This window comes from Pseudomonas fluorescens (assembly GCF_902497625.1).
Lineage (GTDB): Bacteria > Pseudomonadota > Gammaproteobacteria > Pseudomonadales > Pseudomonadaceae > Aquipseudomonas > Aquipseudomonas fluorescens_BQ.
This window is the reverse complement of sequence record NZ_CABVGX010000035.1, coordinates 1-57,554: the sequence shown is the minus strand read 5'-3', so window position 1 is coordinate 57,554 and position 57,554 is coordinate 1. Positions and strand designations below refer to the sequence as shown.

At 58.3% G+C, this 57,554-nt stretch carries 53 protein-coding genes and 2 pseudogenes (1 of these 55 running past the window's edge); 15 read left to right on the top strand and 40 right to left on the bottom strand.

The window, feature by feature from the left end:
- The 6 genes and pseudogenes from rimO to tsaA all read left to right on the top strand — a co-directional run.
- Positions 1-1,291 carry the 3' portion of a 30S ribosomal protein S12 methylthiotransferase RimO gene (gene rimO / locus F8N12_RS19970; protein WP_150580057.1) on the top strand. 47 nt of this gene lie to the left of the window's left edge, so 1,291 of the gene's 1,338 nt are visible here — the last part of the coding sequence; its start codon lies beyond the left edge, outside the window; its stop codon occupies positions 1,289-1,291.
- Positions 1,292-1,402: 111 nt separating this feature from the next.
- Positions 1,403-1,876 (top strand): GNAT family N-acetyltransferase, encoded by a 474-nt coding sequence (locus F8N12_RS19965; RefSeq protein ID WP_150580058.1) that lies wholly within the window; start codon positions 1,403-1,405, stop codon positions 1,874-1,876.
- A gap of 187 nt (positions 1,877-2,063) precedes the next feature.
- Complete coding sequence (locus F8N12_RS19960; RefSeq protein WP_150580059.1) at positions 2,064-2,774, top strand: rRNA pseudouridine synthase; 711 nt, start codon at positions 2,064-2,066, stop codon at positions 2,772-2,774.
- Between the two features lie 76 nt (positions 2,775-2,850).
- Complete coding sequence (locus F8N12_RS19955) at positions 2,851-3,318, top strand: DUF1456 family protein (protein ID WP_150580060.1); 468 nt, start codon at positions 2,851-2,853, stop codon at positions 3,316-3,318.
- A gap of 172 nt (positions 3,319-3,490) precedes the next feature.
- Positions 3,491-4,262 (top strand): annotated as a pseudogene (locus F8N12_RS19950) (SDR family oxidoreductase).
- 168 nt (positions 4,263-4,430) lie between these two features.
- Positions 4,431-5,129 (top strand): tRNA (N6-threonylcarbamoyladenosine(37)-N6)-methyltransferase TrmO, encoded by a 699-nt coding sequence (tsaA, locus tag F8N12_RS19945; RefSeq protein ID WP_150580061.1) that lies wholly within the window; start codon positions 4,431-4,433, stop codon positions 5,127-5,129.
- 184 nt (positions 5,130-5,313) lie between these two features.
- On the opposite strand, the gene fpr is transcribed toward tsaA, so the two are convergent.
- A complete protein-coding gene (fpr, locus tag F8N12_RS19940) occupies positions 5,314-6,093 on the bottom strand; it encodes a ferredoxin-NADP reductase (RefSeq protein ID WP_007947184.1) in 780 nt (259 codons plus the stop codon).
- 148 nt (positions 6,094-6,241) lie between these two features.
- On the opposite strand from fpr, the gene F8N12_RS19935 reads away from it, so the two are divergent.
- Positions 6,242-7,168, top strand: coding sequence for a LysR family transcriptional regulator (locus tag F8N12_RS19935; RefSeq protein ID WP_150580062.1), 927 nt, complete (start codon positions 6,242-6,244; stop codon positions 7,166-7,168).
- Here F8N12_RS19935 and F8N12_RS19930 read toward each other — a convergent pair.
- The 3 genes from F8N12_RS19930 to F8N12_RS19920 form a co-directional block, all read right to left on the bottom strand.
- Complete coding sequence (locus tag F8N12_RS19930; protein WP_150580063.1) at positions 7,165-7,527, bottom strand: diacylglycerol kinase; 363 nt, start codon at positions 7,525-7,527, stop codon at positions 7,165-7,167. The genes F8N12_RS19935 and F8N12_RS19930 overlap by 4 nt on opposite strands.
- A 75-nt stretch (positions 7,528-7,602) precedes the next feature.
- Positions 7,603-8,253 (bottom strand): response regulator transcription factor ErdR, encoded by a 651-nt coding sequence (gene erdR, locus F8N12_RS19925; protein ID WP_150580064.1) that lies wholly within the window; start codon positions 8,251-8,253, stop codon positions 7,603-7,605.
- Between the two features lie 197 nt (positions 8,254-8,450).
- The gene (locus tag F8N12_RS19920; RefSeq protein ID WP_150580065.1) at positions 8,451-9,200 is read right to left on the bottom strand and encodes a tRNA-uridine aminocarboxypropyltransferase; all 750 of its coding nucleotides are present in this window, start codon (positions 9,198-9,200) and stop codon (positions 8,451-8,453) included.
- Between the two features lie 203 nt (positions 9,201-9,403).
- Here F8N12_RS19920 and F8N12_RS19915 point away from each other — a divergent pair, with 203 nt between their 5' ends.
- Entirely contained in the window at positions 9,404-9,829 is a 426-nt protein-coding gene (locus tag F8N12_RS19915) for a PA3611 family quorum-sensing-regulated virulence factor (protein ID WP_028622520.1), read from the top strand.
- On the opposite strand, the gene F8N12_RS19910 is transcribed toward F8N12_RS19915, so the two are convergent.
- Positions 9,830-10,030: a hypothetical protein gene (locus F8N12_RS19910; RefSeq protein WP_150580066.1), complete on the bottom strand. Its 201-nt coding sequence runs from the start codon at positions 10,028-10,030 to the stop codon at positions 9,830-9,832.
- 363 nt (positions 10,031-10,393) lie between these two features.
- Here F8N12_RS19910 and F8N12_RS19905 point away from each other — a divergent pair, with 363 nt between their 5' ends.
- A complete protein-coding gene (locus F8N12_RS19905) occupies positions 10,394-11,512 on the top strand; it encodes an LOG family protein (RefSeq protein WP_150580067.1) in 1,119 nt (372 codons plus the stop codon).
- A 45-nt stretch (positions 11,513-11,557) separates the two neighbouring features.
- Here F8N12_RS19905 and recX read toward each other — a convergent pair whose 3' ends face one another.
- The 3 genes from recX to F8N12_RS19890 all read right to left on the bottom strand — a co-directional run bounded on the left by recX (position 11,558) and on the right by F8N12_RS19890 (position 13,670).
- Positions 11,558-12,025 (bottom strand): recombination regulator RecX, encoded by a 468-nt coding sequence (recX, locus tag F8N12_RS19900; RefSeq protein ID WP_150580068.1) that lies wholly within the window; start codon positions 12,023-12,025, stop codon positions 11,558-11,560.
- An 8-nt stretch (positions 12,026-12,033) separates the two neighbouring features.
- Positions 12,034-13,086 (bottom strand): recombinase RecA, encoded by a 1,053-nt coding sequence (gene recA, locus F8N12_RS19895; RefSeq protein WP_150580069.1) that lies wholly within the window; start codon positions 13,084-13,086, stop codon positions 12,034-12,036.
- An 83-nt stretch (positions 13,087-13,169) separates the two neighbouring features.
- A complete protein-coding gene (locus F8N12_RS19890) occupies positions 13,170-13,670 on the bottom strand; it encodes a CinA family protein (protein WP_150580070.1) in 501 nt (166 codons plus the stop codon).
- Between the two features lie 296 nt (positions 13,671-13,966).
- On the opposite strand from F8N12_RS19890, the gene mutS reads away from it, so the two are divergent.
- Positions 13,967-16,549 (top strand): DNA mismatch repair protein MutS, encoded by a 2,583-nt coding sequence (gene mutS / locus F8N12_RS19885; protein WP_150580071.1) that lies wholly within the window; start codon positions 13,967-13,969, stop codon positions 16,547-16,549.
- A 141-nt stretch (positions 16,550-16,690) separates the two neighbouring features.
- Positions 16,691-17,014 (top strand): ferredoxin FdxA, encoded by a 324-nt coding sequence (gene fdxA, locus F8N12_RS19880; RefSeq protein ID WP_150580072.1) that lies wholly within the window; start codon positions 16,691-16,693, stop codon positions 17,012-17,014.
- A 469-nt stretch (positions 17,015-17,483) separates the two neighbouring features.
- Here fdxA and rpoS read toward each other — a convergent pair whose 3' ends face one another.
- The 8 genes from rpoS to F8N12_RS19840 form a co-directional block, all read right to left on the bottom strand.
- Positions 17,484-18,491, bottom strand: a complete 1,008-nt coding sequence (gene rpoS, locus F8N12_RS19875) for an RNA polymerase sigma factor RpoS (RefSeq protein WP_150580073.1) — start codon at positions 18,489-18,491, stop codon at positions 17,484-17,486.
- A 105-nt stretch (positions 18,492-18,596) separates the two neighbouring features.
- Positions 18,597-19,454: a peptidoglycan DD-metalloendopeptidase family protein gene (locus tag F8N12_RS19870; protein ID WP_150580074.1), complete on the bottom strand. Its 858-nt coding sequence runs from the start codon at positions 19,452-19,454 to the stop codon at positions 18,597-18,599.
- 197 nt (positions 19,455-19,651) lie between these two features.
- Positions 19,652-20,287 (bottom strand): protein-L-isoaspartate(D-aspartate) O-methyltransferase, encoded by a 636-nt coding sequence (locus F8N12_RS19865; protein WP_177326966.1) that lies wholly within the window; start codon positions 20,285-20,287, stop codon positions 19,652-19,654.
- Between the two features lie 41 nt (positions 20,288-20,328).
- Complete coding sequence (surE, locus tag F8N12_RS19860) at positions 20,329-21,078, bottom strand: 5'/3'-nucleotidase SurE (protein WP_150580075.1); 750 nt, start codon at positions 21,076-21,078, stop codon at positions 20,329-20,331.
- Complete coding sequence (gene truD / locus F8N12_RS19855) at positions 21,066-22,124, bottom strand: tRNA pseudouridine(13) synthase TruD (RefSeq protein ID WP_150580076.1); 1,059 nt, start codon at positions 22,122-22,124, stop codon at positions 21,066-21,068. Before truD ends, surE begins: the two co-directional genes overlap by 13 nt.
- A complete protein-coding gene (gene ispF, locus F8N12_RS19850) occupies positions 22,121-22,594 on the bottom strand; it encodes a 2-C-methyl-D-erythritol 2,4-cyclodiphosphate synthase (protein ID WP_150580077.1) in 474 nt (157 codons plus the stop codon). The genes truD and ispF overlap by 4 nt, the downstream gene beginning before the upstream one ends.
- A 43-nt stretch (positions 22,595-22,637) precedes the next feature.
- Positions 22,638-23,483 (bottom strand): S-formylglutathione hydrolase, encoded by an 846-nt coding sequence (gene fghA / locus F8N12_RS19845; RefSeq protein ID WP_150580078.1) that lies wholly within the window; start codon positions 23,481-23,483, stop codon positions 22,638-22,640.
- A gap of 90 nt (positions 23,484-23,573) precedes the next feature.
- Positions 23,574-24,686 (bottom strand): S-(hydroxymethyl)glutathione dehydrogenase/class III alcohol dehydrogenase, encoded by a 1,113-nt coding sequence (locus F8N12_RS19840; protein ID WP_150580079.1) that lies wholly within the window; start codon positions 24,684-24,686, stop codon positions 23,574-23,576.
- Between the two features lie 106 nt (positions 24,687-24,792).
- Here F8N12_RS19840 and F8N12_RS19835 point away from each other — a divergent pair, with 106 nt between their 5' ends.
- Positions 24,793-25,689 carry a LysR substrate-binding domain-containing protein gene (locus F8N12_RS19835; protein WP_150580080.1) on the top strand — a complete coding sequence of 299 codons (897 nt, stop codon included), beginning with the start codon at positions 24,793-24,795 and terminating at the stop codon, positions 25,687-25,689.
- Between the two features lie 110 nt (positions 25,690-25,799).
- Here F8N12_RS19835 and ispD read toward each other — a convergent pair whose 3' ends face one another.
- The 23 genes from ispD to rpsB all read right to left on the bottom strand — a co-directional run bounded on the left by ispD (position 25,800) and on the right by rpsB (position 51,901).
- Positions 25,800-26,507: a 2-C-methyl-D-erythritol 4-phosphate cytidylyltransferase gene (gene ispD, locus F8N12_RS19830; protein ID WP_150580081.1), complete on the bottom strand. Its 708-nt coding sequence runs from the start codon at positions 26,505-26,507 to the stop codon at positions 25,800-25,802.
- Complete coding sequence (gene ftsB / locus F8N12_RS19825) at positions 26,504-26,782, bottom strand: cell division protein FtsB (protein WP_150580082.1); 279 nt, start codon at positions 26,780-26,782, stop codon at positions 26,504-26,506. Before ftsB ends, ispD begins: the two co-directional genes overlap by 4 nt.
- Before the next feature lie 167 nt (positions 26,783-26,949).
- Positions 26,950-28,239 (bottom strand): phosphopyruvate hydratase, encoded by a 1,290-nt coding sequence (eno, locus tag F8N12_RS19820; protein WP_008072676.1) that lies wholly within the window; start codon positions 28,237-28,239, stop codon positions 26,950-26,952.
- A gap of 146 nt (positions 28,240-28,385) precedes the next feature.
- The gene (gene kdsA, locus F8N12_RS19815; RefSeq protein ID WP_150580083.1) at positions 28,386-29,231 is read right to left on the bottom strand and encodes a 3-deoxy-8-phosphooctulonate synthase; all 846 of its coding nucleotides are present in this window, start codon (positions 29,229-29,231) and stop codon (positions 28,386-28,388) included.
- Positions 29,232-29,236: 5 nt separating this feature from the next.
- Positions 29,237-30,868: a CTP synthase gene (locus F8N12_RS19810; RefSeq protein ID WP_150580084.1), complete on the bottom strand. Its 1,632-nt coding sequence runs from the start codon at positions 30,866-30,868 to the stop codon at positions 29,237-29,239.
- 274 nt (positions 30,869-31,142) lie between these two features.
- A complete protein-coding gene (tilS, locus tag F8N12_RS19805) occupies positions 31,143-32,471 on the bottom strand; it encodes a tRNA lysidine(34) synthetase TilS (RefSeq protein ID WP_150580085.1) in 1,329 nt (442 codons plus the stop codon).
- Positions 32,472-32,602: 131 nt separating this feature from the next.
- Positions 32,603-33,550, bottom strand: a complete 948-nt coding sequence (locus F8N12_RS19800) for an acetyl-CoA carboxylase carboxyltransferase subunit alpha (RefSeq protein ID WP_150580086.1) — start codon at positions 33,548-33,550, stop codon at positions 32,603-32,605.
- A gap of 153 nt (positions 33,551-33,703) precedes the next feature.
- Positions 33,704-37,225, bottom strand: a complete 3,522-nt coding sequence (gene dnaE / locus F8N12_RS19795; protein WP_150580087.1) for a DNA polymerase III subunit alpha — start codon at positions 37,223-37,225, stop codon at positions 33,704-33,706.
- 76 nt (positions 37,226-37,301) lie between these two features.
- On the bottom strand, positions 37,302-37,943 hold the full coding sequence (gene rnhB / locus F8N12_RS19790) for a ribonuclease HII (protein WP_150580088.1): 642 nt from the start codon (positions 37,941-37,943) through the stop codon (positions 37,302-37,304).
- Positions 37,940-39,070 (bottom strand): lipid-A-disaccharide synthase, encoded by a 1,131-nt coding sequence (gene lpxB, locus F8N12_RS19785; protein ID WP_150580089.1) that lies wholly within the window; start codon positions 39,068-39,070, stop codon positions 37,940-37,942. Before lpxB ends, rnhB begins: the two co-directional genes overlap by 4 nt.
- 2 nt (positions 39,071-39,072) lie before the next feature.
- Complete coding sequence (gene lpxA, locus F8N12_RS19780) at positions 39,073-39,849, bottom strand: acyl-ACP--UDP-N-acetylglucosamine O-acyltransferase (RefSeq protein WP_150580090.1); 777 nt, start codon at positions 39,847-39,849, stop codon at positions 39,073-39,075.
- Positions 39,846-40,286: a 3-hydroxyacyl-ACP dehydratase FabZ gene (fabZ, locus tag F8N12_RS19775; protein WP_007907157.1), complete on the bottom strand. Its 441-nt coding sequence runs from the start codon at positions 40,284-40,286 to the stop codon at positions 39,846-39,848. The genes lpxA and fabZ overlap by 4 nt, the downstream gene beginning before the upstream one ends.
- A gap of 108 nt (positions 40,287-40,394) precedes the next feature.
- Positions 40,395-41,450, bottom strand: coding sequence for a UDP-3-O-(3-hydroxymyristoyl)glucosamine N-acyltransferase (lpxD, locus tag F8N12_RS19770; RefSeq protein ID WP_150580091.1), 1,056 nt, complete (start codon positions 41,448-41,450; stop codon positions 40,395-40,397).
- A gap of 3 nt (positions 41,451-41,453) precedes the next feature.
- Positions 41,454-41,957 (bottom strand): OmpH family outer membrane protein, encoded by a 504-nt coding sequence (locus tag F8N12_RS19765; protein ID WP_010462812.1) that lies wholly within the window; start codon positions 41,955-41,957, stop codon positions 41,454-41,456.
- Between the two features lie 45 nt (positions 41,958-42,002).
- Positions 42,003-44,378 carry an outer membrane protein assembly factor BamA gene (gene bamA, locus F8N12_RS19760; RefSeq protein ID WP_150580092.1) on the bottom strand — a complete coding sequence of 792 codons (2,376 nt, stop codon included), beginning with the start codon at positions 44,376-44,378 and terminating at the stop codon, positions 42,003-42,005.
- 74 nt (positions 44,379-44,452) lie between these two features.
- A complete protein-coding gene (gene rseP, locus F8N12_RS19755) occupies positions 44,453-45,805 on the bottom strand; it encodes a sigma E protease regulator RseP (RefSeq protein WP_150580093.1) in 1,353 nt (450 codons plus the stop codon).
- A 34-nt stretch (positions 45,806-45,839) separates the two neighbouring features.
- Positions 45,840-47,030: a 1-deoxy-D-xylulose-5-phosphate reductoisomerase gene (ispC, locus tag F8N12_RS19750; RefSeq protein WP_150580094.1), complete on the bottom strand. Its 1,191-nt coding sequence runs from the start codon at positions 47,028-47,030 to the stop codon at positions 45,840-45,842.
- Entirely contained in the window at positions 47,027-47,833 is an 807-nt protein-coding gene (locus F8N12_RS19745) for a phosphatidate cytidylyltransferase (RefSeq protein WP_150580095.1), read from the bottom strand. Before F8N12_RS19745 ends, ispC begins: the two co-directional genes overlap by 4 nt.
- Positions 47,833-48,588, bottom strand: coding sequence for a polyprenyl diphosphate synthase (gene uppS, locus F8N12_RS19740; protein ID WP_150580096.1), 756 nt, complete (start codon positions 48,586-48,588; stop codon positions 47,833-47,835). Before uppS ends, F8N12_RS19745 begins: the two co-directional genes overlap by 1 nt.
- A 13-nt stretch (positions 48,589-48,601) precedes the next feature.
- Complete coding sequence (gene frr, locus F8N12_RS19735) at positions 48,602-49,159, bottom strand: ribosome recycling factor (RefSeq protein ID WP_150580097.1); 558 nt, start codon at positions 49,157-49,159, stop codon at positions 48,602-48,604.
- On the bottom strand, positions 49,156-49,899 hold the full coding sequence (gene pyrH, locus F8N12_RS19730) for a UMP kinase (protein ID WP_003172271.1): 744 nt from the start codon (positions 49,897-49,899) through the stop codon (positions 49,156-49,158). Before pyrH ends, frr begins: the two co-directional genes overlap by 4 nt.
- A 208-nt stretch (positions 49,900-50,107) precedes the next feature.
- Positions 50,108-50,971, bottom strand: a complete 864-nt coding sequence (gene tsf, locus F8N12_RS19725) for a translation elongation factor Ts (RefSeq protein ID WP_028622556.1) — start codon at positions 50,969-50,971, stop codon at positions 50,108-50,110.
- A 192-nt stretch (positions 50,972-51,163) separates the two neighbouring features.
- On the bottom strand, positions 51,164-51,901 hold the full coding sequence (gene rpsB / locus F8N12_RS19720) for a 30S ribosomal protein S2 (RefSeq protein ID WP_008028964.1): 738 nt from the start codon (positions 51,899-51,901) through the stop codon (positions 51,164-51,166).
- Positions 51,902-52,274: 373 nt separating this feature from the next.
- Here rpsB and map point away from each other — a divergent pair, with 373 nt between their 5' ends.
- The 3 genes from map to dapC all read left to right on the top strand — a co-directional run bounded on the left by map (position 52,275) and on the right by dapC (position 57,234).
- Entirely contained in the window at positions 52,275-53,057 is a 783-nt protein-coding gene (map, locus tag F8N12_RS19715) for a type I methionyl aminopeptidase (RefSeq protein WP_150580098.1), read from the top strand.
- Between the two features lie 44 nt (positions 53,058-53,101).
- Positions 53,102-55,804, top strand: coding sequence for a [protein-PII] uridylyltransferase (locus F8N12_RS19710; RefSeq protein WP_150580099.1), 2,703 nt, complete (start codon positions 53,102-53,104; stop codon positions 55,802-55,804).
- Positions 55,805-56,034: 230 nt separating this feature from the next.
- A complete protein-coding gene (dapC, locus tag F8N12_RS19705; RefSeq protein WP_150580100.1) occupies positions 56,035-57,234 on the top strand; it encodes a succinyldiaminopimelate transaminase in 1,200 nt (399 codons plus the stop codon).
- 21 nt (positions 57,235-57,255) lie between these two features.
- On the opposite strand, the pseudogene F8N12_RS19700 reads toward dapC, so the two are convergent.
- Positions 57,256-57,554 (bottom strand): annotated as a pseudogene (locus F8N12_RS19700) (Na+/H+ antiporter); the annotation flags it as partial.

Sequence of the window (57,554 nt, the reverse complement as noted above, 5' to 3'; positions counted from 1 at the left end):
CCTGGGTTGCCCCAAAGCACTGGTCGACTCCGAGCGCATCCTTACCCAGCTGCGCATGGAAGGCTATGACGTGGTGTCCACGTATCAGGACGCAGACGTCGTGGTGGTGAACACCTGCGGCTTCATCGATTCGGCCAAGGCTGAATCTTTGGAAGTGATCGGCGAAGCGATCAAGGAAAACGGCAAGGTCATCGTTACCGGCTGCATGGGCGTGGAAGAAGGCAACATTCGCAAGATTCACCCAAGCGTGCTGTCCGTGACCGGTCCGCAGCAGTACGAGCAAGTGGTCAATGCCGTGCATGACGCCGTGCCGCCGCGCCAGGATCACAACCCGCTGATCGATCTGGTGCCACCGCAAGGGATCAAGCTGACGCCGCGTCACTACGCGTACCTGAAGATTTCCGAAGGCTGCAACCACAGCTGCAGCTTCTGCATCATCCCCTCGATGCGCGGCAAACTGGTCAGCCGTCCGGTCGGCGACGTGCTCGACGAGGCCCAGCGCCTGGTCAAGGCCGGCGTCAAAGAGTTGCTGGTGATTTCGCAAGACACCAGCGCCTACGGCGTCGACGTGAAATACCGCACCGGTTTCTGGAACGGCGCGCCGGTGAAAACCCGCATGACCGAACTCTGCGAAGCCCTGAGCAGCCTCGGCGTATGGGTGCGCTTGCACTATGTTTACCCGTATCCGCACGTCGACGAGCTGATTCCGCTGATGGCTGCCGGGAAAATCCTGCCGTACCTGGACATCCCGTTCCAGCACGCCAGCCCGAAAGTCCTCAAGTCAATGAAACGCCCGGCGTTTGAAGACAAGACCCTGGCGCGCATCAAGAACTGGCGCGAGATCTGCCCGGACCTGATCATCCGGTCGACCTTCATCGTCGGCTTCCCTGGCGAGACCGAAGAAGACTTCCAGTATTTGCTTAACTGGCTGACCGAGGCCCAACTCGACCGCGTCGGCTGCTTCCAGTACTCGCCGGTTGAAGGCGCGCCGGCCAACCTGCTGGACCTGGAGATCGTGCCGGACGACGTCAAGCAGGATCGCTGGGACCGCTTCATGGCGCATCAGCAAGCGATCAGCTCGGCACGTCTGCAAATGCGCGTTGGCCGTGAAATCGAAGTGCTGGTCGATGAAGTCGACGAGCAAGGCGCGGTCGGCCGCTGCTTCTTCGATGCCCCGGAAATCGACGGCAACGTGTTCATCGACAACGGCAGCAACCTGAAACCGGGCGATAAAGTCTGGTGCAAAGTGACCGATGCCGACGAATACGACCTGTGGGCTGAACAGATCTAAAAGCAAAAAATACGAAAGCCCTGCTCTCCTGGCGAGATGCGGGGCTTTTTTAGGTCTATCGTTTGAGGGTGAAAAGGACGCATGACACCAACGACTCAAGGAGCCCCGGCCATGGGCCAACATTCGGTCATTCACACGCCGAGACAGCGCGACTACGTGGAACTCACGCGGGTATGGGAAGCCTCGGTGCGCGCCACCCATGATTTTCTGCCCGACAGCTACATTGAACTGCTGAAAAATCTGGTACTGACCCGCTACCTGGATGCGGTGATGCTGGTCTGCACCAAAGATTCGCGGCAACGCATCACCGGTTTTGCCGGGGTCGCGGTGGGCAAGATTGAAATGCTGTTCATCGATCCGGCCCATCGGGGTCAGGGTTTGGGCAAGCAGTTGCTGCGTTACGCCATGGAGCAGTTCAACGCCGATCAGCTGGACGTCAACGAGCAGAATACCCAGGCGCTGGCGTTTTACCTCAAGCAGGGTTTCGAGGTGGTCGGCCGCTCGGAGGTGGACGGGATGGATCAGCCTTATCCGTTGCTGCACATGCGGTTGCGCCAAAACCAGCAGCGTTCACAACATGCCTGACGCCATAGAACCCCTGTGGGAGCTGGCCTGCCAGCGATGCAGACGCTACGGTTTGTCAGATACACCGAGGTGATGCAATCGCTGGCAGGCCAGCTCCCACAGGAAATTCAGCCGTACTGAAATGGACCCGCGATTAACCGGCGCCAGGCAGGTACAATGCCTACCCCTTTTTTGTTACGGCCCTGTCATGACTGACCCGATTCGTCTCTCCAAACGCCTCATCGAACTCGTCGGCTGTTCCCGTCGGGAGGCTGAGCTGTTCATTGAGGGCGGCTGGGTCACCGTGGACGGTGAGGTCATCGACGAGCCGCAATTCAAGGTCGACACGCAGAAGGTCGAGCTCGATCCGCAAGCCCAGGCTACTGCGCCAGAGCCGGTGACTATTCTGTTCAACGTTCCTGCTGACATGGACGCGGAAACGGCCATGGCTACCATCAGCGCCGAAACCCTGAGCGAAGAACATCGCTTCAGCAAACGCCCGCTCAAGGGCCACTTCCTGCGCCTGACCGCCAGCACTGATCTGCAGGCCAACGCCAGCGGTCTGTTGGTGTTCACTCAGGACTGGAAGATCCTGCGCAAGCTGACCGCCGATGCCGCAAAAATCGAGCAGGAGTATGTGGTCGAGGTTGAAGGCGAGATGGTGGCTCACGGCCTCAACCGTCTGAATCACGGCCTGACGTACAAGGGCAAGGAACTGCCGGCGGTGAAAGCCAGCTGGCAGAACGAAAACCGTCTGCGCTTTGCGATGAAGAACCCGCAACCGGGGGTCATCGCCCTGTTCTGCCAGGCCGTAGGCCTCAAGGTCGTTGCGATTCGGCGCATCCGCATAGGCGGCGTGTCCATCGGCAAAGTACCGCTGGGCCAATGGCGCTACCTGTCCGGCAAAGAAAAGTTTTAAGACTTGTCACGCCGCCCCACTTTTTCGGCGTCGCTGTGTAAGCGGCGCCCACTGCTGAATATCAGGATTGCACACCATGATTCATAACGACGTACTGCGCAGCGTGCGCTACATGCTCGACATCAGCGACAAGAAAGTCATCGAGATCATCAAGCTCGGCGGCATGGACGTGAGCCTCGAGGATTTGCAGACGTACCTCGACAAGAAAGAGGAGGACGAAGAAGGCTTCGTACGTTGCCCGGACGAGGTCATGGCGCATTTCCTTGATGGCCTGGTGACCTTCAAACGCGGCAAGGACGAAAGCCGTCCGCCGCAGCCGATCGAAACGCCAGTGACCAACAACATCATCCTGAAGAAACTGCGTGTGGCCTTCGAACTGAAGGAAGACGACATGCACGCCATTCTCAAAGCTTCCGAGTTCCCGGTCTCCAAGCCGGAACTGAGCGCACTGTTCCGCAAGTTCGGCCACACCAACTATCGCCCGTGCGGCGACCAGTTGCTGCGCAACTTCCTCAAGGGGCTCACTCTGCGAGTGAGAGCGTAAAAAAGCTGCAAGCTGCAAGCTGCAAGCTTGAAGCGGAACCCGATCCTCTTGCAGCTTGCAGCTTGCAGCTTGTATCTGGGCCGAATGGCCCCCCATTCCTCGCAAAAATAGTGGCTCCGCTTCATGCGGCTGACGACTAGGGTGTAATCACCCTCAGCTCTCAGGATTTGCCATGCACCCATACTTTTCCCTGCAAGGCCGCACCGCTCTGGTGACCGGCGGCACCCGTGGTATTGGCAAAATGATTGCCAAGGCTTATGTCGAGGCCGGCGCCACCGTCTACGTCTGCTCCCGCGATGCCGAAGCCTGCCAGCAAACGGCTGACGAACTCAGTGCGCTTGGCCGATGCCACGGGGTCGCAGCAAACCTCGCCACTGAAGCGGGCGTACAGCAACTGGCGACGCGGTTGGGACAACAGATCACGCATCTGGACATCCTGGTCAACAACGCGGGCACCACATGGGGTGCCCCGCTGGAAAGCTATCCGGTGAAGGGCTGGGAAAAAGTCATGCAGCTCAACGTGACCTCAGTGTTCAACTGCATCCAGCAGTTTCTGCCCCTGCTGCGCAAAGCCGGCTCGGCCGCAAATCCGGCGCGCATCATCAACATCGGCTCAGTGGCGGGTATTTTCGTCCTTCGGCGAACAGGCTTACGCCTATGGGCCGAGCAAGGCAGCGCTGCATCAATTGTCGCGGATTCTGGCGCGAGAACTGGTGGGTCAGCACATCAACGTCAACGTGATTGCACCAGGACGGTTTCCGAGCAAGATGACCCAGCATATCGGGAACGATGAGCAGGCGCTGGCGGAGGATACGGCGTTGATTCCGATGAAACGTTGGGGGCGTGAGGAAGAAATGGCGGCGCTGGCGATCAGTCTGGCGAGTACGGCGGGAGCGTATATGACCGGGAATATTATTCCTCTGGATGGTGGGTTCAGTCTGTAATCCGCGTTGCGGCCATCGCGAGCAGGCTCGCTCCCACACTGGATCTCCTGTGCACCATAGATCACCTGTGGGAGCGAGCCTGCTCGCGAAGTGGCCGGCACAAGCACCCCTGAATTCAGTTTGATCGGGTTATCATGCCCGCCCAGATTCCCGCCTCGACCCCAGACCATGACCTACAGCGTTTCCCCGATCGGCTTCGTGCGCTCCTGCTTCAAGGAGAAGTTCGCCATCCCGCGCCAGCCACAACTGGCCCCGGCCGCTCGCGGTGTACTGGAACTGGTCGCACCCTTCAATCAGGGCGAAGCCGTGCAAGGTCTGGAGCAGGTCAGCCACGTCTGGCTACTGTTTCTGTTTCATCAGGCGCTGGAGGACAAGCCGCGCTTGAAAGTCCGCCCTCCTCGCCTGGGTGGCAACAAATCCATGGGCGTTTTTGCCACCCGAGCCACGCACCGGCCGAATGGCATCGGTCAATCCGTGGTCAAGCTGGATAAGGTGGAGGCCGATCGCCTGTGGATATCCGGCATTGATCTGCTGGATGGCACACCCATTCTCGACATCAAGCCCTACGTGCCGTACGCCGACATCATCGACTCGGCCTCCAACACCATCGCCAGCGCAGCGCCGCAGCTGATTGCTGTGCAGTGGACGGATACGGCGCTGATCCAGGCTCACGAGCATGCTCAGCGCCTTGACGAGCCCTTGGTTGCCCTGATTGAGCAATGTCTGGCGCAGGATCCGCGCCCGGCGTATCAAACCACGGTCCCGGAGCGTGAATACGGCGCGCAATTGTGGGATGTGGATGTGCGTTGGCATTACCCCGAGGTGGGTCTGATCCGGGTCCTGGAAGTTATTACCGTTAAGGGTTGAACGCCAAAAACGCAAAAGCCCGCGCTACCTCTGAAGGCAACGCGGGCTTTTCGATGGTCACCATCAAACCCATGTGGGAGCGAGTCTGCTCGCGATGGCGGCGTAACATTCAACGATGACGTTGACGGACAGTCCGCTATCGCGAGCAGGTTCGCTCCCACAAGTAGAGCAGTGCAGTGGTTTCTTACTTCTCGACAAATGCTCGCTCGATCAGGTAATCACCCGGCTCGCGCATACGCGGCGAAACCTTCAGGCCGAAGCTGTTCAAGACTTCGCTGGTTTCGTCGAGCATGCTCGGGCTACCGCACAGCATGGCGCGGTCGTCCTGCGGGTTGATCGGTGGCAGACCGATGTCGCTGAATAGCTTGCCGCTGCGCATCAGGTCGGTCAAACGGCCTTCGTTCTCGAACGGTTCGCGGGTCACGGTCGGGTAGTAGATCAACTTGTCACGCAGGGACTCGCCGAAAAATTCGTTCTGCGGCAGGTGCTCGGTGATGAACTCGCGGTAAGCGACTTCGTTGACGTAACGCACGCCGTGGCAAAGGATCACTTTCTCGAAACGCTCGTAGGTTTCCGGGTCCTGGATGACGCTCATGAACGGCGCCAGACCGGTACCTGTACTGAGCAGGTACAAATGTTTGCCAGGCTTCAAGTCATCCAGAACCAGCGTGCCGGTAGGCTTCTTGCTGATGATGATCTCGTCGCCTTCCTTCAGATGCTGCAACTGGGAAGTCAGCGGACCGTCAGGCACCTTGATGCTGAAAAACTCGAGATGCTCTTCCCAGTTCGGGCTGGCAATCGAGTAAGCCCGCATGAGCGGCCGGCCGTTGGGTTGTTGCAGGCCGATCATCACGAACTGACCGTTCTCGAAGCGCAGGCCCGGATCGCGGGTGCACTTGAAGCTGAACAGAGTGTCATTCCAGTGATGAACACTGAGGACACGCTCGTGGTTCATGTTGCTCATGTACGTGGGACTCCTGGGAATTTGGTCTGCGCGTGCTTGGCGCCTGCTGCTTGAAAAAAACAGTTGTGCGCAATTGCATCGCATTCTAATAGCAGTAACAATATCTGTTAAATGGATTATTAAGATAAGGGTTATCGGTTATATAGATATGCGATTTACTCTCCGTCAACTTCAAGTATTCGTCGCCGTCGCCCAGCAGGAAAGCGTATCCCGTGCCGCGCTGACGCTCAACCTCTCACAATCGGCGGCGAGCACCTCGATCACCGAACTCGAGCGCCAATCCAGCTGCCAGCTGTTTGATCGCGCCGGCAAACGGCTGAGCCTCAACGCCCTCGGTAAACAGTTACTGCCGCAAGCGGTGGCACTGCTCGATCAGGCCAAGGAGATCGAAGACTTGCTAAACGGCAAGTCAGGTTTCGGCTCGCTGGCGGTCGGCGCCACCTTGACCATCGGCAATTATCTGGCGACCTTGCTGATCGGCAGCTTCATGCAACGTCACCCGGAAAGCCAGGTGAAGCTGCACGTGCAAAATACCGCCAACATCGTGCAACAAGTCGCTCACTATGAAATTGATCTGGGTCTGATTGAAGGCGATTGCAGCCACCCGGACATCGAGGTGCAGAGCTGGGTGGAAGATGAGCTGGTAGTGTTCTGCGCACCGCAACATCCGCTGGCCAGCCGCGGTGCGGCAACGATGGACGAACTCAGTCAGGAAGCCTGGATCTTGCGTGAACAGGGCTCAGGTACTCGGCTGACCTTTGATCAGGCCATGCGTCATCATCGCAGCGGATTGAACATTCGTCTTGAGCTGGAGCACACCGAAGCGATCAAACGCGCGGTGGAATCAGGTTTGGGGATTGGCTGCATATCGCGCCTGGCGCTACGCGACGCGTTTCGCCGTGGCAGCCTGGTGCCGGTGGAAACACCGGACCTGGATCTCGCCCGGCAGTTCTACTTCATCTGGCACAAACAGAAATATCAGACCTCGGCGATGCGCGAATTCCTCGACCTGTGCCGCGCTTTTACCGCTGGGGTTCAGCGCAGCGACGAGATCGTATTGCCTAATATTGCTTAAAGCAGAATCACTGCCCACACCAGACCGATCATGGTCAGCGCCACAAACTGAGCAGCGCTGCCCATGTCCTTGGCGTTTTTCGACAGAGGGTGCAACTCGAGCGAGATACGGTCAATCGCCGCTTCGACCGCAGAGTTGAGCAACTCCACAATCAGCGCCAGAAGACACACGGCGATCAGCAGCGCCTGCTCGACGCGGCTGACATCCAGAAAAAACGACAGCGGAATCAAAACGACGTTGAGCAACACCAACTGCCGAAAAGCGGCTTCACCGGTGAAGGCGGCGCGCAGACCATCCAGCGAATAACCGGAGGCATTGAGGATGCGTTTCAGGCCGGTCTGGCCTTTGAAAGGAGACATAGAGTGGGCAACTGACCAAAAGAAAGTGGGAAAGCTAGATCAATCAAAGTCAAAAAAGCGTGAAGACGCCAAACCCTAGTGGCTGGAAATTGACTCAAGCTGTTGCAGCAGTAAAGCAGCCTGGGTACGGGTGCGCACATTCAGCTTGCGGAATATCGCCGTGACATGAGCTTTGATGGTCGCTTCGGAAACGCTCAGCTCGTATGCGATCTGCTTGTTCAGCAAGCCCTCACAGACCATGGTCAGTACTCGAAACTGTTGCGGCGTCAGGCTGGCAAGGCCTTCACTGGCGGCTTTCGCTTCGGCGGAAACAATGACGGCTTCGAACGCCTGAGGCGGCCAGAACACATCGCCATCGAGCACGGCCCGCACGGCTTTTTGAATGACAGTCAGGTCGCTCGACTTGGGAATGAATCCGCTGGCCCCGAACTCGCGGGACTTCACCATGATCGTCGCTTCTTCCTGAGCGGAAATCATCACCACCGGAATCTGCGGATACTGCCCGCGTAGCAGCACCAGCCCGGAAAAGCCGTAGGCGCCGGGCATGTTCAAATCGAGCAAGACCAGATCCCAGTCGGCCTTCTCATCCAGACGGGTCTCCAGCTCGGCAATGCTCGCCACTTCCACCAAACGAACGTCAGGGCCGAGGCCCAGGGTTAGCGCCTGATGCAAAGCGGAACGAAACAGCGGATGGTCATCGGCAATCAGGATTTCGTATGTGGCCATTGTTCTATTGATCCTGTTTTTCAAACAACTGGAGGTGCAGCCACGCAACTGCGCCAACAGAGCACGATCAACGCCAATCACGTCAAAAAACGGCGTTTCAAACTGCGGCCGCGCCCTAATCGGCGCCAAGCATGCCCAGCGAAGTCAGGGTGGTCAAGCGACGTGCTCGGTAGACACTTTTGCAGTATGGGCGACAATCAGCAGATGACGACAGCCGTGTTTTGCAGGAAAGGCTCAAGCTCGGCATGCGCCGCAGTGGACACGTTCATATCGAGCTGATGTTTGGCGTCCAGGTAGTGCTGGCTGAACACATCGAAATACGCGTCCAGTGCCGACGCCGCCGCGCTATCGCCGGCAAGATCGAGGCATAACGCGGCCACTTCTGCAGTGCACAGATGCTCGCTGCGGGTCGACCGGCGTAATCGATAGCGGGACAGTTTTTCCGGCAGCAGGCTGAGAATCGGCAATTTGTCCAGATAAGGACTCTTGCGAAAAATCTTGCGTGCCTCGGTCCAGGTGGCGTCCAGCAGGATAAACAGCGGCCGCTTGGTGCTGGCGGTGTCAACGCTGTGGGTTACACGCTCTGGCTCAACGTATTCGCCGGGAAATACCAGGTAAGGTTGCCACTGCGGGTCCGCGAGCAACGCCAACAGTTGCGGATCTGTTTCAGTGCGCGACCAGATGAACGCGTGATTATCGCGCACCACATCGGCAATCAACCAACCGGTGTTGCTGGGTTTGAACACTTCCTTGTTGGTCATGATCAGACACACGCCGGCGCGAGCCTCAACCTGTGGACGCCAGGCGCACAGGCAGTGGCTCTCGATCACACGACAAGCGCGGCATCGCGGTGCACGCCAGCCACGGGCCTGAATGGGCTTGATACCCTCTTCTTCGCGCTGATCGCGCAGGCGGGCGACGGCGTTCGATGCAAAGGACTGGCTCATCGCAGGCACATCCTGCGGGGAAGGAAAATCGACACGAACAACACTCGGTAGGGTAGAAAGTATCGGCAGTTTATCAGAGCAGCCGGCGCAAGCCTGTACCGTACAGGCCCCGTCCCCTATAATTTGCCGCCACTGAACGCACAGTCATGTGAGGGGTCGAACCACCTGTCACTGAGCACCCGTCACTGAATCAGGAGAGTTTCATGCTGCGCCTTATCGTTCCCACCGCGGCCATTTTGCTCGCATCGTCTTTCAGCGCTCAGGCTGCTTCCTTGAGTGAGCAGAATCTGAATCGGGAACTGCGAAACGTCGCCGCACAAAGCAGCGCTGGCACTCCACGGGCCATCAACGAAGACATTCTTGATCAAGGCTATACAGCCGAAGGCAACGTGCTGATCAATCACCTGAGCGTGCAGAGCAGTCATGCCGACAAAATGCGCGCCGATCCCAAAGCCGTGTATTTCCAGCTTGGCGCCTCTGTTTGCAACAATCCTTCCTTCCGCAAGCTGATGGCCAAGGGAGCAGTCATGCGTTATGACTTCACTGAAGTGAAAACCAACCGCTCGGTCGGTTCTGCCAGCTATCAGGAATCGGATTGCCCCAAGGCAACGCCCGCAAAAAAGAAGTAATCAACGCGACTGAGCATTCGCGCGTCGCTGTTCATCCTCGGCGCGCAGCTCTGCCAACAAAGCCTGCAAATATCTGGAGCGCCGATCGGCACCCTCGAGACGTCGGCAGCACTCTTCTTCAAGACTCAGGTTATTGGTCTCGGCGGATGATTTGAGCAATCGATACAGTTGCGTATCGATCTCCAGAATGACTCTGGCCATTGCTTCGGCTCCCTGCTCGTCGCCCTCGCTTGAGCGAAAAAAAATCCTTTACCTGCTTGTCCGTGCGTCCCGCGGGACTCAAATATGTGGTGTAACGCCTGTGATTCAGTAAATCAGAGTGTGGGGCTTGCGGTATGCCTTCAGACGAGCGGTGAAACCCGCCTTAAATCGTCAATAAGCAGTTGCCAGGAAAGACTTTGCGGCGCAATGATCATCGCAGCGACGATCAACACATGAGGGTCCGGATTACGACTCAGTTGGACCGTCCAGGCGCCAGCCTGGGCTGTCAGTGACACACGAGGTATTGCGGCGCCGACGACTGCCTCGTCGTAGCCAAGGGCTTTGTGCAGAAGGAGAAGTTGAATGCCTTACCAACCGAATGACCTCCTCAGCCGTCATTTCGAAGAAAGCGGCCACGACCTCATCAGCAAGGTTGAAGATCAACTCAAGCTTGTTTCACCCAACAGCCAGAACATCCCGATCTACCGCGACATGATCCTCACCGTGCTGCGCATGGCCCAGGAAGATCACAACCGCTGGAACGCCAAAATCACCCTGCAGGCCTTGCGCGAACTCGAGCAAGCATTCCGCGTGCTCGAAAAGTTTCGCGGACGACGCAAGGTCACGGTTTTTGGTTCGGCCCGAACACCGATCGAGCATCCTCTGTATGCAATGGCCCGAGAACTCGGCGCTGCACTGGCGCGCTCCGACCTGATGGTCATCACCGGGGCCGGAGGCGGCATCATGGCTGCGGCCCACGAAGGTGCCGGCCGCGAACACAGCCTAGGGTTCAATATCACTCTACCGTTCGAGCAACACGCCAATCCGACCGTCAATGGCACCAGCAACCTGCTGCCCTTCCACTTCTTCTTCACCCGTAAGCTGTTCTTCGTGAAGGAAGCCGACGCATTGGTTCTGTGCCCCGGCGGCTTTGGCACGCTGGATGAAGCGCTGGAAGTTCTGACACTGATTCAAACAGGGAAAAGTCCGCTGGTACCGGTGGTGCTGCTGGATTCACCTGGCGGTAATTTCTGGCAAAGCGCGCTGGATTTCATTCGCAATCAACTGGAAGAAAACCGCTACATCCTGCCGACCGACATGAAGCTTGTCAGCCTGGTTTACAGCGCCGAAGAGGCGGTTGAGCAGATCAATCAGTTCTACAGCAACTTTCACTCGAGCCGCTGGCTCAAGCATCAATTCGTGATCCGGATGAACCATAAGCTAAGCGACGATGCGCTTGAGCAGATGCAGGAGAGTTTTGCCGACCTGTGCCTGAGCGATCACTTTCATCAGCATGCCTACGACGGTGAAGAACACGACGAGCAGCAGTTCAGTCATTTGGCGCGTTTGGCCTTCACCTTTAACGCCCGTAATCATGGACGCCTGCGCGAATTGGTGGACTTTATCAATCTGCCCGAGAACTGGGCGACGGCCCAACCCATTGCCCACCAGCTTTCGCGGGATCCGATACACGTTTCGTGAAGCAGAAAAAAACGGCCCGCTATTCAAATAGCGGGCCGTTTTTGATTAATCATCCATCCCTCGACCACTGAACAAGCGGCTGATCATTTCCATGGAATAACCCCGATAACTCAGAAAGCGGCCTTGCTTGGCGCGTTCCCGTGCGTCTATGGGTAGATGCCCGGAGAACTTGCGTCGCCAGGTATCCTCCAGTTGCTCCTGCCAGTTGATACTGCTCTCGCGAATAGCGAGTTCGATATCTGCACGCTGCAGACCGCGCTGACTTAACTCTTCGCGAATACGCAAAGGGCCGTGGCCGGAGCGCGCCCGATAGGAAACAAAGCTTTCGAGGTAACGGGATTCGGACAGCAAACCCTCTTCCGTCAACCGGTCGAGTGCTGCGTCGATCATCTCGGGGAGTGCACCGCGCTGACGCAGTTTACGCGTCAGTTCGACTCGACCGTGCTCGCGTCGCGCGAGCAGGTCCATTGCGGTCCGCCGCACTGCGACGGGTGTATCGAGTACGGCGGTCATCGGATCAATCAGACATCCACATCAACCAGATCATCTGCTTTGACTCGGTCTGCCGAGGCTTTAACGTCCGGCGCAGGTGTCAGAAGCTTGTCGCGCAACTGCTTCTCAAGCTTGGTGGCGATTTCCGGATTGTCTGCCAGGAACTTGGCCGAATTGGCCTTGCCCTGACCGATCTTGGTGCCTTCATAGGCATACCAGGCACCGGACTTCTCGACGAAACCATGCAGAACCCCAAGGTCGATCATCTCGCCATTGAGGTAGATGCCCTTGCCATAAAGAATCTGGAATTCTGCCTGACGGAACGGCGAAGCGACCTTGTTCTTTACAACCTTGACGCGGGTTTCGCTACCGACAACTTCGTCACCTTCTTTCACCGCGCCAGTACGGCGAATATCCAGACGAACCGATGCATAGAACTTCAGCGCGTTACCACCGGTGGTGGTTTCAGGGCTGCCAAACATCACGCCGATTTTCATACGGATCTGGTTGATGAAAATAACCAGGCAGTTGGCGTTCTTGATGTTACCGGTGATTTTACGCAGCGCCTGAGACATCAGACGAGCCTGCAGGCCCACGTGCATGTCACCCATTTCGCCTTCGATTTCAGCCTTTGGCACCAGCGCTGCTACGGAGTCGACAATGATCACGTCAACCGCGTTGGAACGCACCAGCATGTCGGTGATTTCCAAGGCTTGCTCGCCAGTGTCGGGCTGAGAAACCAGCAAGTCATCAACGTTGACGCCAAGCTTGAGAGCGTATTCCGGGTCGAGGGCGTGTTCAGCATCGACGAATGCGCAGGTCGCGCCGGCTTTTTGAGCCTGGGCAATCACGGACAATGTCAGTGTGGTTTTACCGGAGGATTCTGGACCGTAGATTTCAACGATACGGCCTTTTGGGAGGCCGCCAATGCCCAGCGCAATGTCCAGACCCAGAGAGCCAGTAGAAATGGATGGGATCGCCTGACGGTCCTGATCGCCCATACGCATTACGGCACCCTTGCCGAATTGACGTTCGATCTGACCCAGGGCCGCAGCCAAGGCTTTCTTCTTGTTGTCGTCCATTAAAGTCCTCACGTAATCAATAAGGCCTGACGGCCAACACCTGTATAAGTAGACAGTATTATTCCACAGCACTTCAAGATCGCCTACCCCTGATTTGAGATTTCTCCCGCCGCGTGCCGCAGCAGCCCCTCTAGCGCGGCCTTCACCGTTTGTCGGCGAACTTCGTCACGGTTACCGGGGAAATGCTGAACCTCGCTGAATACCCGCTCGCCCACGCCCCAGGCCAGCCATACGGTGCCCACCGGTTTGTTCGGCGAGCCTCCATCCGGGCCGGCGACACCGCTGACGGCAACGGCGAAATGTGCACGGCTTTTCTCCTGGGCGCCTCGAACCATGGCCTCTACCACCTCGCAACTGACCGCTCCCACCGTCGCAAACAATTCGGGCGGGACCTGCAATTGCTCGGTTTTCTGCCGATTGGAATAGGTGACATAGCCAGCCTCAAACCACGCCGAGCTCCCCGGGATGCGGGTAATCGCCTCCGAGATTCCGCCCCCGGTACAGGACTCCGCTGCGGTGACATGAGCATTGAGAACCTGCAGGCGTCTGCCAAGTTCAGCGGCGAGCTGAGTGATTTCTTTCACGGTCATCTCCAGAGCGTGCGGAATGCGATCTACCGTACACGAGCAAATCGCGCTTGCAAGGCACAGGGTCGATCAAAATGTTAGCGGGAAAACGCAGAGTGCACGAAGCGCAGAAACCGGGAATTCTGACCGACCAGCCGCATCATCACGTCTTACTTCAGCCAAGCCTTTGCGCTTGGCAGGCTTTGATGCCTGCGTCACTTCGACTGCCCATGGTAACCTTGCGCCCATCGCGGAAAAGCCGGGCCAACGTCCCTCCTTTGCCCTACACCTTTCAACGAATTGCCTGATACCCGATGAATAAAGCACTCTCCTCCGACCTGTCCTCTCACACGCCAATGATGCAGCAATATTGGCGCCTGAAGAACCAGCACCCCGACCAGCTCATGTTCTATCGCATGGGCGACTTCTACGAGATCTTCTACGAAGATGCGAAGAAAGCCGCCAAGTTGCTCGACATCACCCTGACCGCCCGTGGGCAATCTGCCGGTCAGGCGATTCCGATGTGTGGGATTCCTTACCACGCAGCGGAAGGTTATCTGGCGAAACTGGTCAAGCTCGGCGAGTCGGTGGTGATCTGCGAACAGGTCGGCGATCCGGCGACCAGTAAGGGGCCGGTCGATCGTCAGGTGGTACGGATCATCACCCCGGGTACGGTCAGTGACGAGGCATTGCTCGACGAACGCCGCGACAACCTGATTGCGGCGGTCCTGGGTGATGAGCGCCTGTTCGGTCTTGCGGTGCTGGACATCACCAGTGGCAACTTCACGGTGCTGGAGATCAAGGGCTGGGAAAACCTGCTGGCGGAACTGGAGCGGGTCAATCCGGTGGAGCTCATGATCCCGGATGACTGGCCAAAAGATCTTCCCGCGGAGAAACGCCGTGGGGTTCGGCGTCGTGCGCCGTGGGATTTCGAGCGCGACTCGGCATTGAAAAGTCTCTGCCAGCAATTCTCGACTCAGGACCTCAAAGGTTTCGGCTGCGAGAATCTGACGCTGGCCATCGGTGCAGCCGGTTGCCTGCTCAGTTACGCCAAGGAAACCCAGCGCACCGCCCTGCCGCATTTGCGCAGTCTGCGCCATGAGCGCCTGGACGACACCGTAGTTCTGGACGGTGCGAGTCGTCGCAACCTGGAGCTGGACACCAACCTCGCCGGTGGCCGCGACAACACCTTGCAATCGGTGGTCGATCGCTGCCAGACCGCCATGGGCAGCCGCTTGTTGACGCGCTGGCTGAACCGGCCACTGCGGGATCTGACGGTGCTGCTGGCACGACAGACGTCGATCACCTGCCTGCTCGACCGCTATCGGTTCGAAAAACTGCAACCGCAGCTCAAGGAAATCGGCGACATCGAGCGGATTCTGGCGCGGATTGGTCTGCGCAATGCCCGCCCCCGTGACCTGGCAAGGCTACGCGATGCCCTGGGCGCACTGCCCGAGTTGCAACAGGCAATGACCGAGCTGGAAGCGCCGCACATCATTCAACTGGCAGCGACCACCAGCACCTATCCGGAACTGGCAGCACTGCTGGCAAAAGCCATCATCGACAACCCGCCAGCGGTGATCCGCGATGGCGGCGTGTTGAAAACCGGTTACGACAGCGAACTCGATGATCTGCAATCGTTGAGCGAAAACGCCGGGCAATTCCTCATCGACCTGGAAGCGCGCGAGAAGGCACGCACCGGCCTGTCGCATTTGAAAGTCGGTTACAACCGCATTCACGGTTACTTCATCGAGCTACCGAGCAAACAGGCCGAATCGGCGCCGGCCGATTACATCCGTCGGCAAACGCTTAAAGGTGCCGAGCGTTTCATTACGCCGGAGCTGAAAGCGTTCGAAGACAAGGCCCTGTCGGCGAAAAGCCGGGCACTGGCCCGCGAAAAAATGCTCTATGAGGCGCTCCTCGAAGACCTGATCGCCCAGTTGCCTCCGCTACAGGACACCGCGGCTGCACTTGCCGAACTGGATGTTTTGAGTAACCTCGCCGAGCGCGCACTGAACCTCGACCTGAACTGCCCACGCTTTGTCGATGAACCGTGCATGCGCATCAGCCAGGGTCGCCACCCGGTGGTCGAGCAAGTGCTGACCACACCGTTCGTGGCTAATGATCTGAGCCTCGACGACAACACCCGAATGCTGATCATTACCGGACCTAACATGGGCGGTAAATCCACCTATATGCGGCAGACCGCGTTGATCGTGCTGCTCGCGCACATCGGCAGCTTCGTGCCGGCGGCGAGTTGCGAACTGTCGCTGGTCGACCGGATTTTCACCCGGATCGGCTCCAGTGACGATCTGGCGGGCGGGCGCTCGACGTTCATGGTCGAGATGAGCGAAACCGCGAACATCCTGCACAATGCTACCGAGCGCAGTCTGGTGTTGATGGACGAGGTCGGGCGCGGTACCAGCACATTCGACGGTCTGTCCCTGGCATGGGCAGCGGCGGAGCGGCTGGCGCATCTACGCGCCTATACGTTGTTCGCCACCCATTATTTCGAGCTGACGGTATTGCCGGAAGCCCAGCCGTTGGTGGCCAACGTGCACCTCAACGCTACGGAGCACAACGAGCGCATTGTCTTCCTTCACCACGTATTGCCGGGACCGGCCAGCCAGAGTTATGGCTTGGCGGTTGCGCAACTGGCCGGCGTACCCAGCGAAGTGATCGTGCGTGCCCGAGAGCACCTCGGTCGGCTGGAAGCTACGGCGCTGCCACATGACGTGCCAAAGCCAGTCAAAGGCAAACCGGCCGCGCCGCAGCAGAGCGACATGTTTGCCAGCCTGCCCCATCCGGTGCTGGATGACCTGGCCAGACTCGACCTGGATGACATGACGCCGCGCCGCGCGCTGGAAATGCTCTATACACTGAAGACACGGATCTAACGCACTTGCCTGCAAGCTGTTAGAATCTCGCGCGGTTTGGGATGCTGCAAGCTACAGCCTGGCTTGCAGACTATCGCTCCCAAACCCGGCGACCCCAACGTGAAGGGGCTCCGCTGCAGCCGCCTGAGGAGAGAATTAGAAATGACCTTCGTCGTCACCGACAACTGCATCAAGTGCAAGTACACCGACTGCGTAGAAGTCTGTCCGGTGGACTGCTTTTACGAAGGCCCGAACTTCCTGGTGATTCACCCGGATGAGTGCATCGACTGCGCACTGTGCGAACCGGAATGCCCTGCCGTGGCTATCTTCTCGGAAGATGAAGTGCCTGCCGGTATGGAGAATTTCATTCAGTTGAACGTCGAGCTGGCTGAAATCTGGCCGAACATTACTGAACGTAAAGACCCGTTGCCTGAGTCCGCCGCCTGGGACGGTAAACCCGGCAAGCTCGAGCACCTCGAACGCTGATCTTCCCCGCGTTCCAAAAAGGCCCCTTGCGGGCCTTTTTACTTTTCTGCAGACAAAAAAAGGGGCGGTTTGACCCGCCCACATTTTTCCCTATCCCTGTGTTCCTTTTCATCCTCCTGATGAATCGCTTCCTGCCATGTCCTTATCCCTCATCCCTGAAGGTTGTGTCTGTCCGTCGACACACCCCGGATACTAGTGGGTTTTCAGGCAAGAGCAATCGATCACGAAGACTGCAGCAGGCAGTCCATGAAATCGGGTCCGCACGAAAATATAGAGTGTAATCAGAAGGTTGAACTAATTCGCCGAGGGTAAATAGCAGTGCTCCGATGTGGAGAAATAGCGAACACTTACACAAGAGTAGGCTGAGGCTTACATCTTCAGACTCCAAATGACAAAGTTCACTCGGTGCTATTTCCGGCAACAAAAAGCCCCGAACCAGTCGGGGCTTTTTGTTGTTTGGCGCGTGTTCTTACTGGAACAATGACTCGCTCGACAGGCCATTCTTCTCGAGAATTTCCCGAAGACGTTTAAGCCCCTCAACCTGGATCTGTCTGACCCGCTCACGGGTCAGGCCGATTTCCAGGCCCACATCCTCAAGCGTGCTGCTCTCGTGCCCGCGCAGGCCGAAGCGGCGCACCACCACCTCGCGTTGCTTGTCGGTCAGCTCCGAAAGCCATTGATCGATGCTCTGCGACAGGTCGTCGTCCTGCAGCAGCTCACATGGATCGGTCGGACGATCATCAGTGAGGGTGTCCAGCAGGGTTTTATCCGAATCCGGCCCCAGCGAGACGTCGACTGAAGAAACCCGCTCATTCAGGCCGAGCATGCGCTTGACCTCGGCTACCGGTTTTTCCAGCAGGTTGGCGATTTCTTCCGGTGAAGGTTCGTGATCCAGCTTCTGTGTGAGCTCGCGCGCGGCGCGCAGGTACACGTTGAGCTCCTTGACCACATGGATCGGCAACCGGATCGTCCGGGTCTGATTCATGATCGCGCGCTCGATGGTCTGACGAATCCACCATGTCGCGTAAGTCGAGAAACGGAACCCACGTTCAGGATCGAATTTTTCCACCGCCCGAATCAGTCCGAGGTTCCCTTCCTCGATCAGATCCAGCAGCGACAGTCCGCGATTGACATAGCGCCTGGCGATTTTCACCACCAGCCGCAGGTTGCTTTCAATCATGCGTTTGCGCCCGGCCGGATCACCACTTTGCGACAAACGCGCAAAGTGAACTTCTTCTTCGGGGGACAGCAGCGGGGAAAAGCCGATTTCATTGAGATACAACTGCGTAGCGTCGAGCGCACGTGTGTAATCAATGTATTTGTGTTGTTTCAACGACGTGGAGTTTTTGGATTTGGCGCGAACGGAAGGTGGAGCAGCCCCTTCATCATTCGACATCGAATCCGTACCGATACCGGTCTCCATCAGGAGAACCTCATCGTCGATGTCAAACTCCGGCACTTCTTTACTGAGAGCCATTGTTATAGTCCTTTGGTGAGTTCGACCTCAAGCTCAAGCGACGCCTTTATCCTTGGCAACGCTGGAGCCTGTCCCCTCTACGCGACGGAACAGGCTGGAAAGCAATCAACGACGCGGCAGGAATTGCAGCGGATCTACAGGTTTACCTTGTCGGCGAATCTCAAAATGCAGTTTCACCCGGTCTGTACCCGTTGACCCCATTTCGGCAATTGTTTGCCCGACCTTGACCTGCTGCCCCTCCCGAACCAACAGCCTGCGGTTATGTCCGTAGGCACTGACGTAGGTATCGCTGTGTTTGATGATGACTAACTCGCCGTAGCCCCTTAAGCCACTCCCGGCGTATACCACCGTCCCATCAGACGCAGCTAAAACAGGCTGTCCCAAATCTCCGGCGATATCAATTCCTTTATTCAAACTGCCGTTTGAAGAGAATTTTCCAATAAGAATGCCATTAGAAGGCCATCCCCAGCCGGTCGGGGCTGGCCCGGCGGGAGGCATCGGTGCGGTAGAGGATTTGTTTGCGACGGACGGTACAACCACCGTGGTGGCTCCGCTCGCACCCGATGCCGGGCGACGAAATACGGTGGTTTTACTCGAAGATGAAGGCGTTGAAGTCGTTGAACTGGTCACTGTAGTCGGCGTTGAACCGGTGCGCCCGTCGAAGCGAATCGTCTGACCCGGACGGATGGTGTAAGGCGCCGGGATATTGTTTCTTGCCGCCAGGGCTTTGTAGTCCCAGCCGTAACGGAAAGCAATTGAGAACAGGGTGTCTTTTGGTCGAACCACGTATTGCCCCGTGGTGACTGCCGGGCGCTGGGCCGCGGCCTTGTTGCGGTCAACAACGCGCACATCGCTGGATTTGTTGCTGGAACAACCAACCAGCAAGGCGCTCAAGACAAGGCCAGTCACCAGGCGCTGAAAGCTCGTTGTACCCATTCGCTGCGCAATGACTGTGAGACTCACCCGCCGCTCCCTTTGTGGTGGCTAAAATTGGCTTGCCGAAATTCGGCATGAAGTGTCGCAAGTATAACGGGCCGTGCAGCCTCTACTTTTAATCGAGCAGGGCGCAGGTTTGCGCCAGCGATACAATCCGTTTAACTGCCTGACGTCGCTGTAAGACAAAGCTGATCGATGAGAATTCAGCGCGTTGCAACAAAAGCTCAGGCCAGAGGCCCATTCAGTAAAGGGACGAATCGCACGGAGCCAAGTACGCGCCTGGAAAAACCGTGCTCTTCACGAATGATCAGCATCAGTTGCTGGACCTCCCCTGACCCGACCGGGATCACCAGGCGCCCGCCTGGCGCCAGTTGATCGAGTAATGCCTGCGGCACGTCGGTCGCTACTGCGGTCACGATGATGCCGTTATAAGGCGCCAGCGCCGGCCACCCTTCCCAGCCATCTCCCCAGCGAAACACCACGTTGCGCAGGTTCAGATCGATCAGCCGTTCCTTGGCCCGGTCCTGCAAGACCTTGATGCGCTCTACCGAAAACACCCGCTCCACCAGTTGCGAAAGGATTGCGGTCTGATAACCGGAACCGGTGCCAATTTCCATCACTTTGTCCAGCGGTCCCGCCTCCAGTAGCAGCTCGCTCATGCGGGCCACCATGTAAGGCTGGGAAATCGTCTGGTTATTGCCGATCGGCAAAGCCGTATCTTCGTAGGCGCGATGCGCAAGCGCCTCGTCGACGAACAGATGACGCGGCGTCCGGCGGATCACTTCCAATACCTTGGCGTTGGAAATGCCTTCCTCGTACAACCGCTGGATCAGTCGTTCACGGGTTCTTTGAGAAGTCATCCCGATGCCGCGATGCAGCATGTGGTCTTGTTCACGGGCCATTATCGAAGTCCCTCCAGCCAGCCATCGAGACTTCTGAAAGCATCATTGAAGGTGCGGTCCAGCTGCAATGCCGTGATTGACACATAACCCTGCATCACAGCATGGAAATCGGTGCCCGGGCCGCCGTCTTCGGCATCACCGGCAGCTGCGATCCAGTAACCGGATTTGCCCCGAGGGTCGACCACCTTCATCGGTGCCGCCGCACGGGCGCGGTGCCCCAGGCGGGTCAGCTGAATACCGCGGATATGGTCAAGCGGCAAATTGGGAATGTTCACGTTCAGCACCGTGCGCGGTGGCAGATCGAGGGCGGCGTGAGCCTCCACCAGTTTGCGCGCAAAATGGGCGGCCGTGGAGAGGTTGTCGACCTGCCGTGAGACCAGCGAAAAAGCAAACGAGGGCCGCTCGAGAAAACGCCCTTCGAGCGCCGCTGCCACCGTACCGGAATACAGCACGTCGTCGCCCAGATTGGCGCCCAGGTTGATCCCGGAAACCACCATGTCCGGCACCACTTCCAGCAAGCCGTTAAGCCCCAGGTGCACGCAATCGGTTGGCGTGCCATTGAGGCTGATGAAACCGTTGGCAAGAGTTTGCGGGTGCAACGGACGGTCAAGCGTCAGCGAGCTGCTGGCGCCACTTTTGTCCTGGTCAGGGGCGATAACCACGCACTCGGTGTAATCCGCCAGCGCAGCATGAAGCGCGGCGAGACCGGGTGCGGCTACCCCATCGTCGTTCGAAATCAGAATACGCATGGGCTGTCCGTCTGCCCCACCGGCACCAGATCGACAAGTTCGCGCACCAGTACGGTGGCAAAGCATCCGGCCGGCAGGACGAATTCCAGTTGCAGAATGTCAGGCTCGGGATAATGCCACGTCAACCCGGCAATGGGCAGTCGCAGGATGCGACGTTCGTGGCTCATACCGGCGTTAATCAACCAGTCGCGCAAGTCTGCTTCGCGCGCGGCGATTGCCTGCTCCAGTACATGGACAGCGCCCGTGGTCGGCGAGTCACCTTCGCCCCACTGCGGTCCGGTCGGGTGCAGGTCGAGAATCGCCAGGCGCGGATCGCTGCACTCGGCTTCGCCGGCCGGGAAAAAGCTGCGACTGTCAGTGAAAGCCAGCAGGTCACCCACTTGCGCACGCTGCCAGGTGCCATCGGCAACCCGCGCCGCCAATACCTGGTTGAACAGGAAACTGCGCGCCGTGGACAGCAGCCGCGAGCGCACATTGCGCTGCTCCGGCAACGCCTTGCGCGCCGCCCACCCGCGGGCATCGACGACGTTCCCGCCGTCAAAGCCAAAACGTTGAGCGCCGAAATAATTCGGAATACCTTGTTTAGCGATCAGTTGCAGGCGTTCTTCGATTGCGGCCGTATCGCCCGAAAATTGTGTCAGCCGCAGGGTGAAACCGTTCGCCGAATGAGCCCCGCGCTGCAGCTTGCGTCTGTGCCGACCGGTCTTGAGGATTTTCAGCGTTTCGTTTTCCGCCGCCGACAGATCGGGATCCGCCTTGCCTGGCAGTTGCACACTGAACCACTGCCGCGTGAGTGCCTGGCGATCCTTCAGCCCGGCGTAGCTGACCGTGCGCAGCGGCACGCCCGCCGCCTTGGCTATCCGCCGGGCCGCTTCCTCAGTATTAAGCCCGCGTTTTTCCACCCAGATCCACAGGTGCTCGCCATCACCACTGAGGGGAATATCGAGTACTTCGTCGACCTGAAAATCCTCTGCGGTCGCTTTTAATACCGCAGTGCCGAGTGCCTCACCGTATGCGCGCGGGCCAAGCAGTTGCGCCTCATTCATGCGCGCAGCAACAAGGCAACGGAGTGCACCGCAATGCCTTCTTCGCGCCCGACAAAACCAAGCTTTTCGGTGGTGGTAGCTTTCACGTTCACTTGATCCAACTCAACTTGAAGATCCGCGGCAATCAGAGCGCGCATCGATTCGATATGCGGGGCCATTTTTGGCGCCTGGGCAACGATGGTGTTATCGACGTTGCCGATTATCCAGCCTTTGCCGTGGATCAGCGCGACAACATGGCGTAACAGCACGCGGCTGTCTGCCCCCTTGAATGTCGGGTCGGTGTCCGGGAAGTGTTTGCCGATATCACCCAGCGCGGCCGCGCCAAGCAAGGCATCGCTCAAGGCGTGCAGCAGGACGTCACCGTCGGAGTGAGCGAGCAGCCCGAAGCCGTGTGCGATACGCACGCCGCCCAGAGTAATGAAATCGCCTTCAGCGAAACGGTGCACATCATAGCCGTGGCCAATACGCATAAAAAAACGCCCCGATTTTTGTCAGGGCGTGATTCTACCTGCATTAGAGGCCTAGGGCGCGTCCGTGATGCTGCAAGTGTTCGTCAATGAAACTGGCGATGAAGAAATAGCTGTGGTCGTAGCCGGGTTGCAGGCGCAACGTCAGCGGATGGCCGGCCTGTTTCGCGGCTTGCTGCAAGGCTTCGGGCTTGAGCTGGGTAGCGAGGAAGTCATCGCGATCACCTTGATCGACCAGCAGCGGCAACTTCTCCTCTGCCTCGGCGATCAACGCGCAGGCATCCCATTCACGCCACTTCGAGCGGTCTTCACCCAGGTAACGGGAAAAGGCCTTCTGACCCCAAGGGCAATCCATCGGATTGTTGATCGGCGAGAATGCCGACACCGACTGATAACGGCCCGGATTGCGCAATGCACAGACAAGCGCGCCATGGCCGCCCATGGAATGGCCGCTGATGCCACGTTTGTCGGACGCAGGGAAATGGGCTTCGACCAAGGCCGGCAATTCCTGCACCACATAGTCATGCATGCGATAGTGCCGCGACCACGGTTCCTGCGTGGCATTCAGATAGAAACCAGCGCCGAGGCCGAAGTCCCAGGCGTCCTCCGGATCATCCGGCACATCAGGCCCGCGCGGGCTGGTGTCCGGCGCAACGATAATCAACCCGAGCTCGGCGGCCATGCGCATCGCGCCAGCCTTGTGCATGAAGTTTTCGTCGGTGCAGGTCAGACCGGACAGCCAGTACAACACCGGCAATTTGCCGCCCTGCTCTGCTTGCGGCGGCAGGTACACGGCGAACACCATGTCGCATCCGAGCACGTCGGAACGGTGCTTGTAGCGTTTGTGCCAGCCGCCGAAGCTTTTCTGGCAGGAGATATTTTCCAGGATCATGGGCTTCCTCAGCTACAAGCCCCAAGCTTCAAGCTGCAAGAGAAGTACCGTGCCCCTTGCAGCTTGTCGCTTGCAGCTTGCAGCTTTCTCTTAGAAATGAATGACGGAACGGATGCTCTTGCCTTCGTGCATCAGATCGAATGCCCTATTGATGTCTTCCAGACCCATGGTGTGTGTGATGAAGGTATCGAGCGGGATTTCACCACTTTCGGCCATGTCGACGTAGCTTGGCAGCTCGGTACGACCGCGCACCCCGCCGAACGCCGAACCACGCCAGACGCGACCGGTGACCAACTGGAATGGGCGGGTGGCAATTTCCTGACCGGCACCGGCGACGCCGATGATTACCGATTCGCCCCAACCTTTGTGGCAGCACTCGAGTGCGGCCCGCATCAGCTGGACGTTGCCAATGCATTCAAAGGAAAAGTCGACGCCGCCATCGGTCATGTCGACGATCACTTCCTGGATCGGGCGATCGAAGTCTTTCGGGTTGACACAGTCGGTTGCACCCAATTGCTTGGCAATCTCGAATTTCGCCGGATTGATGTCCACGGCGATGATCCGTCCAGCCTTGGCTTTGACTGCACCGATGACTGCCGACAGACCGATACCGCCGAGGCCGAAAATGGCCACGGTATCACCCGGTTTCACCTTGGCGGTATTCAGCACTGCGCCGATACCGGTAGTGACACCGCAGCCCAGCAGGCAGACTTTTTCCAGTGGCGCCTCTTTCTGAATTCTGGCCACGGAAATTTCCGGCAGCACGGTGTATTCGGAGAAAGTCGAAGTACCCATGTAGTGGAAGATCGGCTGCCCCTTGTAGGAAAAGCGCGAAGTGCCGTCTGGCATCAGGCCTTTACCCTGGGTCGAACGAATCGCCTGGCAGAGGTTGGTCTTGCCCGACAGGCAGAACTTGCACTGGCGGCATTCCGGGGTGTAAAGCGGGATAACGTGATCGCCGACGGCAACCGAGGTCACACCTTCACCGATCGCCTCAACCACCGCGCCACCTTCGTGACCGAGAATCGACGGGAAGATGCCTTCCGGATCCGCGCCCGACAGCGTGTAGGCATCGGTATGGCAGACACCGGAGGCGATCACACGCAACAACACTTCACCGGCCTTGGGCATGGCGACATCGACTTCAACGATCTCGAGCGGTTTTTTAGCCTCGAAGGCAACGGCAGCGCGCGACTTGATCATGGGTATCTCCAGTGGATATAAACAAGACAGTGAGTGTAATACAGCGCTTAACGATGAATAATCCGGAGGAAAGCAAAACATTATTGCTGCACAGGGATAATCACTTATGTCAGAGAACCGCTGGGAAGGCATCGACGAGTTCGTCGCCGTGGCTGAATGCAGCCAGTTCACCGCAGCCGCAGACCGACTTGGTGTTTCTTCCTCGCACATCAGTCGTCAGATCGTACGCCTCGAAGAGCGTCTTCAGACACGATTGCTCTATCGGAGCACCCGGCGGGTCACGCTCACGGAAGCAGGGCAAACATTTCTGCAGCACTGTCAGCGTTTACAGGATGGTCGTGAAGAAGCATTGCGCGCAGTGGGTGACCTGACGAGCGAACCGAAAGGCATGCTGCGCATGACCTGTGCCGTGGCGTATGGCGAACGCTTTATCGTGCCGTTGGTGACGCGTTTCATGGGGCTTTACCCGCAGCTTCGCATTGATATCGAACTGAGCAATCGTCAGCTGGATCTGGTGCACGAAGGCCTGGACCTGGCGATTCGCTTAGGCCGCTTGCAGGACTCAAGACTGGTCGCGACACGCCTGGCACCACGACGGATGTACCTGTGCGCGTCACCGTCCTACGTTGAGCGGTACGGTCGGCCACACAGTCTGTCGGAATTGAGCCAGCACAATTGCCTGATCGGCAGCACGGATGTTTGGCAGCTGGAACAGAACGGCAAGGAATTTTCCCAACGGGTGCAGGGAAACTGGCGGTGCAACAGTGGGCAAGCGGTACTGGATGCGGCGTTGCAAGGCGTCGGATTGTGTCAGCTGCCGGATTATTACGTGCTGGGACATCTGAAAAGCGGGGAACTGATTTCTTTGCTGGAGGCGCATCAGCCGCCCAACACGGCGGTATGGGCGTTGTATCCGCAACAACGGCATTTGTCACCGAAGGTGAGAAAGTTGGTGGATTATTTGAAGGAAGGGTTGGCGTCCAGGCCGGAGTACAGGGTTTGAGGTTTGAAGATCAAAAGATCGCAGCCTCGTTGCACTCGACAGCTCCTACAGGTGCCTTACGGTGCAAACCGACAAGGTAGGAGCTGTCGAGTGCAACGAGGCTGCGATCTTTAGCGGCGATTAGCCCAACGCAGACGCAGCCATTCAAGATCCTCAGGCCGAGTGACCTTGAGGTTATCTGATCGCCCCTCGATCAGACGTGGCGCCAGCCCTGCCCACTCCATAGCGGAAGCCTCATCGGTGATGACTGCGTCACCCACCAGGCTATCGGCCAAGGCCCGATGCAAGGCGCCGAGGCGAAACATCTGCGGCGTATAAGCTTGCCAGATCACGCTGCGATCCACGGTTTCGAGTACGCGACCGTGCTTGTCGACTCGTTTAAGCGTATCGCGAGCCGGAACGGCCAGCAGTCCACCGACCGTGTCGTCCGCCAACTCACTCAGCAACTTGTCCAGATCATCACGGCTCAGATTGGGCCGCGCAGCATCGTGCACCAATACCCAATCTTCATCGTCCGCACCCAGCGCATGCAGATGCAGCAAGGCATTGAGCACCGACCCGGAACGCTCCTCACCGCCGTCAACGCGTTGAATACGCGAATCGCCGGCGCACGCCAGATTCGGCCAGTAAGGATCATCAACCGCAAGACTGACCACCAAACCCTTCAGGGCAGGATGATCAAGGAAACAGCCGAGGCTGTGTTCAAGAATAGTGCGTCCGCCCAGTTGCAAGTACTGCTTGGGACGGTCTGCGGCCATCCGGGCACCGACGCCTGCGGCGGGGATCACGGCCCAAAAGGCCGGTATCGAGGAATTCATTGTGCAAGCTGGTAAAGGGTTTCACCGTCCTTGACCATACCCAACTCGTGACGAGCCCGCTCTTCCACGGTCTCCATGCCTTTTTTGAGCTCGCTGACTTCGGCCCCCATCACTCGATTGCGTTCCAGCAAACCTTCGTTCTCAGCGTGCTGATCGGCAATCTGCTGACTCAACTCCGCCACTTGCGCAAGGCTGCCATTACCGACCCAGAGGCGGTATTGCAGACCTGCCAGCAACAGGAGCAGAACGAGGAACAACCAATTGGGACTGCGCATCGAATATCAGGTATCCAGTGGAAAAAAGACAGCCATGCCAAAACTTAGCATCTGATAGCACGAAGCCTGGAAGACCCAGGCTTGTGCTGATAAGGCATCAGATTTGGCAAATCCATCGCTGTCGCGATTTTGCCGACACTATCCGCTGACTTTTAAACAGTCAACGCTTAACCGCGGAACTCGCTACGGCCGTTGTACTTGGCTTTGCCGTTCAACTGCTCTTCGATACGCAGCAGTTGGTTGTACTTGGACACGCGATCCGAGCGGCACAGAGAGCCGGTCTTGATCTGGCCAGCCGCCGTACCCACTGCCAGGTCGGCAATGGTCGAGTCTTCGGTTTCGCCGGAGCGGTGCGAGATCACGGCGGTGTAACCAGCGGCCTTGGCCATCTGGATGGCTTCCAGGGTTTCGGTCAGGGTGCCGATCTGGTTGAACTTGATCAGGATCGAGTTGGCGATCTTTTTATCGATGCCTTCTTTGAGGATCTTGGTGTTGGTTACGAACAGGTCGTCGCCCACCAGCTGGGTTTTCTCGCCGATCTTGTCCGTGAGGATTTTCCAGCCAGCCCAGTCGGACTCGTCCAGACCGTCTTCGATCGAGATGATCGGGTAACGCTCTGTCAGGCCTTTCAGGTAGTCGGCAAACCCTTCAGCCGTGAACACCTGGCCTTCGCCGGAGAGGTTGTACTTGCCGTCTTCGTAGAATTCGCTGGCGGCGCAGTCCAGTGCCAGAGTCACATCAGTACCCAGCTTGTAACCGGCGTTGGCCACGGCTTCGGAGATCACTTTCAAAGCGTCTTCGTTGGAAGCCAGGTTTGGCGCGAAACCACCTTCGTCACCTACAGCAGTGCTCAGTCCACGGGCCTTCAGTACGGCTTTGAGGTGATGAAAAATCTCGGTGCCCATGCGCAGACCTTCCGAGAAGGACTTAGCGCCAACCGGCTGCACCATGAATTCCTGGATGTCGACGTTGTTATCGGCATGCTCGCCACCGTTGATGATGTTCATCATCGGCACCGGCATCGAGTAGACACCCGGCGTACCGTTCAGGTTGGCGATGTGCGCGTACAGCGGCAGATCCTGATCCTGAGCAGCTGCCTTGGCGGCGGCGAGGGAAACGGCGAGGATGGCGTTGGCACCCAGGGTGGCTTTGTTTTCAGTGCCGTCCAGCTTGATCATCGCGTGATCGAGCGCTTTCTGGTCGCTTGGGTCAGTGCCCAACAGCAGGTCGCGGATCGGACCGTTGATGTTGGCGACCGCTTTCAGAACGCCCTTGCCCAGGTAACGGCTCTTGTCGCCATCACGCAGCTCGAGTGCTTCACGCGAGCCAGTGGAAGCACCGGACGGCGCGCAAGCACTGCCGATGATGCCGTTATCGAGAAGCACGTCCGCTTCCACGGTGGGATTGCCCCGGGAGTCGAGAACTTCACGACCTTTGATGTCGACTATTTTTGCCATTGTTGTAAACACTCCAAAGTTGACGAAGACGCTTTACCGATCGATTTATACTTTTGGATCAAATCCTGTAGGAGCCGCCTTGCTGGCGGTAGCGTGTTCAGGATCGCTATCGCCAGCAAGCCGGCTCCTACGGTGGAAATCCGCAGTTACGCGGTTTCCACGGCAGGAAAACTTTTCACCAACTCGTCCAGGGCTTTGAGCTGGGCCAGGAATGGCTCCAGTTTGTCCAGACGCAGCGCGCAAGGACCATCGCATTTGGCATTGTCCGGATCCGGGTGCGCTTCAAGGAACAGGCCGGCCAGCGACTGGCTCATGCCGGCCTTGGCCAGATCGAGGACCTGGGCGCGACGACCGCCAGCGGAATCGGCACGACCTCCGGGCATTTGCAGGGCGTGGGTCACGTCGAAAAACACCGGGTATTCGAACTGCTTCATGATGCCGAAGCCGAGCATGTCGACGACCAGGTTGTTGTAGCCAAAGCTTGAACCGCGCTCGCAGAGGATCAACTGATCGTTACCCGCTTCAACGCATTTGCTCAGGATGTGCTTCATTTCCTGAGGAGCGAGAAACTGGGCTTTCTTGATGTTGATGACCGCGCCGGTCTTGGCCATCGCGACCACGAGGTCGGTCTGGCGCGACAGGAAAGCAGGCAGCTGGATGATGTCGCAGACTTCAGCAACGACCGCAGCCTGATCCGGCTCGTGGACGTCAGTAATGATCGGCACGCCAAAGGCTTGCTTGATGTCCTGGAAAATCCGCATGCCTTCTTCCAGGCCAGGGCCACGGTAAGAGGTCACGGAGGAACGATTGGCCTTGTCGAAGCTGGCCTTGAACACGTAAGGGATGCCGAGCTTCGCGGTCACCTTGACGTACTCTTCGCAGACCTGCATCGCCATGTCGCGGCTTTCCAGCACGTTCATGCCACCGAACAGCACCATCGGCTTGTCGTTGGCAATCTCGATGTCGCCTACGCGGATGATCTTCTGCGCCATTGGAATTACGCCTTCTTCTGGTGTTGGACCAAAGCTGCTTTAACGAAACCGCTGAACAACGGGTGACCGTCGCGCGGCGTCGAAGTGAACTCAGGGTGGAACTGGCACGCGACGAACCATGGATGATCCGGCGCTTCGACCACTTCAACCAGCGCGCCATCGCCGGACCGACCGGAGATTTTCAGGCCGGCTTCCATGATCTGCGGCAGCAGGTTGTTGTTCACTTCGTAGCGATGACGGTGACGCTCGACGATCACGTCCTTGCCGTAGCAGTCGTGAACCAGCGAACCCGGCTCCAGCAGACAATCCTGCGCGCCGAGGCGCATGGTGCCGCCGAGGTCGGAGGTTTCGGTACGGGTTTCGACCGCGCCGGTGGCATCTTCCCACTCGGTAATCAGGCCCACGACCGGGTGACCGCTTGCACGATCGAACTCGGTGGAGTTGGCGTCTTTCCAGCCCATGACGTTACGAGCGAACTCGATCACGGCCACTTGCATGCCCAGGCAGATACCGAGGTACGGCACCTTGTTTTCGCGAGCGTACTGCACGGCAGTAATCTTGCCTTCCACGCCACGCAGACCGAAGCCGCCCGGCACCAGAATCGCATCGACGCCTTCCAGCAGCGCAGTGCCCTGGTTTTCGATGTCTTCGGAATCGATGTAGCGCAGGTTGACCTTGGTGCGGTTGCTGATGCCGGCGTGACTCATCGCTTCGATCAGCGACTTGTAAGCGTCCAGCAGCTCCATGTACTTGCCGACCATGGCGATGGTGACTTCGTGCTCAGGGTTGAGCTTGGCGTCCACCACGGCTTCCCACTCGGAGAGATCGGCGCCGCCGCATTGCAGGCCGAAACGCTCGACGACAAAATCGTCCAGACCCTGCGAATGCAGGATGCCCGGGATCTTGTAGATGGTGTCGGCGTCTTCCAGCGCAATCACCGCACGTTCTTCAACGTTGGTGAATTGCGCGATTTTGCGACGCGAGGAAATGTCGATCGGGTGATCAGAGCGGCACACCAGCACGTCAGGCTGCAGGCCGATGGAACGCAGTTCCTTGACCGAGTGCTGGGTTGGCTTGGTCTTGGTTTCGCCGGCGGTGGCGATGTATGGCACCAGGGTCAGGTGCATCAGCATCGCGCGCTTGGCGCCGACTTCGAAACGCAATTGACGAATCGCTTCGAGGAACGGTTGCGACTCGATGTCGCCTACCGTGCCACCGATCTCGACCATGGCCACGTCGGCATCGCCGGCGCCCTTGATGATCCGGCGCTTGATCTCGTCGGTGATGTGCGGAATGACCTGAATGGTCGCGCCCAGGTAATCACCACGGCGCTCTTTGCGCAGCACGTGCTCGTAGACACGGCCGGTGGTGAAGTTGTTGTTCTGGGTCATGGTCGTGCGGATGAACCGCTCGTAGTGACCCAGGTCCAGGTCGGTCTCGGCGCCGTCGTGGGTGACGAACACTTCACCGTGCTGGAACGGGCTCATGGTGCCCGGATCGACGTTGATGTACGGGTCCAGCTTCAGCATGGTGACCTTAAGTCCCCGCGCCTCCAGGATGGCCGCCAATGAAGCCGAGGCAATGCCTTTCCCCAATGAAGAAACAACACCGCCCGTGACGAATATGTAGCGCGTCATGAAAAACCCTAGAAGTCTGCGTTAAAGCGGTACGAGCCGCCGGGGAAAGCGAAGGAAGGCCGAAGCCCCCGATCACCTGCATTAATCACAGTGCAACCTTCGAAAAAACCGCCGCGTTGGGACAGACCGGGAAATGAAACACCGGTACGTTGCTCGCTACACATTTTTTGGAATCGCCCAGCAAAGACTGCTTGGTAATCGGCAACTGCTGCAATTCAGGCGAATCCACAGAAGTTGTATCAAGAAGGGAGCGTAGTCTACCGGAAAGCCCCTATCAGCTCAAACCTTGATCTTCGGTTGGCGGCTGCCAATGCAAATGCCAGCCATGCGGATCACTGCCATTCAAGCCCCGCAGATTGGCGACCGCCAGCAATTGCTCGCCCTGATACAGCAGCGGCAATCTGCCACGGACGAACGCGGGAACGGCACTTTCATTGAGCAGGCGCTTGAGATCGCGATGCCCACGCCCAGGCAGATACATGACTTCGCCACCTTCACGATAGCGCACCTGCAGCGGTCCATTTGGGACGCTGCCGCTGATCGTCAGCACGCCATTATCCGGCAACGTCAGAGCTTTCGCTTGCTCCAGCCATTCGTTCGATGCCAGCGGATCGCGCAACCAGGCGCCGGACAACCACCAGATTCGCCCCCCGGCCCGATGCAGTTCGCCATCGGCCAGACGCCAGATTGGCCGGGCGTCGCCCGAGGCATCACGCAGATCATCCCACCCCGACCAATGGTCGCTGTCGGGCAGGCTGGTCACTGGCGAGAGCCAGTGACTGAGCGCATTGCGCTGTCGAGCGGCGGACAATAGTGCGAGCGGCGCCAGTTCGAGGGACGGCACGCCGAGCCAAGGGAGATCACTGACGGTCTGTGCAGCGCTCAGGTCGATCAGCGCCAATTCATCGAGCAACCCTTGTGCCTCCCGCAAATGCGCCGCACTGCGAGCCATGTTGGCGGTGGCTTGCGGCCAGCGCTCGGTCAGTTCAGGAAAGATTTGATGCCTTAGGTAATTGCGCGAGAAGCGCCGATCTTCATTTGTCGGGTCTTCGATCCAGCTCAACCCGTGCTCCGCGGCGTAGGCTTCCAGCTCCGCGCGTGTGACATCCAGCAACGGACGCAGCAAATGCCCGCGGCCCAACGAGCGCTGACCCGGCATGCCTGCCATCCCACGCACCCCTGCCCCGCGCAGCAACCGGAACAACAAGGTTTCCGCCTGATCGTCCCGGTGTTGACCGGTGAGCAGTACGTCACCGGCCTGAGTTGCTGCATCGAAGGCGTCATACCGCGCATCCCGTGCTGCCCGTTCGAGGCTGGCGCCAGGCCGAACCTGCACGCGGATTACCTGCAACGGTACGCCCCATGCGTCACAGACCGACAGACAGTGTTGCGGCCACGCATCCGCCGCCGCCTGAAGACCATGGTGAACGTGGATGGCTCTGAGTTCTGGGAGGGATGTGGTTTTTGCGAGGTGTACAAGCAGATGCAACAGGACGGTGGAATCAAGGCCACCGGAGAACGCGACGCGCCAGGTTTTGACGTTGCGCCATAGCTTCAGACTCATCAAAAGCCGGGAAGGCAAATCAATCGTGGCCCGATCCATATCTTTCCCTTTGCACAAATCAAATGTGGGAGCGGGCTTGCTCGCGATTGCAGTCACACACTCAACCGATCAGTTGAATGTTGAACCGCCATCGCGAGCAGGCTCGCTCCCACATTGAAGCCGAGGTCAGATCAGAGACCGTAGCTCATCAGGCGCTCGTAACGACGGGTCAACAGCGCTTCGGTATCGAATTCCTTGAGCATCGCCAATTGCGAACTCAATTCCGCGCGGATCGAAGCGGCGGCAACGGCCGGATTGCGATGAGCGCCGCCCAGTGGTTCGCCGATCACCTTGTCAACGATACCCAGGCCTTTCAGGCGCTCGGCGGTGATGCCCATGGCTTCAGCGGCATCCGGCGCTTTCTCGGCGGTCTTCCACAGAATCGAGGCACAGCCTTCCGGCGAAATCACCGCGTACGTCGAGTACTGGAGCATGTTCAGCTGATCGCACACGCCAATCGCCAGTGCGCCGCCAGAACCACCCTCACCAATCACGGTGGCGATGATTGGCGTTTTCAGGCGAGCCATGACGCGCAGGTTCCAGGCGATGGCTTCGCTCTGGTTGCGTTCTTCGGCATCGATACCAGGGTAAGCGCCCGGGGTATCAATGAAGGTCAGGATCGGCATCTTGAAGCGTTCGGCCATTTCCATGAGGCGGCACGCTTTGCGGTAGCCTTCAGGACGTGGCATGCCAAAGTTGCGACGAACTTTCTCGCGTACTTCGCGGCCTTTCTGGTGACCGATGATCATCACCGGCTGGTCGTCGAGACGGGCGACGCCACCGACGATCGCAGCGTCGTCGGAGAAGTGACGGTCACCGTGCAACTCGTCGAACTCGGTGAAGATGTGTTCGATGTAGTCCAGGGTATAAGGACGTTTCGGATGACGCGCCAGACGCGCGATCTGCCAGCTGGTCAGCTTGCCGAAGATGTCTTCGGTCAGCGTGCTGCTTTTTTCCTGCAGGCGGGAGATCTCTTCGCCGATATTCAGCGAATTGTCATTACCGACCAAGCGCAACTCTTCGATCTTGGCTTGCAGGTCGGCGATCGGCTGTTCGAAATCTAGAAAATTCGGGTTCATAGGCGTCCGTCTAGGGTCGACGTCCAAGAGAGCTTGGGCCGGCCGGTTGTCTATTCGCGCCCTACCTTAAGGGACAGGCGCGTTCAGGTCGAGATTAAAAAATGTGGTCGAGATCAGCTTCCGCTCTTCATGGCAAAGAATGAAGCCTGACCGTCAACGGTATTGGAGGAAGACGTTGTCTCGCCCGAACTGGTCACGCAGGGCTTGAATCAACGCATCCGCCGGGTCGATCCGCCAGGTCTCGCCGAACTGCAGCAAGGCTTTCGCATCGGGGCTCGTGTACTCCATGGTAATCGGGCACGCGCCGCGGTGGCGTTTGAACAACTCACCCAGCCAGCGTAGCTGATCGCCCTTGAGGTCTTTGGTCTGCAATTTCAGACGCAGGCTCTCGGCAAGATTGGTGCGCGCATCTTCCATGCTCATGACGCGCTTGACCCGCAAGCGCAAACCGCCGGAAAAATCGTCGTTGCTGACCTCGCCTTCGACCACCACCATCGCGTCGGTCTGCAGCAGCGACTGCGCCGAATGGAACGCCTCGGCGAACAGCGAAGCTTCGATGCGGCCGGAGCGATCGTCCAGGGTGATGAACCCCATCTTGTCGCCCTTTTTATTCTTCATCACCCGCAGCGCGATGATCATGCCGGCGACGGTCTGTGTATCGCGAGCGGGCTTGAGATCAATGATGCGCTGACGGGCAAAGCGGCGAATTTCGCCTTCGTATTCGTCAATCGGGTGCCCGGTCAGGTACAGACCCAGCGTGTCTTTCTCGCCTTTCAGGCGTTCCTTGAGCGTCAGCTCTTTCGCCTTGCGGTGGTTGGCGTAGACGTCCGCGTCTTCCTCGACGAACAGTCCGCCAAACAGGTCGGCATGCCCACTGTCGTGGGTGCGCGCGGTTTGCTCGGCGGCCTTGATCGCCCCTTCCATCGCATTGAGCAGGATCGCGCGATTCTGGTCGATACTCGCTTGATAGGCTTTCGGTTCGTCATGGAAACAAGGTCCCAGACGATCCAGAGCGCCGCTGCGGATCAAACCGTCGAGGGTGCGCTTGTTGATCCGTTTGAGGTCGACCCGCGCGCAGAAGTCGAACAGGTCCTTGAACGGTCCGTCCTGGCGCGCTTCGGTAATGGCTTCGACCGGCCCTTCACCGACACCCTTGATCGCGCCGAGGCCGTAGATGATCCGGCCTTCGTCGTTCACCGTGAACTTGAATTCGGAGGTATTCACATCCGGTGCGTCGAGACGCAGCTTCATGGTGCGAATTTCTTCGATCAAGGTCACGACCTTGTCGGTGTTGTGCATGTCCGCCGACAACACCGCCGCCATGAACGGCGCCGGGTAGTGTGTCTTCAGCCATGCAGTCTGGTACGACACCAGTCCGTAAGCGGCGGAGTGAGACTTGTTGAAGCCGTAGCCGGCGAATTTTTCCACCAGGTCGAAAATGTTACCGGCCAGGTCGGCATCAATATTATTGGTCGCGCAACCTTCAATGAACCCCCCGCGCTGCTTGGCCATTTCTTCGGGTTTTTTCTTGCCCATGGCTCGACGCAGCATGTCCGCACCGCCAAGGGTGTAGCCGGCCATGACCTGGGCAATCTGCATCACCTGTTCCTGATACAGGATGATGCCGTAGGTCGGTGCCAATACTGGCTTGAGGCCTTCGTATTGATAGTCCGAGTGCGGGTACGCCAGTTCGGCACGCCCGTGCTTGCGATTGATAAAGTCGTCAACCATGCCCGACTGCAGCGGGCCGGGACGGAACAGTGCTACCAGTGCGATCAGGTCTTCCAGACAGTCGGGCTTGAGCTTTTTGATCAGCTCCTTCATGCCCCGGGACTCGAGCTGGAACACCGCCGTGGTTTCGGCTTTCTGCAGCAGCTGATAGGTCGGTTTGTCGTCGAGCGGAATAAAGGCGATGTCGAGCGGCGGCTCATCGACCTTGGCGCGGTCGCGGTTGATGGTTTTCAGCGCCCAGTCAATGACCGTCAGGGTGCGCAGACCGAGGAAGTCGAACTTCACCAGACCCGCGGCTTCAACGTCATCCTTGTCGAACTGGGTGACCAGGCCATCGCCGGCTTCATCGCAATAGATCGGCGAAAAGTCGGTCAGTTTGGTCGGGGCGATTACCACGCCACCGGCGTGCTTGCCGACGTTACGCACCACGCCTTCGAGCTTGCGCGCCATTTCCCAGATTTCCGCAGCTTCTTCATCGACCTTGATGAAGTCACGCAGGATTTCTTCCTGCTCGTAAGCCTTTTCCAGGGTCATGCCGACTTCGAACGGAATCATCTTCGACAGACGATCGGCCAAACCGTAAGACTTGCCCTGCACCCGCGCCACGTCACGCACCACAGCTTTGGCCGCCATGGAACCGAAGGTGATGATCTGGCTCACCGCGTTACGGCCGTATTTCTCGGCCACGTAGTCGATCACCCGGTCGCGGCCGTCCATGCAAAAGTCGACGTCGAAGTCGGGCATGGAGACCCGTTCCGGGTTGAGGAAACGTTCGAACAGCAGGTCATATTCCAGCGGATCGAGGTCGGTGATCTTCTGCACATAGGCTACCAACGAACCGGCACCCGACCCCCGGCCAGGACCAACTGGTACGCCATTGCTCTTGGCCCACTGGATAAAGTCCATCACGATCAGGAAGTAACCCGGGAAGCCCATCTGGATAATGATGTCCAGCTCGAAATTCAGTCGATCGACGTACACCTGTCGCTTGGCTTCGTAGTCTTCGGTCGTGTCCTTGGGCAGCAGGACGCTGAGGCGATCTTCCAGACCGTCGAACGACACCTTGCGGAAATACTCGTCGATGGTCATGCCATCCGGAATCGGGAAGTTAGGCAGAAAGTGCTTGCCCAACTTCACTTCGATATTGCATCGCTTGGCGATTTCGACGGTGTTCTGCAGCGCCTCGGGAATGTCGCTGAACAGCTCGGCCATTTCCTCAGCGCTCTTGAGGTATTGCTGATCGCTGTAATTCTTCGAGCGCCGCGGATCGTCGAGGGCGCGGCCTTCACCGATGCAGACGCGGGTCTCGTGCGCCTCGAAATCTTCCTGTTTGATGAAGCGCACATCGTTGGTCGCCACCAGCGGCGCGCCGATTTTATCGGCCAAGGCCACGGCAGCGTGCAGTTGTTCTTCATCATTCGGGCGGCTGGTACGCTGGATTTCCAGATAGAAGCGGTCCGGGAACACGGCCATCCATTCGCGGGCGAGGGTTTCCGCTTCGGCAGGATTGCCGCCAAGCAGGGCCTGGCCGACTTCGCCTTCCTTCGCCGCCGACAACATGATCAGGCCTTCACTGGCCTCGGCTACCCACTCGCGCTCGATGATGATCGAGCCATTGCGTTGGCCGTCGATGAAACCGCGGGATATCAGTTCGGTCAGGTTGCGATAACCCACGGCGTTCATCGCCAGCAGGCTGATCCGGCTCAGCGCATTGTCCGGGTCTTTGTTCGACAGCCACAGGTCGGCGCCGCAGATCGGTTTGATCCCCGCGCCCATCGCCGCTTTATAAAATTTGACCAGAGAACACATGTTGTTCTGGTCAGTGACCGCCACGGCAGGCATGTTCATGCCGACCAGGGTCTTGACCAGCGGCTTGATCCGCACCAGACCGTCGACCAGGGAGTATTCAGAGTGCAGGCGTAGATGAACGAATGAAGCCGGCATGGTGATCCTGTCTGTGAGCATGAAAACAACAAGGCCCGGATTGTACCGGGCCTTGGCGAAAACATCAGCCTTGCGACTAACCCTCGATCAGGATTTCCCGCGCTTCATACGCCATGCGAACAGGCGCAAACGAACGCCGGTGAATCGGGGTCGGGCCCAGCCGAGCCAATGCCTCGAGATGCGCGGGGGTCGGGTAACCCTTGTGGCCACCGATGCCGTAGCCCGGGTAAATCAGTTCGAAGGCAGCCATCTCGCGGTCGCGACTGACCTTGGCCAGAATCGACGCCGCGGCGATGGCTGGAACCTTGCCATCGCCCTGAATCACCGCCTCGGCGCGCATGGATAATTTCGGACAACGATTGCCGTCGATCATCGCCAGTTTCGGCTGAATATGCAGGCCTTCGATCGCGCGCTGCATGGCCAGCATGGTGGCGTGCAGGATATTCAGTTGATCGATTTCATCGACTTCCGCACGAGCAATGCTCCAGCTCAGCGCTTTTTCGCAAATTTCGTCATAAAGCTTTTCACGGCGGGCTTCGGTGAGCTTCTTCGAATCATTCAGGCCTAAAATAGGCCGCTTCGGATCGAGAATGACCGCCGCCGTGACCACTGCACCACAGAGCGGGCCGCGGCCGACTTCGTCGACACCGGCAACCATGTCTTCGAGCTCGGCGACCAAGGTGAAATCCAGCCCCATCTGAACGCTGTTTTTTATCATTTTGTTTCGCCAATCAACTTCAACACCGCGTCCGCCGCCTGATTGGAGGCATCCAGACGCAAGGTCCGGTGAATTTCATCGAAGCCGCGAGTCTGTTCCTCGCCGCCTTCGATCAGGGGGGACAACGTCTGTGCCAGCGCCTCGACCGTCGCATCGTCCTGCAACAATTCCGGTACCAACAGACGCTGGGCCAGCAGGTTCGGCAGCGACACGTATGGGCTCTTGACCATGCGCTTGAGAATCCAGAACGTCAGCGGCGCCAGACGATAGGCCACTACCATCGGCCGCTTGTACAACAACGCTTCAAGCGTAGCTGTTCCGGAAGCAATCAGCACCGCATCGCACGCGGCGAGCGCCAGATGCGATTTGCCATCCAGCAGGGTCAGTGGCAGATCGCGACCGGCGAGCAATTCTTCAAGCTGTTTACGACGCTCGGGACTGGCGCACGGCATGACGAACCGGACCCCGGGACGCATGGCGCGCAAACGTTGGGCGGTATCGAGGAACAGAGCACCGAGACGCCCGACTTCACCGCCGCGACTGCCGGGCATCAGGGCGACCAGCGGCCCGTCAGGCAAACCGAGTTCAGCGCGCGCGGCGGCGCGATCAGCCTGCAGTGGAATCGCGTCCGCGAGGGAGTGCCCGACAAACCGCACCGGCACGCCCTTGTCTTCATAAAATTTGGCTTCAAACGGAAACAGCGTCAGCATCAGGTCGCAGCCTTCGCGGATCTTCAGCACTCGCTTCTGCCGCCATGCCCAGACGGACGGGCTGACGTAATGCACGGTCTTGATACCGGCCTGACGCAGTTTGAGTTCGATGTTGAGGGTGAAGTCCGGTGCATCGATGCCGATGAACACGTCCGGTTTCTCGGCGATCAGGTCTGCAATGAGCGTCTTGCGGCGCTTGAGCAACTCGCGCAGCCGACCGAGCACTTCGACCAGGCCCATGACCGAAAGACGCTCCATCGGGAAATACGAGGTCAGGCCTTCGGCCTGCATCAATGGGCCACCTACCCCGATGAAGTCGACAGCCGGATGCCGTGTCTTGAGCGCGCGCATGAGACCGGCGCCCAGAATGTCACCGGAAGCCTCACCCGCCACCAGCGCAATACGCAGATTAGCCATGATTAACGCGTGATGCCGCGGGTCGAAGACTGGATGGAGTCGCGAAATATCGCAACTTCCGGGAACTGCGCCGACGACTCGGCCAGCTCGCCGAGCGCTTGTTCAACCGTCAGTCCGTGGCGGTAAACCACCTTATAAGCTCGACGTAACGCATGGATTGCTTCTTCGCTGAAACCCCGGCGGCGCATGCCTTCGAAGTTCATGCTGCGCGCTTCGGCCGGGTTGCCGAATACCGTAACGTACGCTGGGACGTCCTTGCCAATGGCTGTGCCCATGCCGGAAAAGCTGTGGGCGCCTATATGGCAATACTGATGAACCAGAGTGAAACCCGACAGGATCGCCCAGTCGGCAACGTGCACATGCCCGGCCAACGCAGTGTTGTTGACCAGGATGCAGTGGTCGCCGATGACGCTGTCGTGCCCGATGTGCGCGTACGCCATAATGAGGTTGTGATCCCCCAGGGTCGTTTCCGAACGGTCCTGAACAGTCCCACGATGAATCGTCACGCCTTCGCGAATGACGTTGTGGTCACCAATGACCAGCCGGGTTTCTTCGCCTTTGTATTTGAGGTCCGGCGTATCTTCGCCGATCGAAGAAAACTGGTAGATGCGATTGTGCTTACCAATCCGTGTCGGGCCCTTGAGAATTACATGCGGCCCGATCACTGTTCCCTCGCCGATTTCCACACCTGCGCCGACGATCGACCATGGGCCGACCTCGACGTCGGCGGCCAGAACGGCCGTCGGATCGATGATTGCGCGAGGGTCAATCAAACTCATAGTTTGCGTTCCGCGCAGATGATTTCAGCCGAGCAGACTGGCTTGCCGTCGACCGAAGCCTGGCATTCGAATTTCCAGATCTGACGCTTGCAGCTCAGGAACTTGGCTTCAAGGATCAACTGATCGCCCGGGAGGACCGGCTGGCGGAAGCGCAGCTTGTCGGAGCCGACGAAATAGTAAAGCGTGCCATCGGCGGGCTTCACGTCGAGCATTTTGAAACCAAGGATCCCGGCAGCCTGAGCCATCGCTTCGATGATCAATACGCCCGGCATGATTGGATGCGCAGGGAAGTGACCATTGAAGAACGGCTCGTTGATGCTGACATTCTTGTACGCGCGAATGCGCTTGCCTTCCACATCCAGATCCACGACCCGATCCACCAGCAGGAACGGGTAACGGTGAGGCAGGTATTCGCGAATCTCGTTGATGTCCATCATTTCGGGGGGAAGCCTATGTAAAGATTGGGAGCGCGCGACTGACGCGCGCCCCTCTAGCAAATCAAGGGGGCAGTCTAACGGCTGTGCACACTTGATATGGAAATGGTATCAGCCATCTGATGAAGCATTACCGTCAGGGGTCACTTCCCCTACTCGCTTTTCCAGCTGTCGTAACCGTCGAGCAATGTCATCGAGCTGACGCAGACGTGCCGCGCTTTTGCGCCATTCGGCAGCCGGCTGCATGGCCGTGCCGGAAGAATAGGAACCTGGCTCGGTAATCGAGTGGGTAACCATGGTCATCCCGGTGATGAAAACCTTGTCGCAAATCTCGATGTGCCCCACCAGCCCGACACCACCGGCGAGCATGCAATGCTTGCCGATTTTGGTGCTGCCAGAGATACCCACACAAGCAGCCATGGCGGTGTGATCACCGATCTGCACGTTATGGGCAATCTGGATCTGATTGTCGAGCTTGACGCCATTACCGATGACGGTATCCGCCAGCGCACCGCGGTCGATGGCGGTATTGACGCCAATCTCCACATCGTCGCCGACCAGCACACCGCCGATCTGGGCGATTTTCTGCCAGATGCCTTTCTCGTTGGCAAAGCCGAAGCCTTCACCACCGAGCACTGCACCGGATTGGATCACCACCCGCTTGCCGATGCGCACATCGTGATACAACGTGACTCTCGGGGCCAGCCACCCGCCCTCGCCGATCTCGCTGCGCGCACCAATAAAGCAGTGCGCGCCAATTGTCACGCCTGCGCCGATACGCGCTCCGCATTCAATAACCGCAAAGGCACCGATACTCGCCGCAGGATCAATCACGGCGTTGTCCGCCACCACCGCAGTCGGGTGGATGCCGGGAGCTGCCTTGGGTTTGGGATCGAACAGATGGGAGATGCGTGCGTACGCAAGGTACGGATCGGGAACGATCAGCACATCACTCTTACACCCGTCGGCATCGGCGGCCTTCAGCAACAAGGCAGCGGCCCGGCAGTCCACCAGGTATTTACGGTATTGGGGATTTGCCAGGAAGCTCAACTGAGCTGGGCCAGCCTCTTGCAAAGTGGCTAGCCCAGTAATTTCTTTCTCCGCGTCGCCACGTAGGGTGGCGCCGAGGAACTCGGCCAACTGGCCGAGTTTCATGGTCGCTGTCATGGATTACTTCAGCTGATTCATGCGCTCGATGACCTGGCGGGTGATGTCGTACTGAGGTTTGACATCAATCACTGCGCCACGCTCGAAGACCAGGTCAAAAGCACCTTTCTTGATGACTTCTTCCACAGCGCTGTCCAGTTTCGGCTTCAGCTGCTTCAGCATTTCACGGTCGGCAACGGCTTTTGCTTCGTTCAGTTCCTTGGACTGAAACTGAAAGTCACGAGCCTTTTGCTTGAATTCAAGCTCCAGACGCTCGCGCTCGCCTTGCTGCATTTTGTCACCGCCGGCCATCAGACGATCCTGAATGCCTTTGGCACTGCTTTCCAGTGTTTTGAGCTTGCTCAGCTGAGGGCCGAACTTTTTCTCGGCATCCACGGCGTATTTCTTCGCCGCGTCAGATTCCAGCAGGGCCATTTGATAGTTCAGAACGGCGATTTTCATGTCGGCAAAAGCCGGACCTGCTACCAGTACGGTTGCCAGGAGAACCAATTGAGTCAACTTACGCACGATGCACTCCTACAAAATCCATTGTCGTTATCTTGGGTCAGACGCTTAGAACGTCTGGCCGAGGGAGAATTGGAACACTTGTGTTTCAGCCTCATCCGGTTTTTTGATTGGCATGGCCAACGCGAAACTCAATGGACCCAGGGCGGTGACCCATGTCACACCGACACCGACGGAGCTTGCCATGTTGCTCAGGCTGATTTCGTTGCACTTGGTGTTGGACTTCGTGCCATCGGCGTTGGTGGTATCCGAGCAAGACGAGTCGAACACGTTACCCACATCCCAGAAGACCGAAGTGCGCAGGGAACGTTGATCTTTCACGAACGGCAGAGGGAACAGCAGCTCTACACCACCCTGGATCAGGACGTTACCACCGAATGGCAGTGGATCCTGGTCCGGGTCAACCGATGTACCCGGGTTACGACCGGTACTCGGCGTACTGCGTGGACCCAGCGTGCTGTCCTTGAAGCCACGTACCGAGTTGAAACCACCTGCGTAGTAGTTCTCGTAGAACGGCAAGCCGTCGGTCGAACCGTATCCGTCACCGTAACCCAGCTCGGTGTGCAGGCGCATGGTGTAGTTTTCGGACAATGGCTGGAACAACTGGCCACGGTAATCAAGCTTGAAGAACGACAGGTCGCTGCCCGGCGTCGTGGTTTCCAGCACCAGGCTCTGAGAGCGACCGCGAGTGGCCAGCACGCCTTTGTTCAATGTCGACTCGGACCAACCGGCCGAGGCCTTGAAGTTCAGGTACTTGTCGCCTTCCTTGTTCACGAAATCGAAAATCTCGTCGACGGTGTAAACGCCCGTCTTGATCGTGTCCTGTTGCGCTGTCAGGCCGAAGGTCAGGCGCGACGTTTCGCTGATCGGATAACCCACGTTGACGCCGGCACCCAGACTGTCCACTGCATAGCTGGCGAGATCGGTTTCAAGCTCGTCATAGTCAGTGGTGCGATAGAACGCGTTGTAACCGAGGCTGACGCCATCAGCAGTCCAATACGGGTCCACATAACCGAAGTTATACCGAGTCTGGTATTCACTGCGGGTCAGGCCGATGCTGACCTTGTTACCGGTACCGAGGAAGTTGTTCTGAGTGATCGAGCCACCAAGAATCAGACCGGCGCTCTGGGCAAAACCGACACTCGCAGTGATCGAGCCGGACGCCTGCTCTTCTACGCTGTAGTTCACATCAACCTGGTCGTCGACACCCGGCACTGCTGGCGTTTCGACGTTGACTTCCTTGAAGAAGCCCAAACGCTCAAGACGGGTCTTGGACTGGTCGATCAAGTAGGTCGACGCCCAACCCCCTTCCATCTGACGCATTTCACGGCGCAGCACTTCGTCTTCCGACTTGGTGTTGCCACGGAAGTTGATACGGTTTACGTAAGCACGTTTGCCCGGATCGACAGCGAACGTGATATCGACGGTGTTGTCTTCATCATGAGGCTGAGGCACGCCGTTGACGTTGGCAAAGGTGTAGCCTTCGTTACCCAGACGACGGGTGATCAGTTCGGACGTAGTCGTCATCAGCTTGCGCGAGAACACCTGGCCTTTCTGCACCAGCAGCAACGATTTGACCTGGTCCTCAGGGACTTTCAGGTCACCACTGAGTTTGACGTCGCGAACGGTGTACTTCTCGCCTTCGTTGACGTTGACAGTGATATAGACGTGTTTCTTGTCCGGGGTGATTGAGACCTGGGTCGAAGCGATATCCATGTTGATATAGCCACGGTCCAGGTAGTAGGAGCGCAGACGCTCCAGGTCACCGGACAGCTTTTCACGCGCATACTTGTCATCGTTCTTGAAGAACGACAACCAGTTGGTGGTTTTCAGTTCGAACAGATCGATCAGGTCGTCATCCGGGAAAACCGTGTTGCCCACCACGTTGATGTGCTGGATAGCGGCAACCGTGCCTTCGTTGATGTTGACCTTGAGCGCCACGCGGTTACGCGGCTGCGATACCACTTCGGTATCGACGGTCGCCGAGTAACGGCCCTGAGCGACGTACTGACGCTGCAGTTCGTTACGCACGCCTTCGAGCGTGGCGCGCTGGAAGATCTCGCCTTCGGCAAGACCGGATTGTTTGAGACCCTTCATCAAGTCTTCAGTAGAGATCGCCTTGTTACCCTCGATCTCGATACTGGCAACGGATGGGCGCTCGACCACCGTGATGACCAGGACGTTGCCATCACGGCCCAGCTGGATATCTTGAAAGAAACCGGTTTTGAACAACGCACGAGTGGATTCCACCAGGCGACGATCATCCGCCTGTTCACCGACGTTCAACGGCAAGGCACCAAAGACGCTACCCGCGGAGACCCGCTGGAGGCCATTGACGCGAATATCAGAGATAGTGAAGGACTCGGCGTGAACTTCGGCGATCATCAATACGGTGAGAACCGCAGTTAGCAGCAGACGTTTCATGAAGTCCTTTCTTATTCCAACTGGCAATAAACAAACTGCCGCAAAATGCGGCAGATTCGCAATTCGGCGAAGCGTTACAGTCGACCCAGATCATTGACCAGAGCAAGCAACATCACCCCGACCACCAAACTGATACCGATCTGTATCCCCCAACCCTGCACCCGATCCGACAAGGGACGACCACGCGCCCATTCGATCAGATAAAACAACAAATGCCCCCCATCCAGTACTGGAATGGGCAGCAAATTCAGAACACCCAGGCTAATACTCAGATAAGCAAGGAAATTCAGGAAATCAGCGACACCCGACTGGGCAGAAGCGCCCGCCACTTTAGCAATGGTTATCGGTCCACTCAAGTTTTTTACCGAGAGCTCGCCGAACAACATTTTCTTGAGCGAATCGAGGGTCAGGATGCTCATGGTCCAAGTGCGTCGAGCCCCTTCGCCAATTGCAGCCAACGGACCGTAACTGACCTCGCGAATCATCTCCGGCGGCCAGTCGATCGCTTTTACGCCAGCGCCCAGGTAACCGCTCGGCGCTTTGCTCTCGCCACGAGCAGCCAACATCACAGGGACGTCGATTTGAGCACTGTCGCGCTCGACTCGCAGCATGATTTTGGTATCGGGATGCATCCGCACCGTGTCGACCACTTGCTGCCAATCATCCACGGCCTTGCCGTCGAGCGCGAGCAAGCGATCACCGGTTTTCAGGCCAGCAGCCTGGGCCGGACCTTTCGGGTCGAGCTCTGCAAGCACCGGCGGCAATGCCGGACGCCACGGGCGAATCCCCAGCGAGCGAATCGGATCCGGCTCGTCGGCGCCTTTGAGCCATTCATTCAACACCAGCTCTCGAGGCGTGTCTGCCGTGGAGCCTTGTTCGCGCACCAACACTTGCAGCGAACCACTCTCACCAAGCCGACGAACCAACTGCAGGTTGACCGCACTCCAGCCAGTGGTCGCTTCGCCGTCGATGGCAACGATTTCCTGGCCGGCATTCAAACCGGCCTTGGCGGCAATGCTGCCGGACTCGACGGCACCAATGACAGGACGCACCTGCTCGCTGCCGAGCATCGCCAAAACCCAGAAAAAAATCAGTGCCAGTAAAAAGTTGGCAATCGGGCCGGCCGCGACAATGGCGATGCGTTGGCGCACCGACTTGCGATTGAAAGACTGGTCGAGCTGATCGAGCGGGACTTCACCCTCGCGCTCGTCGAGCATCTTCACGTAGCCGCCCAGCGGGATGGCGGCGACCACGAACTCGGTGCCTTGCTTGTCGTGCCAGCGCAGCAACGGCATGCCGAAACCTACGGAGAAACGCAACACCTTGACCCCGCAGCGACGCGCGACCCAAAAATGGCCGAACTCGTGGAAGGTAACCAGCACACCCAAGGCTATCAGGGTGCCGACAATCATATAGAGCGCGCTCATTTACTTTCTCCGCATTCTTGTCGAGTGCTGCATGCTATCGCCCGTGGCGACTCAACCATTGTCCGGCAAGAACCCGCGCTTTCGCGTCGGCCGTAAACACTGCCTCGAGGTCATCCACCGCAACCACCGGCTCGAGATTCAAGACTTCTTCGATGATACTCGCGATTTCCAGGTAGCGAACCCGCCCGTCGAGAAACGCGGCGACCGCCACTTCATTGGCGGCATTGAGCATTGCCGGGGCACTGTCGCCCGCCTCGGCTGCTTGCCGCGCCAGGCGCAAGCAAGGAAAACGCTGCTCGTCCGGCGCCTGAAAATCCAGACGGGCGATGGCAAACAGATCCAGCGGCGCCACCCCCGAATCAATACGCTCCGGCCAGGCCAGCGCATTTGATATAGGTGTGCGCATGTCGGGGTTACCCAACTGCGCCAGAACCGAGCCGTCGATATAGTCGACCAGCGAATGAATCACGCTCTGCGGATGAATCACAACCTCGACCTGCGACGGTTTTGCATCGAACAGCCAGCAGGCTTCGATGAGTTCCAGGCCCTTGTTCATCATGCTCGCCGAATCGACCGAAATCTTGCGGCCCATCGACCAGGTCGGGTGCGCGCAGGCCTGCTCGGGGGAAACATGCTCCAGGTCGGCCAAGGGCGTCTGCCGGAACGGACCGCCCGAGGCTGTCAGCAAAATCCGCCGGACACCCACCGCGCCAAGACCGCGGGAAAAGTCCGGCGGCATGCATTGAAAAATTGCGTTGTGCTCGCTGTCGATCGGCAGCAATACCGAGCCGCTTTTGCGCACGGCCTGCATGAACAAGGCACCGGACATGACCAGTGCTTCTTTATTGGCCAGCAGGATTTTCTTTCCGGCCTCGACCGCAGCCAATGTCGGACGCAAACCCGCCGCACCGACGATGGCCGCCATTACCGTATCGACTTCAGGATCAGACGCCACCTGACACAGACCTGCCTCTCCAACCAACACCCGGGTGGGGAGGCCGGCAACGCGCAAATCGTCTTGAAGAGTACGAGCAGCAGCCAACTCCGGCACCACCGCAAAGCGCGGCGCATGGCGCACGCACAATGCCAGCAACTCACTGAGGCGAGTGAAGCCACTCACAGCAAACACTTGGTAACGATCGGGATGCCTGGCAATGACATCGAGCGTGTTCAGACCAATCGAACCGGTGGCGCCAAGAACCGTAACCTGCTGAGGGCGACTCACGGCGCCGCCATCCACAACAACACAGCGAAGACCGGAATCGCAGCCGTCAGGCTATCAATGCGATCCAGTACGCCGCCGTGACCGGGCAGCAGATTACTGCTGTCCTTGATGCCGGACTGACGCTTGAACATGCTTTCAGTCAAATCGCCAACCACCGAGATGAACACGATAATCGCGGCGCCGATCAGACCGGTGAGGATCTGGCCGAAGCTCCAGTCACGAAACACACCGACGATAGCGGTCAGTACCAGGCTCAGCGCGAGACCGCCGTAGACACCTTCCCAGCTTTTGCCGGGACTGACGTGCGGAGCCAGTTTGCGTTTGCCAAATTTGCGCCCGGAGAAGTACGCGCCGATGTCGGCACCCCAGACCAGCACCATCACCGCCATGATCAGCCAGTTGCCCAATGGCGCCTGCTTGATCTGGACCAGACCTTGCCAGGCAGGCAGCAGGACCAGCAGACCGATCACCAGCTTGCAGGCGGCACTCGACCAATGCGCAGCCGAACCTGGATAAGTCAGCACCAGATATGTAGCCACCGCCCACCACAGCACGGCAGCCCCCAGCACCCAAGGTGCAAGGCCTGGCAGGATGTGCATGAAAAACAACATCACCGCGACAAGCGCAGCGTATCCAACGCGGGCCGACTGCGCGGCAAAACCTGCCAGGCGGGCCCACTCCCACGCGCCGAGCGTCACGACCAGCCCGATAAACAGGGCAAACCCGGTACCCTCAAGCAGGAAAAAGCCGCACAAGGCAATCGGCAGCAGGATCAGTGCAGTGATGATTCGTTGTTTAAGCATTAAACCCGGGCTCCAGCCTCGACCTGCTCGCTCGTTTTACCGAAGCGACGCTGGCGAGAAGCGAAATCGGCCAGCGCGGTGCGCATGGCGTCGTGTTTGAAGTCCGGCCAGAACAGGTCGGAGAAGTACAACTCGGCGTAAGCCAGCTGCCACAGCAGAAAATTACTGATGCGATGTTCGCCACCGGTACGGATGCACAGGTCCGGCAACGGCAGATCGCCGGTTGCCAGACAGGTTTGCAGCAGTTCCGGGGTGATGTCTTCCGGACGCAGATGCCCGGCCTGGACTTCGCGCGCCAGACGCTGCGCAGCCTGCGCGATGTCCCACTGACCACCGTAGTTGGCGGCGATTTGCAGGACAAAGCGGTTGGAGCCCGCCGTCATGGCCTCGGCCTCGCGCATGGCGACTTGCAGTTCCGGATGGAAGCGCGAGCGGTCGCCAATGATGCGCAGGCTGATGTTGTTGTCGTTGAGACGCTTGGCCTCGCGACGCAACGCCTTGAAAAACAGGTCCATCAAGGCGCTGACTTCATCCGCCGGACGCTGCCAGTTCTCGCTGGAGAAGGCAAACAGGGTCAACACCTCGACCTTGGCCTCGGCACACACCTCGATCACTGCACGAACGGCATCTACGCCGGCTTTATGCCCGGCGACACCCGGCATAAAGCGTTTTTTCGCCCAGCGATTGTTACCATCCATGATGATCGCGACATGGCGCGGCACCGCGGACGGCGCAGCCTGCTTGGTCTTTTCCATGAAAACGCGACCCTTATACGGCCATCAGGTCCGCTTCTTTTTGCTTGGTCGCTGCGTCGATATCGGCCTCAGCCTTATCGGTGAGCTTCTGGATATCGGTAGCAGCACGACGCTCTTCGTCTTCGCTGATTTCCTTGTCCTTGACCAGTTTTTTCAATTCACCCAATGCATCGCGACGAATGTTGCGCACGGCAACACGGGCGTCCTCGGCAGCGCTGCGAGCCTGCTTGGTGAAGCCCTTGCGGGTTTCTTCGGTCAGAGCAGGCATGGAGATCAGCAGCAACTCACCCAGGTTGGTCGGGTTGAGGTTCAAACCGGCGCTCTGGATCGCCTTGTCGACGGCAGCCAGCATATTGCGCTCGAATGCCACGACCTGGAGAGTGCGGGAGTCTTTTACAGTGACGTTGGCAACGCCGCTCAACGGGGTGTCGGCGCCATAGTAAGGCACCATTACGCTGCCCAGGATGCTTGGGTGAGCCTTGCCGGTACGAATCTGACCAAACGCGTGGGACAGAGATTCCAGGGATTTTTGCATGCGCTCTTGAGCGTCTTTCTTGATGTCGTTGATCATTGTTGGCCTTCCTCGATCAGGGTCCCTTCAGCGCCGCCATGTACGATGTTCAGCAGGGCGCCGGGCTTGTTCATGTTAAATACGCGCAATGGCATCTTGTGGTCGCGGCACAGGCAAATGGCCGTCAGATCCATCACGCCCAGCTTGCGATCCAGCACTTCATCATAAGTCAGATGATCGAACTTCTCGGCATGCGGGTCTTTGAACGGGTCAGCGGTGTAGACGCCATCGACCTTGGTCGCCTTGAGCACAACATCGGCGTCGATTTCGATTGCACGCAGGCAGGCTGCCGAATCCGTGGTGAAGAAAGGATTACCGGTACCGGCCGCAAAAATCACCACTTCCTTGGCGTTCAAATGGCGCATTGCTTTGCGACGATCGTAGTGATCAGTCACGCCAACCATGGAAATGGCCGACATCACGATGGCTGAGATATTGGCACGTTCCAGCGCATCGCGCATGGCCAGGGCGTTCATCACAGTGGCCAGCATGCCCATGTGATCTCCGGTAACCCGATCCATGCCGGCCGCGCTCAGCGCGGCACCGCGGAACAGGTTGCCGCCGCCGATCACCAGTCCGACCTGAACGCCGATGCCGACCAATTGGCCAACTTCCAGCGCCATGCGATCCAGGACTTTCGGATCGATCCCGAACTCTTCCGAGCCCATCAGGGCCTCGCCGCTAAGCTTGAGTAGAATGCGTTTATAGCGAGCCTGATAACCACTGCCCTGCTGAGCCATTGCGAATCTCTCCTGCGGCGTATTTTAAAAATTCTTTGCTAGCTGTTTACAGCTGGCGTTCACTCTAGCTTGGCGCTGCTTCAGCGCCATCGGAACATGGCTTTGTAAGCCAGTTCCTCAAGGAAACCAACAAAAATTGGTACCCCATCTGAAAAGAGGCTGCGCGCGTTAGCGGGCAGCCTCTTCAGGGCGACAGTTGAAAACTGTCTTATTGCTTGGCGGCAGCCAGCTGGGCAGCAACTTCTTCAGCGAAGTTGTCGACCGGCTTCTCGATGCCTTCGCCTACTTTGAAGTAGGTGAAAGAAACGATTTCAGCACCGGCTTTCTTGGCCAGTTCGCCAACCTTGATTTCAGGGTTCTTGACGAACGCCTGCTCAACCAGGCTTGCTTCAGCCAGGAACTTGCTGATGCGGCCTTTGACCATGTTTTCAACGATGTTCTCTGGCTTGCCAGCGATTTTGTCAGCGTTGAGGGTCAGGAATACGCCTTTCTCGCGCTCTACCGCTTCAGCGGAAACTTCCGATGGCAGCAGGAATTCCGGGTTGGTAGCCGCTACGTGCATGGCGATGTCTTTGGCCAGCTCAACGTCGCCGCCCTTCAGAACAACTGCAACACCGATCTTGTTGCCGTGCAGGTAACCACCAACAACATCACCTTCCACGCGAGCCAGGCGACGGATGTTGACGTTTTCGCCAACCTTGCCGACCAGTACCAGGCGATCAGCTTCTTGAGCTTCGATCAGCGGAGCGACGTCAGTCAGCTTGTCAGCGAAGGCTTTTTCAACGCTGGAAGCGACGAATGCCTTGAAGTCGTCCTGCAAAGCCAGGAAGTCGGTCTGCGAGTTCACTTCCAGCAGAACAGCGGACTTGCCGTCTTCTTTAAGAGCGATTGCGCCTTCAGCAGCAACGTTGCCTGCTTTCTTGGCAGCCTTGATGGCGCCCGAAGCACGCATGTCATCAATGGCTTTTTCGATGTCGCCGCCAGCCTTGGTCAAGGCCTTTTTGCAGTCCATCATGCCTTCGCCAGTACGCTCGCGCAGTTCTTTGACCAACGCTGCAGTAATCTCTGCCATTTCAAAATCCTCTTGGATAGGTTTTCAACCATTCCACCCGATCGATCGGGCGATCAATTCTTCCCCAACCACCCCTGTTAGCAGCTGCAAATTACAAATACTGTAAATGCGCCACCGGACAAATGGTTTTCGAGGTGGCAAAAAGGGGGCCAAGCCCCCTTTTTGCTTACTGAGTCAACGCCAGGGCGTCAATTACTCAGCTGCAGCTGCCGGAGCTTCTTCAACGAACTGCTCGGTGCCGCCAGCAACGTGGTTGCGACCGCGGATAACTGCGTCAGCCATCGAACCCATGTACAACTGGATAGCGCGGATTGCGTCATCGTTGCCCGGGATGATGTAGTCAACGCCTTCCGGGCTGCTGTTGGTATCGACGACGCCAATAACCGGGATGCCCAGCTTGTTGGCTTCGGTGATCGCGATGCGCTCGTGATCAACGTCGATAACGAACAGTGCGTCTGGCAGACCGCCCATGTCCTTGATACCACCCAGGGAACGATCGAGCTTCTCAAGATCGCGGGAGCGCATCAGCGCTTCTTTCTTGGTCAGCTTGGCGAACGTACCGTCTTCGGCTTGCACTTCAAGGTCACGCAGACGCTTGATGGAAGCACGGATGGTTTTGAAGTTGGTCAGCATGCCGCCCAACCAGCGGTGATCGACGTACGGCGAACCGCAACGTGCTGCTTCTTCAGCAACGATCTTGCCAGCGGAACGCTTGGTGCCGACGAACAGAATCTTGTTTTTGCCCTGGGCCAGACGCTCTACGAAAGTCAAAGCTTCGTTGAACATTGGCAGGGTTTTTTCAAGGTTGATAATGTGGATCTTGTTACGCGCGCCGAAAATGTACTTGCCCATTTTCGGGTTCCAGTAACGGGTCTGGTGGCCGAAGTGCACACCGGCCTTCAGCATATCGCGCATGTTGACTTGGGACATGATAGTTCCTTAATAAGTCGGGTTTGGCCTCCACGTATCCCAATGACCAACCAGCAGCATCAGCTGAAGGCACCCAGGTCATCGTGTCGACACGTGTGTGGATTTAAGCCTTCCGAGGTATCCCCGGAAAGCGGCGCATTTTATATCACAAGCCTGTAAAAAACGGAACCCGGATTCTCGATTCCTGATGCGCGCGTTCGCAGGCGCGCTTGGAATCACTCACCAATGCGCCTATCTATAAGGAGAAGCGACGTATAGAGGCTCAGATTTGCCCTTGTCGTCTGTTAGAATCGCGTTTTTCGGGCGGCGAGGATGCAATCGCACTTTGCCCGTTTCGTTTTAGCAAGCGCCCTCGAGCGCAGAGAGAGCCTGTATGACCGTCACCTTCAAAACACCGGAGGACATCGCAAAAATGCGTGTCGCCGGCAAACTGGCCGCCGATGTGCTGGAAATGATTGCCGAACATGTCAAACCCGGCGTCACCACGGAAGAGCTGGACCGCATTTGCCATGACTACATCGTCAACGAGCAAAAAGCCATCCCTGCCCCGCTCAACTACAAGGGCTACCCGAAGTCGATCTGCACCTCGATCAACCACGTGGTTTGCCACGGCATACCCAACGAGAAGCCGTTGAAAGACGGCGACACGCTGAACATTGACGTCACCGTGATCAAGGATGGTTACCACGGCGACACCAGCCGCATGTTCCACGTCGGTACGGTTCCGGTCTGGGCAGAGCGTCTTTCTCAAGTGACACAGGAATGCATGTACAAGGCGATCGAACTGGTCAAACCCGGCTGCCGCCTGGGCGATATCGGTGAAGTCATCCAGAAGCACGCGGAAAAAAATGGCTTTTCGGTGGTCCGCGAATTCTGCGGACACGGCATCGGCAAGGTGTTTCACGAGGAACCGCAGATCCTGCACTACGGCCGCGCGGGTACCGGCATGGAACTGCAAGCCGGCATGACGTTCACCATCGAGCCAATGATCAACCAGGGCAAGGCCGACACCAAGGTATTGGGCGACGGCTGGACCGCGATCACCAAGGATCGCAAGCTGTCGGCGCAGTGGGAACACACCCTGCTGGTCACCGAAACCGGTTACGAGATTTTCACCTTGCGGGCCGACGACACCATCGCGCGCATCTCGGCCTGATCCAGTCCTACTACCCCTAGCCTTATAGACAGGAATGCCAATCGATGCCGCAGGTGGATCCCGAACTCTTCGACCGTGGCCAGTTTCAGGCTGAACTGGCCCTGAAGGCCAGCCCGATCGCCGCTTTCAAGAAAGCGATCCGCCAGGCCCGCGAGGTGCTCGACGGGCGCTTTCGCAGCGGCCGGGAGATTCGCCGGCTGATCGAGGACCGTGCCTGGTTCGTCGACAACATCCTGCAAAAGGCCTGGGAGCAGTTTGACTGGAGCGAGGACGCCGACATCGCGCTGGTCGCGGTCGGCGGCTACGGCCGCGGCGAGCTGCACCCTTACTCCGATATCGACTTGCTGATTCTGCTGGACAGCGCCGACCACGAGATTTTTCGTGATTCCATCGAGCGTTTTCTGACCCTGCTGTGGGACATCGGCCTGGAAGTCGGTCAGAGCGTTCGCTCGGTGGACGAATGCGCAATTGAAGCCCGCGCCGACCTGACAGTGATCACCAACCTGATGGAAAGCCGCACCATTGCCGGGCCCGAGCGCTTGCGTCAGCGCATGCTGGATGTCACCAGCACCGCGCGGATGTGGCCGAGCAAGGAATTCTTCCTGGCCAAACGCGCCGAGCAGAAAGCCCGTCACCACAAGTACAACGACACTGAATACAACCTGGAACCCAACGTCAAAGGCTCACCCGGGGGCCTGCGCGATATCCAGACGATTCTGTGGGTGGCGCGTCGCCAATACGGCACCCTCAACCTCCGGGCGCTGGCTGGCGAAGGTTTTCTGGTCGAGAGCGAAAACACTCTGCTGGCCTCGTCCCAGGAGTTCCTGTGGAAAGTGCGTTACGCTCTGCACATGCTCGCCGGTCGCTCCGAAGACCGCTTGCTGTTCGATCATCAGCGTTCCATCGCCGGGCTGCTGGGGTTCGAAGGCGATGACGCCAAACAAGCCATCGAAAACTTCATGCAACAGTATTATCGAGTGGTCATGAGCATCGCCCAGCTCAGTGACCTGATCATCCAGCACTTCGAAGAAGTGATCCTCGCCCCCGAGGACGAAGCGCCGCCGACGCCCATCAATTCGCGGTTCCAGCTTCACGATGGCTACATCGAAGCGCGCAACGACAACGTGTTCCGCCGCACGCCGTTTGCCATGCTCGAAATCTTCGTGCTGATGGCCCAGCAGCCGGAAATCAAAGGCGTGCGTGCCGACACCATTCGCCTGCTACGGGAAAATCGCCATCTGATTGACGATGATTTCCGCAACGACATTCGCAACACCAGCCTGTTCATCGAACTGTTCAAGTGCAAAATCGGCATCCACCGCAACCTGCGCAGGATGAACCGCTACGGCATCCTCGGACGTTATCTGCCGGAATTCGGTTTTATCGTCGGCCAGATGCAGCATGACCTGTTCCACATTTATACCGTCGATGCGCACACGCTCAACTTGATCAAGCACTTGCGTAAGTTGCAGTACACCCAGGTGTCAGAAAAATTCCCGCTGGCCAGCAAGCTCATGGCCAAGCTGCCCAAGCCCGAACTGATATACCTCGCCGGCCTGTACCACGACATTGGCAAGGGACGGCATGGCGATCACTCGGAGATCGGCGCGGTGGATGCCGAGGCTTTCTGCCAGCGCCATCAACTGCCTGTGTGGGACAGTCGCCTGATTGTCTGGCTGGTGCAAAACCATCTGGTGATGTCGACCACCGCTCAGCGCAAGGACCTGTCTGACCCGCAGGTGATCCACGACTTCGCACAGATCGTCGGCGACGAAACGCACCTGGATTACCTGTATGTACTGACCGTCGCCGACATCAATGCAACCAACCCGACGCTGTGGAATTCCTGGCGCGCGAGCCTGTTGCGTCAGCTGTACACCGAGACCAAGCGGGCCTTGCGCCGCGGCCTGGAAAACCCGGTGGATCGTGAAATGCAGATCCGCCAGACGCAGAGCGCAGCGCTGGACATTCTGGTGCGCGGCGGGACGGACCCGGACGACGTCGAACAGTTGTGGTCGCAACTGGGCGATGACTATTTCCTGCGGCACACGGCCGGCGATGTTGCCTGGCACACCGACGCCATCCTCCAGCAGCCGGCCGATGGCGGCCCGCTGGTGCTGATCAAGGAGACCACTCAGCGCGAATTCGAAGGCGGCACGCAGATCTTCATCTATGCACCGGACCAGCACGACTTCTTCGCCGTGACGGTGGCTGCCATGGATCAGCTCAACCTGAACATTCACGACGCGCGAGTCATCACCTCGAGCAGCCAGTTCACCCTCGACACCTACATTGTGCTCGACACGGACGGCGATTCGATCGGCGACAATCCGACGCGAGTCAAACAGATCCGCGAAGGCCTGACTGAGGCCCTGCGTAACCCGGACGATTATCCGACGATCATCCAGCGTCGGGTGCCGCGCCAGCTCAAACATTTCGCGTTTGCGCCGCAGGTAACCATCCACAACGACGCCCAGCGCCCGGTGACCGTGCTGGAACTCAGCGCGCCGGATCGCCCGGGACTGCTAGCGCGGATCGGAACGATTTTCCTCGAGTTCGACCTGTCGCTGCAAAATGCCAAGATCGCCACGTTGGGCGAGCGCGTGGAAGACGTGTTCTTCATTACCGATGCCAACAATCAGCAACTGTCCGACCCATTGTTGTGCAGCCGTTTGCAGGATGCAATCGTCGAACAGCTGACAGTGAGCCAGGAACCCGAGATCAATTTGTCGCGTATCAGTATTTGAACCAAACCACTTTTCCTGTGGGAACGGACTTGGCGAGGCGAGCTTATTGTGGCGAGGGGGCTCGCCCCCGTTCGGCTGCGAAGCAGTCGTAAACCATTGCACGCGGTAGGCCTGTAAGACCGCGCTCTCAGGTTTCAGGGGGCGCTTCGCACCCCAACGGGGGCAAGCCCCCTCGCCACAAAAGCCGTGGAACCGCCTGTTACTCCCACATTCAAAGAGACCCCGCACCGATGAACAATGCTCTGAACCAGTTGCAGCCCTACCCGTTCGAGAAGCTCCGCGCCCTGCTCGGCAGTGTCACGCCTAACCCGGACAAGCGCCCGATCGCACTGTCCATCGGCGAGCCGAAGCACCGTTCGCCAGGCTTCGTCGCCGAAGCGTTGGCGAGCAATCTGGATCAGATGGCCGTCTACCCGACCACCCTCGGCGTTCCGGCTTTGCGCGAAGCCATTGCCGCCTGGTGCGAACGTCGTTTCGATGTACCCACTGGCTGGCTCGATCCGGCGCGCAATGTGCTGCCGGTCAACGGCACGCGTGAAGCGCTGTTCGCCTTCACTCAAACCGTGGTCAACCGGGGCGATGACGCGCTGGTGGTCAGCCCCAATCCCTTCTATCAGATCTACGAAGGTGCGGCCTTCCTTGCCGGGGCCAAACCGCACTACCTGCCGTGCCTGGATGAAAACGGCTTCAACCCGGATTTCGACGCCGTTTCGCCAGACATCTGGAAGCGTTGCCAGATCCTGTTCCTCTGCTCGCCCGGCAACCCGACAGGCGCGCTGATTCCGGTCGAAACCCTGAAAAAACTCATCGCGCTGGCTGATGAGTTCGACTTCGTGATCGCCGCTGACGAATGCTATAGCGAGCTGTACTTCGACGAACAAACGCCGCCGCCGGGTCTGCTCAGCGCCTGCGTGGAACTGGGTCGCAAAGACTTCAAGCGTTGCGTGGTTTTTCACAGCCTGTCCAAGCGTTCCAATCTGCCGGGCCTGCGCTCGGGGTTCGTCGCCGGCGATGCCGATATTCTCAAAGGCTTCCTGCTTTACCGCACTTACCATGGCTGTGCGATGCCGGTGCAGACGCAACTGGCCAGCGTGGCCGCGTGGAATGACGAAGCTCACGTGCGCGCCAACCGCGACCTGTACCGTGAAAAATACGATGCTGTTCTGGAAATTCTCGGCCCGGTCATGGACGTGCAGCGACCGGACGGTGGCTTCTATCTGTGGCCGAATGTAAATGGCGATGACGAAGCGTTCTGCCGTGATCTGTTTGTTCAACAGCACGTGACCGTGGTGCCGGGGTCTTACCTGTCCCGCGAAGTTGACGGTTTTAACCCCGGTGCCGGCCGCGTGCGCCTGGCGCTGGTTGCACCGTTGGCGGAATGTGTTGAGGCCGCCGAGCGCATTCGGGACTTCGTTCAGCGCCGCAAGTAACCCTCATTGCGGTCACCAGAGTCACTTCACCTGTCCCAGGTTGGCTTCGCTCAGGTCCAGATCCGCAAGGACTTCCCTGAGCACGTCATCACCGATCTGGTGAAGTCGACTGAGTTTGTATAACTCCAGGCGTTGCGCTCGCAGCGCCTTGAGTCGCAGGCGCCGTTCCAGCAAATCCATCTGGAATGCCAGCGCCTGGGCTTCAGCCGAATCGTTGAATACTTCCAGCTGATGGCGATATTCGGACATGATCCGACCCTTGAGTTCAGTGGCCAACGCGGCCTCGGCGGCATCCTGGGGTTTGGCCTCCTCGGCTTCCA

Excerpts from the sequence above, each read along its gene's own strand:
- rpsB (WP_008028964.1), bottom strand. The coding sequence starts at position 51,901 with ATGTCCCAAGTCAACATGCGCGATATGCTGAAGGCCGGTGTGCACTTC.
- lpxD (WP_150580091.1), bottom strand. The coding sequence starts at position 41,450 with ATGACAGCGACCATGAAACTCGGCCAGTTGGCCGAGTTCCTCGGCGCC.
- fghA (WP_150580078.1), bottom strand. The coding sequence starts at position 23,483 with ATGATCCTGGAAAATATCTCCTGCCAGAAAAGCTTCGGCGGCTGGCAC.
- F8N12_RS19930 (WP_150580063.1), bottom strand. The coding sequence starts at position 7,527 with ATGTCTCCTTTCAAAGGCCAGACCGGCCTGAAACGCATCCTCAATGCC.
- F8N12_RS19840 (WP_150580079.1), bottom strand. The coding sequence starts at position 24,686 with ATGATCAAGTCGCGCGCTGCCGTTGCCTTCGAGGCTAAAAAACCGCTC.
- ispD (WP_150580081.1), bottom strand. The coding sequence starts at position 26,507 with ATGAATTCCTCGATACCGGCCTTTTGGGCCGTGATCCCCGCCGCAGGC.
- erdR (WP_150580064.1), bottom strand. The coding sequence starts at position 8,253 with ATGGCCACATACGAAATCCTGATTGCCGATGACCATCCGCTGTTTCGT.
- dnaE (WP_150580087.1), bottom strand. The coding sequence starts at position 37,225 with ATGCCGGCTTCATTCGTTCATCTACGCCTGCACTCTGAATACTCCCTG.
- F8N12_RS19965 (WP_150580058.1), top strand. The coding sequence starts at position 1,403 with ATGGGCCAACATTCGGTCATTCACACGCCGAGACAGCGCGACTACGTG.
- truD (WP_150580076.1), bottom strand. The coding sequence starts at position 22,124 with ATGAATGAGGCGCAACTGCTTGGCCCGCGCGCATACGGTGAGGCACTC.
- bamA (WP_150580092.1), bottom strand. The coding sequence starts at position 44,378 with ATGAAACGTCTGCTGCTAACTGCGGTTCTCACCGTATTGATGATCGCC.
- recX (WP_150580068.1), bottom strand. The coding sequence starts at position 12,025 with ATGACCGCCGTACTCGATACACCCGTCGCAGTGCGGCGGACCGCAATG.
- tsaA (WP_150580061.1), top strand. The coding sequence starts at position 4,431 with ATGACCTACAGCGTTTCCCCGATCGGCTTCGTGCGCTCCTGCTTCAAG.
- rpoS (WP_150580073.1), bottom strand. The coding sequence starts at position 18,491 with ATGGCTCTCAGTAAAGAAGTGCCGGAGTTTGACATCGACGATGAGGTT.
- rseP (WP_150580093.1), bottom strand. The coding sequence starts at position 45,805 with ATGAGCGCGCTCTATATGATTGTCGGCACCCTGATAGCCTTGGGTGTG.
- dapC (WP_150580100.1), top strand. The coding sequence starts at position 56,035 with ATGAACAATGCTCTGAACCAGTTGCAGCCCTACCCGTTCGAGAAGCTC.
- surE (WP_150580075.1), bottom strand. The coding sequence starts at position 21,078 with ATGCGTATTCTGATTTCGAACGACGATGGGGTAGCCGCACCCGGTCTC.
- eno (WP_008072676.1), bottom strand. The coding sequence starts at position 28,239 with ATGGCAAAAATAGTCGACATCAAAGGTCGTGAAGTTCTCGACTCCCGG.
- fpr (WP_007947184.1), bottom strand. The coding sequence starts at position 6,093 with ATGAGCAACATGAACCACGAGCGTGTCCTCAGTGTTCATCACTGGAAT.
- ispF (WP_150580077.1), bottom strand. The coding sequence starts at position 22,594 with ATGCGTATTGGCCACGGCTATGATGTGCACCGTTTCGCTGAAGGCGAT.
- kdsA (WP_150580083.1), bottom strand. The coding sequence starts at position 29,231 with ATGGCGCAGAAGATCATCCGCGTAGGCGACATCGAGATTGCCAACGAC.
- tilS (WP_150580085.1), bottom strand. The coding sequence starts at position 32,471 with ATGGATCGGGCCACGATTGATTTGCCTTCCCGGCTTTTGATGAGTCTG.
- recA (WP_150580069.1), bottom strand. The coding sequence starts at position 13,086 with ATGGACGACAACAAGAAGAAAGCCTTGGCTGCGGCCCTGGGTCAGATC.
- F8N12_RS19800 (WP_150580086.1), bottom strand. The coding sequence starts at position 33,550 with ATGAACCCGAATTTTCTAGATTTCGAACAGCCGATCGCCGACCTGCAA.
- F8N12_RS19920 (WP_150580065.1), bottom strand. The coding sequence starts at position 9,200 with ATGAGCCAGTCCTTTGCATCGAACGCCGTCGCCCGCCTGCGCGATCAG.
- F8N12_RS19810 (WP_150580084.1), bottom strand. The coding sequence starts at position 30,868 with ATGACGCGCTACATATTCGTCACGGGCGGTGTTGTTTCTTCATTGGGG.
- fdxA (WP_150580072.1), top strand. The coding sequence starts at position 16,691 with ATGACCTTCGTCGTCACCGACAACTGCATCAAGTGCAAGTACACCGAC.
- F8N12_RS19915 (WP_028622520.1), top strand. The coding sequence starts at position 9,404 with ATGCTGCGCCTTATCGTTCCCACCGCGGCCATTTTGCTCGCATCGTCT.
- F8N12_RS19835 (WP_150580080.1), top strand. The coding sequence starts at position 24,793 with ATGTCAGAGAACCGCTGGGAAGGCATCGACGAGTTCGTCGCCGTGGCT.
- F8N12_RS19935 (WP_150580062.1), top strand. The coding sequence starts at position 6,242 with ATGCGATTTACTCTCCGTCAACTTCAAGTATTCGTCGCCGTCGCCCAG.
- frr (WP_150580097.1), bottom strand. The coding sequence starts at position 49,159 with ATGATCAACGACATCAAGAAAGACGCTCAAGAGCGCATGCAAAAATCC.
- F8N12_RS19955 (WP_150580060.1), top strand. The coding sequence starts at position 2,851 with ATGATTCATAACGACGTACTGCGCAGCGTGCGCTACATGCTCGACATC.
- lpxA (WP_150580090.1), bottom strand. The coding sequence starts at position 39,849 with ATGAGTTTGATTGACCCTCGCGCAATCATCGATCCGACGGCCGTTCTG.
- uppS (WP_150580096.1), bottom strand. The coding sequence starts at position 48,588 with ATGGAAAAGACCAAGCAGGCTGCGCCGTCCGCGGTGCCGCGCCATGTC.
- rnhB (WP_150580088.1), bottom strand. The coding sequence starts at position 37,943 with ATGATAAAAAACAGCGTTCAGATGGGGCTGGATTTCACCTTGGTCGCC.
- ftsB (WP_150580082.1), bottom strand. The coding sequence starts at position 26,782 with ATGCGCAGTCCCAATTGGTTGTTCCTCGTTCTGCTCCTGTTGCTGGCA.
- lpxB (WP_150580089.1), bottom strand. The coding sequence starts at position 39,070 with ATGGCTAATCTGCGTATTGCGCTGGTGGCGGGTGAGGCTTCCGGTGAC.
- fabZ (WP_007907157.1), bottom strand. The coding sequence starts at position 40,286 with ATGATGGACATCAACGAGATTCGCGAATACCTGCCTCACCGTTACCCG.
- map (WP_150580098.1), top strand. The coding sequence starts at position 52,275 with ATGACCGTCACCTTCAAAACACCGGAGGACATCGCAAAAATGCGTGTC.
- tsf (WP_028622556.1), bottom strand. The coding sequence starts at position 50,971 with ATGGCAGAGATTACTGCAGCGTTGGTCAAAGAACTGCGCGAGCGTACT.
- mutS (WP_150580071.1), top strand. The coding sequence starts at position 13,967 with ATGAATAAAGCACTCTCCTCCGACCTGTCCTCTCACACGCCAATGATG.
- F8N12_RS19710 (WP_150580099.1), top strand. The coding sequence starts at position 53,102 with ATGCCGCAGGTGGATCCCGAACTCTTCGACCGTGGCCAGTTTCAGGCT.
- F8N12_RS19745 (WP_150580095.1), bottom strand. The coding sequence starts at position 47,833 with ATGCTTAAACAACGAATCATCACTGCACTGATCCTGCTGCCGATTGCC.
- F8N12_RS19905 (WP_150580067.1), top strand. The coding sequence starts at position 10,394 with ATGCCTTACCAACCGAATGACCTCCTCAGCCGTCATTTCGAAGAAAGC.
- pyrH (WP_003172271.1), bottom strand. The coding sequence starts at position 49,899 with ATGGCTCAGCAGGGCAGTGGTTATCAGGCTCGCTATAAACGCATTCTA.
- F8N12_RS19910 (WP_150580066.1), bottom strand. The coding sequence starts at position 10,030 with ATGGCCAGAGTCATTCTGGAGATCGATACGCAACTGTATCGATTGCTC.
- F8N12_RS19865 (WP_177326966.1), bottom strand. The coding sequence starts at position 20,287 with ATGACTTCTCAAAGAACCCGTGAACGACTGATCCAGCGGTTGTACGAG.
- F8N12_RS19960 (WP_150580059.1), top strand. The coding sequence starts at position 2,064 with ATGACTGACCCGATTCGTCTCTCCAAACGCCTCATCGAACTCGTCGGC.